This window comes from Algibacter luteus (assembly GCF_900141715.1).
Taxonomy (GTDB): domain Bacteria; phylum Bacteroidota; class Bacteroidia; order Flavobacteriales; family Flavobacteriaceae; genus Arenitalea; species Arenitalea lutea.
In genome coordinates, this window is sequence record NZ_FQYK01000002.1 from 457,194 (window position 1) to 514,864 (window position 57,671).

Below are 57,671 nucleotides of genomic sequence, written 5' to 3' on the forward strand. Positions count from 1 at the left end.
CAGAAGCCCATTCTGAAATTACTGGCGATATTGAATTTAAGAACGTATCCTTCACCTACGACGACACCAATATTCAGGCTTTAAAAAATATTAGTTTTACTATAAATGAAGGAGAAACTTTGGCAGTTCTGGGAAAAACGGGTTCAGGGAAATCTACTGTTTTAGATTTGGTAGGAAGACTTTATGATATTGATAAAGGGTCTATAATTATAAATGATACCGAAATAAGTCAGCTTAATTTAACCGATTTACGCAACAGTATTGGTTATGTGCCACAAGATGCCTTTTTGTTTTCTGATTCGATAAAAAATAATATAAAATTTGGGAAAGAAGATGCTACAGATGAAGAGGTTTTTGAAGCAGCAAAAAACGCCCAAGTACACAAAAACATTATTAAGTTCAATAAGGGTTATGATACCGTTTTAGGGGAACGAGGTATCACCTTATCTGGAGGACAAAAACAACGTGTTTCTATTGCTAGAGCTATAATAAAGTCGCCAAAAATATTATTATTTGACGATTGCTTATCTGCAGTAGACACTGAAACTGAAGAGAAAATTTTAAACAACCTCAACAAAATAACTAAAGGTAAAACCTCAATCATAGTAAGCCATCGTGTGTCTTCAGTAAAAAACGCCAATAAAATTATTGTATTAGACGATGGCAAAATAGTACAACAAGGTAATCACGACTCGTTAATAAATGACGAAGGCTATTACAAAGATTTATACCTAAAACAACTTAGTGAAAAACCAAAACGCAATTTATAATGGTTTAATTTATAAGTGGGTAACGCATTTTTTATTCAATTAAATGCAAGAAAAACCAATATTTTAAAAAGATTATTCATTATTTATTGGTTAGTATCGATTTTTTTTAGATTTTTGATACTATAACTAGAATATTAAATTATGAATAATGGTATGATGGAGAAAGAAGAAATTTTTTCAAAAGTTTTAAGAGCAGGACGAAGAACCTACTTTTTTGATGTTAGAGCTACGAAAGCTGAAGATTATTACTTAACAATCACAGAAAGTAAAAAATTCACAAATGACGACGGGTCGTTTCATTACAAAAAACATAAAATTTATATTTATAAAGAAGACTTTGCTGAGTTTAAAGATATATTAGCTGAAATGACTGAATATATCGTAAATGAAAAAGGAGATGAAGTTATAAGTGAGCGTCATCAAAAAGATTTCAAAAAAGAAGTTGAAGATGATGGTACCAGAGTTACTGAAGCAGACTTAAAAACACCTGAAAGCTTTACAGATATAGATTTTGATGATATTTAATCTCAAATTCAATTAAAATACTTAAACCGCATGGTAAACATTGCGGTTTTTTTATGACTTAACTGCTGCTATAGCCACAACTAAACAGACAATTATTACAAAACATGCCGTTACAATATTAAAACACAATAGCATTGCAACAAATAAGCTAGCTAACCATAGTGGTGCTAAAGTTATAGCTACTGCAAACCTAAACGTAGAAACAAACTCAATCTCTTTCACTTTAGGTTTTACTGCAAATTTCCAAATAACATAAGGCACAATAAACACGATGATAAAAAGAAATTTTAAAATTCGACTTAAAATGTTCTTTTTCTTAAATTTCTGAATATTATAATTTTCAAAGTTCGATTTGATACAAGCATTAACAGCTTTAGGATCTAAAAAATCGAAATTTAAGTCTTCTAATCGCTTTAAAGTTTCCTGATAGCTTTCCGAGGGTATATGGGTTGTTAGTTGCGTGATTTCAGCATGAATTCTAGCCTTTAACTCCATAACATCATTATTTCTGTTGTCTGAAATAAATTGAGTTGCCGCTATTGGCTTGCCGAAATAAACCGATGTACTATCTGGAAATTTGTGAGCGTGCCTATAGTTAACACCAACAGGAAGTAGTTGTAAATCGAGATTAGGATGCTTTTCTAAAGTATCAAAAACTATTCTTGTAAACCCTTTACTTAATGGTCTAACCGTTCGGTTTAAATTATGATTGCCTTCAGGAAAAATAACAACGCACGCATTTTCAGTTAATAATTCAGAGCAAGCTTCAAAAATTGCATTATTGTTGCTAATGTTTCCCCAACCGTCCCTAATTCTATACACCGGAAGCATTTGTAAACTTTTCAAAATTTTAGCTATTAGAGGCTTTTTAAAAACAGCCGCCCTTGTTAAAAAATAGGAAAATCTACCAGATTTTGTTGCAATAATTAATGCATCTAAAAGTGCATTTTGGTGGTTACTTAATAATAAAATAGGTTTGTTTTTCGGAACATATTTTACATCATAAATTTTTATCCTTCTGAAATAGAAAAACATCCCTACGCTTAAATACGCCCTTACAAAAGTTAACCATAAAAATTTCAAACTACCGCTGTTTTTTGTGCTGACCAATAAAAGGCTAATAAGAGCCCTGAAATAATATGCCAAATACCCCAGAATGCCGCTAAAATAGCCATTCCTCCTAGTCCGTTAAAGAACGAAAATATGAGTAACAATCCTAATCCTGAGTTTTGAATTCCTGTTTCAATGGCTAAAGTTTTTTGATTTTTTAATGATAAGCCTAACATTCTCGCAATAAAAAAACCTAATGCCAACGCCAGAATATTATGCCCAATTCCTATTAATAAAACATGATGAATGTAAGCATTAAAAACATCTATATTCTGTGAAAAAGCAACAATAACAATGGCAGCAAACACAAAAATCGACAACGGTTTTAATATTTTAGAGAGCTTTAGCGCTAGGTTTTCAAATTTATATCTGAAAAGCATTCCTAACACCAGAGGAATACCCAATATTAGAGTTACTAATTTTACTAACTCTGATGAATTTAATTCCACAGTCTTTAAAATATCAGATGTTGGCTGATAGAGTTCACTGTAAAAGTGAAAATTAAATGGCGTCATAAATACTGCTAAAAACGTTGCAAAAGCAGTAAGACTAACTGATAGTGCCGTATTACCTTTAGCCAAATGTGTCATGAAATTAGATATATTGCCACCAGGACAAGCGGCAACCATAAACATCCCCAAAGCTATACTTGGCTTTGGGTTTAGTAAAACAACTAATAGAAAAGTGGCAAGTGGCAATAGTACAAACTGGCATAATACTCCAACTACAACTAACTTAGGTTGTTTGAATAATTGTTTAAAATCATTTGGAGTGATACCCAAAGCAACTCCAAACATCACCACTGCCAGAGCAATATTTAAAACCCATAATCCGCTACTATCGAAGTTTATTCGAACATTATCTAACTCTTGCATATTTTAATTTACCGAAGTACCGTTTTTTACCTTATCTTCTGGATTAAGGAGAATCACATCTTTTCCATCAACAGCGCCCAACACTAAACATTCACTCATAAATTTTGCAATTTGCTTTTTAGGAAAGTTTACTACAGCAACAATTTGCTTGTTTAATAAGTCTTCTTTTTTGTATAATGTTGTAATTTGAGCTGAAGATTTTTTAATGCCTAAATCGCCAAAATCAATAGTCAGTTGGTACGCGGGGTTTCTAGCTTCTAAAAAATCGTTGACTTCAATTATGGTTCCAATCCTTAAATCAACTTTAGTAAAATCATCAAAAGTTATTGTTTCATTCATTTTTTAAAAATACAAATAATGTCGAACTTTGAATAAAACTTTTTAATATGGCACGTACACCCTCAAATATGCTTCCTTTAGGTACCAAAGCACCTAATTTTTCGATTATAGATTCAATTTCAAATAAAGTTTTATGTCTTGATGATTTAAAAGGAATAAAAGGAACGGTTATTATGTTTATATGTAACCACTGCCCTTTTGTAATTCATGTTAATTCGGAGTTAGTTAAAGTTGCTAATACTTACGCGGACAAAGGCATCAGTTTTGTTGCGATTTCTAGTAACGATGCTATTAATTACCCACAAGATTCACCGGAAAAAATGAAAATTCATGCTAAAAACGAAGATTACCCTTTTCCATATTTATATGATGAAACACAAGAAGTAGCTAAAGCATATGATGCCGCTTGTACTCCAGATTTATATGTTTTTGATGATAAATTAGAATTAGTTTATAGAGGGCAGTTGGATGATTCTAGACCAGGAAATGGTATACCGCTTACAGGTAAGGATTTAAGACATGCACTGGATTGTTTAATTGAAGGAAAAGAGAATAAAACTGAACAAAAACCAAGTATTGGTTGTAATATTAAATGGAAGCATTAACGTAGTTTTAACTGCCAAATGCCAATATTTTGCCATTCACCGAATTTCAACCCAACTTCTTTTAAGTGTGCGACTTGCTCAAATCCGAATTTCTCATGAAGATTTATGCTAGCCTCGTTCGGAACGGTTAAAACTCCTAATACGGTATGCAAATCTGTTTCTTTTAACAGTCTTATTAATTCGGCATATAGTTTAGAACCTATTTGCTTCCCATGGGCGGTATGCTTGACGTAAACCGTAGATTCTGCGGTATAATTATAGGCAGGTCGTGGTCTAAAACGGCTGCCGTATGCAAACCCTAAAATTTCATTGTTCTCTTCATAAACAATATAAGGGTATTCGAAAACGATATGATTAATTTTATCCGTGAATGTTTCAAGTGATAATGGGTCAATATCAAAATTAACCGTAGTATTTAATACATAATAATTGTAAATATCCAGTAATGCTGACGCATCATCAATATGGACAGATCTAATCATTTAACTCCAGCCTTTACGTTTTATTAAATTTTCAATATGCGCATAATGATGATTACTATGCCATGCATAATTACCAACATTAAAACCTAGGGCTACTTCATTATTGGTTTCTGGATGAATAAAGCATTTCTTTAGATCATTTTCAGACAACGTTTTTAACAAATACACTAGTTTATAATGAATCGCTTTAAGGTGATTTAAAGACATTTCTAAAGGAGCTGTTTTAGAATCCATAAGTTCTGCCCATCGTTCTTCATAATAAGCTTTAATAACTGGTTTCTCTTCTGTTAAGGCCCATTTGAATCGTGTATAGCTATGATGATGACTATCGGATAGATGATGAACCACCTGCCTAATGGTCCAGCCATCCGGTCTATATTGAGTATCAAGTTGGTTATTAGATAAGTCTATTACCAAATTTTCTAATCGGTTTGGAAAATGCTCTAAAATAGAAATCCAACTTTCAATATGTTGTTTTGAAATGTTATTAGGGCAATCAAACTGCCCAATAGGATACTTTAATCTTTCTAGCTCTTGTTCTGTCATAAGAACAAATATAGACAATTGCTAAGAGATTTCTATCAAGCCTTGTTTAACATAATTTACAGCTTCATATAAATTAGAAAAATGCCTAATTTCCTTTTTGAAAAATAGTTTTTCTATCATAGAATTTAAATACCCTGCTTTGTTTTGTGAAACCACACAATAGGCTTTTACTTTATAGTTAGATTTATAAAACTTCAACCAATCTGCTGCCACAAGTGAATATGAATTGATTCGATTAGAAATATATACCACATCAGAGCCATCCGAATTATAAAATGCCCCAATATCTTCAACCATAAGTTTTATTTGATTTTCCCAACTTATAACTTCACCTCTACAAAATTGAGAAATTACAAATTCTTTAAAAATAAAAACATTTCCAAAGGAATAATTAATCTCTTTTAAGCAATCTTTATACAATTCTGTATTCACAATACTAATCATGCCGTAAAAATATACAGAATGACTTACTAGATTAATAATATTCGACCAAATAGTAATTAAAAAAGTTAAAGAAACGATATAAAAAAACACCCTTAAAGGGTGTTTTTAATTTATTGATTCTAATTTAATTCGTATTTGTAAGAATGTTATTATTTCACATCCATAAGTTCAACATCAAATACTAATGTTGCATCTGGTGGTATTACGCCACCTGCTCCTGCACTTCCATAAGCTAAGTTGCTAGGTATTACTAATCTAGCTTTATCACCTACTTTTAATAATTGAATACCTTCATCCCAACCTGGAATAACTTGACCAACGCCAAGTGGAAAATCTATTGGTGCATTTCGTTTATATGAAGAATCGAACACAGTTCCGTCTGATAATTGACCTTTGTAATGTACAGAAACTGTTTTTCCTTTTTCTGCTTTGACCCCAGCACCTTCTTGAATGATTTGGTAACGTAAACCACTTTCAGTTTTACTAAAACCTGCTGCTAATTTATCCAGCTCCGCTTCTGCGGCAGCTTTAGCCTCAGCTAATCTTTTTTCTCTTGAGCCTTCAAAAGTTCGAAAAGCTTCAACAGCATTGAACGCTTCTGCCTCAGTTCCTTGTCTTAAAATCTCAATACTTTCAATTTTATCACCTTGTGCGATGGCATCAACTACTTCTTGACCGTGCTCTACTTTTCCAAAAACGGTATGCTTATTATCTAACCATGGTGTTTCAATATGAGTTATAAAAAACTGACTACCGTTAGTTCCAGGTCCTGCATTTGCCATAGACAATACTCCAGGTCCGTCGTGCTTTAAATCTGGGTGAAATTCATCATCAAATTGATATCCAGGATTTCCAGCACCTGAACCTTGTGGGCATCCACCTTGAACCATAAAATCCGGTATCACTCTATGAAATTTTAAACCGTCATAGTAAGGTGTGCCTTGAGGTTTTACTTTATTTTCTAGATTTCCTTCTGCTAAAGCCACAAAGTTACCTACTGTTCCAGGGGTTTTTGTGTATTCTAAAGCAATAAGAATTTCTCCTTTTGTTGTATTAAATTTTGCGTATAAGCCGTCTTGCATGATTCTAATTTTTAAGAAAGTGCAAATATAGCAAACAAAGTGTGAAGTATAAAGTTAGAATGACAAAGTTTAATTGGCAACTTCGCTTATAAACTTTATGCGGTAAAGTCGTAATTCTTCATGATCATAATCACCATCAAACTCTTCAATAGCGGCATCAATACTATCAGATTCAGATTCCATAAAATAGTCATGAATTTCTTCTTGTTGATCTTCATCTAAAATATCGTGCAACCAATAATCAATGTTTAATTTTGTACCAGAGTATACGATAGCTTCCATTTCTTTGATAAACTCTTCCATAGACATCCCTTTAGAACTGGCAATATCATCAAGAGGTAATTTCCTATCTATATTCTGAATGATGTAAAGTTTATTTGCAGAGTTACTACCTGTAGATTTTACAACCAAATCGTCTGGACGAATAATATCGTTTTCATCGACATACTTTTCAATTAAAGCTACAAAATCTTTACCGTATTTTTTCGCCTTTCCTTCACCTACACCATGCACGTTAGAGAGTTCAGTGAGATTAATTGGGTATTTTAATGCCATATCTTCCAATGAAGGGTCTTGAAAAATCACAAATGGTGGAACGCCTAACTTTTTAGCGTTCTTTTTTCGCAAATCTTTAAGCATCCCCATTAACACTTCATCTGCCACAGCCCCTCCGCCTTTAGCAGCGGTTATAATCGTGCCGTCTTCTTGCTCTCCTTCAAAAACATGATCTTCGGTCATCATAAAAGATTTCGGATTTTTAATAAAATCTTTACCCTCTTGGGTTAATTTTATAACGCCGTAAGTTTCAATATCCTTTCGAAGGAAACCTGCAACCAATACTTGCCTTAATAACGCCATCCAATATTTATTGTCTTTTTGCTTTCCGGAACCAAAAAATGGTTGTTCGTTAGTTTTATGCGAGTTAATTAAAGCGTTTTCTTTTCCAATAATAACATTAACTAAATCTTTCGATTTGTACTTTTCGTTGGTTTTATCGATGATCTCGAGCATTAATTTTACTTGATCTTGGGCTTCAACTTTCTTTTTAGGATGTCTTACATTATCATCCATATCGCCACCTTCACCTGTTTTGTTATCAAATTCTTCACCAAAATAATGAAGTATAAACTTCCTCCTTGAAATAGATGTTTCGGCAAATGCAACAACTTCTTGCAACAAGGCTTGTCCTATTTCTTGTTCAGCCACAGGCTTACCAGACATAAATTTCTCAAGCTTTTCTATATCCTTGTACGCGTAATATGCTAAACAGTGTCCTTCGCCGCCATCCCTTCCGGCTCTTCCTGTTTCTTGGTAATAACTCTCAATACTTTTAGGAATATCATGATGAATTACAAAACGCACATCGGGCTTATCTATACCCATACCAAAAGCAATGGTAGCAACAACCACATCAACATCTTCCATTAAAAATTTATCTTGATGACTGGAGCGTGTTTTAGCATCTAACCCAGCGTGATAAGGCACTGCATTTATACCATTAACCTGCAATACTTGCGCAAGTTCTTCAACACGTTTTCTGCTCAAACAGTAAACAATACCAGATTTATTATCGTTTTGTTTTATAAATCGGATAATATCAACATCAACGTTTTTAGTTTTTGGTCGAACTTCGTAATACAAATTTGGTCTGTTAAAAGAAGCTTTAAAGGTTTTTGCATTATGAATACCAAGGTTTTTAATAATATCTTCTTGAACTTTTGGAGTTGCTGTAGCCGTTAAGCCTATTATGGGAATATTATCGCCTATGCGCTTGATGATATGGCGTAAATTTCGATATTCTGGCCTAAAATCATGCCCCCATTCACTAATACAATGCGCCTCATCAATAGCCATAAAAGATATTTTTACAGACCTGAGAAAATCAACATTCTCTTCTTTGGTAAGCGATTCTGGCGCTACATAAAGTAACTTAGTAATACCATTAACAATATCCGTTTTAACTTGCTTAATTTCGGTTTTATTTAAAGAAGAATTTAATACATGTGCAACACCATTCTCTTTTGAAACACCTCGAATAGCATCCACTTGATTTTTCATCAATGCAATTAAAGGGGAAACAACAATTGCTGTGCCATCTTGCATAAGAGCAGGCAATTGGTAACACAATGATTTACCACCACCTGTAGGCATGATTACGAACGTGTGATTTCCTGATAATATACTTTCTACAACGCCTTCTTGAAGTCCTTTGAATTTATTAAATCCAAAATATTTTTTTAGTGAAGCATGCAAGTCACTCTTTGATATGGACATGAATTGAATAAAATTATTGTTTTAATTACATCTCTCTTATGCCGAAACATGGGTTAGTTAATTTCATAAAGCATTTAGAGAACCCTCATATTTTTTTCGTTAGTTTTGTAACTAATTTTCAAATTACAACAAATTTTAATTTGATTTACACTAAAGATAACAAAATCTTTAAAAATGAACCAAAAATAATAAATTTTGAAAAACAAAAATTCTATTATTGACATAGCTAAACAGACTATTGAAATGGAGGCTAATGCCATTTCAAACTTGTCAAACCTTATAACTAATGATTTTGCACAGGCCACGGAACTTATTTATAATTCTAAAGGGCGTGTCATAATTACAGGCATAGGAAAAAGCGCCATTATTGCAAATAAAATTGTTGCCACTTTAAATTCAACAGGAACACCTGCCATTTTTATGCATGCCGCAGATGCCATTCATGGTGATTTAGGTTCAATTCTTAAAGATGATGTCGTTATTTGTATTTCTAAAAGTGGAAACACCCCCGAAATTAAAGTCCTAATTCCGCTCATAAAAAGTGCTCAAAACAAAATGATTGCTATAACTGGTAATAAAGATTCTTTTTTAGGAGAACATGCCGATTATATTTTAAACACCTTTGTTGAAAAAGAAGCTTGCCCAAATAATTTAGCACCAACTACCAGTACAACCGCTCAATTAGTTATGGGAGATGCTCTTGCCATATGTTTGTTAGAATTGAGAGGCTTCTCAAAAAACGATTTTGCAAAATATCACCCAGGAGGTGCATTAGGAAAAAAGTTATACCTAAGAGTTCAAGATATATCCGCTGTTAATGAAAAACCAAAAGTATTACCAACTACCAATATTAAAAATGTAATTATTGAAATTACCGAGAAAATGTTAGGTGTAACTGCGGTTGTTGAAAATGATAAAATTATTGGTATTATTACAGATGGTGATTTACGTAGAATGCTAAGTAAAGTTGACGATTTTTCAAAATTAACAGCAAAAGATATCATGAGTGCAAATCCAAAGCGTATTGAGTCTGATGCTATGGCTATAGACGCTTTAGAACTTATGGAAACCAACGGCATTTCTCAACTATTAGTTGAGGAACAAGGTAAATACGCCGGAGTGGTGCATTTACACGATTTAATAAAAGAAGGTATTATATAATGGCAAAGAAAAATATTAACGAGATGTCCTTTCTAGATCATCTTGAAGATTTACGTTGGCATTTAATTAGAATTTGTTTAGCAGTTATAATCGTTGCTACGCTTGTATTTATTTTTAGCAGGTTTGTTTTTGAAGCTATCATTTTTGCGCCTCTAGAAATGAGTTTTCCTACTTACGATATGCTATGTAGAACAGCAAATTTTATTGGCGTAGATACCACCTTTTGTGCTGAAAAAATGCCGATGATTCTGCAAAACAGAACTATGGCAGGTCAATTTTCGGCAGATATCTGGACCGCCATATTAGGTGGGTTCGTCATTTCTTTTCCTTATGTTATTTATCAACTTTGGAAATTTATCAGTCCAGGTTTACATAGTAAAGAACGTAAACACTCAAGAGGTTTCATCATCATCTCATCCCTATTATTTTTTATAGGTGTCCTTTTTGGGTATTATATTGTTACGCCCTTATCTTTAAACTTTTTGGCTAATTATAGTATATCTCCCAAAGTAGATAACCAAATTGATATTAGTTCTTATATAGCCTTAGTGCGTTCTTCGGCTTTAGCCTCCGGACTTATTTTTGAGCTTCCAATCATTATTTATTTTTTAACCAAAATAGGTTTAGTTACACCAGAAATTTTAAGAAAATACCGAAAATATGCTTTGGTAGTTGTACTTATTCTGTCGGCAATAATTACCCCTCCAGATATTGCAAGTCAGGTTATTGTTGCCATTCCAATTATAGTTTTATATCAAGTAAGTATTTATATTTCTAAAATTGTAATTAGAAACCAAAAAAGAAAAGAAAAATTAAAACATGGCTGATATTGTAAAAGAATTTAATGATTATCGTGCTAAAATGAATGATAAAATTCTAGCCGATAACAACAAGGTAATTAAACGAATATTTAATTTAGATACTAACGCTTACGCGGAAGGCGCCTTAGATGTGAAAACAAAAGAGCTTTTAGGATTAGTAGCTTCTACAGTATTACGATGTGATGATTGTATAAAATACCACATGGAAACCAGCTATAAAATTGGATTAAAAAAAGAAGAAGTTGTTGAGGCGTTAAGTATCGCAACTTTGGTTGGTGGTACCATTGTTATTCCGCACTTACGAAAAGCCTACGAATTTTGGGATGCTTTAGAATCTCAAGAATAATATAAATAAAAAATTCTGCTATAATAGTGTATATGATTTTACTATTTTTAGCGTTTGTTATAACAATATGATATTAAGAGCCGAAAATTTAATGAAGTCCTACAGCGGACGAAAAGTAGTAAAAGACGTTTCTCTTGAGGTAAATCAAGGTGAAATTGTTGGACTTTTAGGACCTAATGGTGCTGGAAAAACTACATCGTTTTACATGATTGTTGGCTTAATAAAACCCAATGGCGGTCATATTTTTCTAGATAATACCGAAATTACTAAATATCCAATGTACAAACGTGCACAGAATGGTATTGGTTATTTGGCTCAAGAGGCATCGGTATTTAGAAAATTAAGTATTGAGGACAATATTTTAAGCGTGCTTCAACTTACTAAACTGAGTAAAAAAGAACAGCATGATAAAATGGAATCGCTTATTGAAGAGTTTGGGTTAGGACACATTCGAAAAAGTCGTGGCGATTTATTATCGGGTGGCGAACGTAGAAGAACTGAAATTGCTCGTGCCTTAGCAACAGACCCAAGTTTTATTCTTTTGGATGAACCCTTTGCAGGTGTAGATCCTGTTGCGGTTGAAGACATTCAAAGAATTGTTGCGCAACTTACTAAAAAGAACATTGGTATTCTTATTACCGACCATAACGTACAAGAAACGTTAGCGATTACTGATAGAACCTATTTAATGTTTGAAGGGAGTATTCTAAAAGCCGGAAAACCAGAAGAATTGGCCAACGATGAAATGGTTCGTAAAGTATATTTAGGACAAAATTTCGAGCTTCGTAAAAAGAAAATTAGAGATTAGTGATGGGCATTTTTCTTCTTAAAAATCTTTTTAAAAATTTTCACAAAAAATAAAGCTAAAATTCCAACCAGAAGCCCAACAATAAATTCTTCAACAATTGTCGGTAATTCTATTTCTTCTAAAAGGTGATGAATGTATTCCACATTATGAGAAAAAATTCCTCCTGCAACAAGAATTAAAGCAATAGTACCTATTACTGCTAAGCTTTTAATTATTATTGGCAAAGCTCTAATTAAAAGGTTACCTATAGTTTTAGAAATGCTTTTTTCTCTTTTACTGAATTTAACTAGTCTATACCCCAGATCATCCATTCTAACTATGAGTGCTACAATTCCATATACACCAACAGTAGCAATTACACAAACAATTGAAACTACCAAAATCTGGAATAAAATAGGTTTTGCTAAAACGGTTCCTAGTGCAATAATGACGATTTCAACGGATAAAATGAAATCGGTAAATATGGCTGATTTTATCTTCGTTTTTTCAAGTTCTAACAATTCTTTTTTAGAAAGGCTAGCCTTTAAATCCAGATGTTGTTCAGTTACAGTTTCGTGAGGCACAATGTATTCATAAATTTTTTCCGCGCCTTCATAAGCCAAATAAATAGCACCAAGAATAAGCGCTAATGTAATCGCCCAAGGCGCAAAAGCACTTAGTAAAAATGCAACTGGTAGAATAATTACCTTATTTCGAGCTGAACCTTTAGTTATTGCCCAAAGCACTGGCAACTCTCTAGAAGACACAAATCCGGTTGCTTTTTCAGCATTTACGGCCAAGTCATCACCTAAAATACCAGCCGTTTTTTTAGTTGATATTTTACTCATGACCACCACATCATCCATTAAAGCAGCGATATCATCTAGTAATGCAAAAAAACCTGAAGCCATTTAAATTTTATTTTGTAGTTAAATTGTCTAGAACAGACATTATGATGTATAATAATATAATTAAAGGAATTGCCGCGAACTTTAAAACAATAAGTAATACAACACAAAGTAGTATAAAAATATAACGTATGGAGTTATCCTTGAAACTATAATTTTTAAATTTTAAAGCGAATAATTTTATGCTTGAATTTAACAGATAACAACTTACAAGCGTCAAAATAACTAAAAACCATAGGTTGAGTATTATTGAGTTAATAGCATTACTATTCTGAAATTCTATAATTAAAGGCAACGAAATAATTAGTAAAGTATTCGCTGGTGTTGGTAAGCCTTTAAAATAAGTTTGTTGGTCTTCATCTAAATTAAATTTTGCAAGTCTGTAGGCTGAAGCTAAAGTAATTAATAAGCCCAAAAGCGGTAATAATGGTAGATTCAAATGGAAATCTAAGTTGTTAGAGACCCAAGTACCTTCGGTTACAATTTCATTTTCAAGCGTTAATGCCAATAACTTAAACATGACTATTCCTGGAACCAATCCGCTAGTAACCATGTCTGCCAATGAATCCAATTGCAATCCTAACTCACTTTGAACATTTAATTTTCTGGCTGCAAAACCATCAAAAAAGTCGAAAAATATACCTAAAAAAACAAATAATGCTGCCGTAACAAAGTTGTTATTTACCGCTAAAATTACTGCTATACTACCACAAAATAAATTTAATAATGTTAATGCATTGGGTATTTGTTTTTTCATATAATGTTATTTTTATGCTGTAAAAATAACAAACAATTTGAGTCTTAAGCAATATCTATTATAATTTGCAGTTTTAAAGAATGTAAATTATGTGCATCTTTGTAAAAAAATTGCGATTGAGACTTTACATCACTACGATACTTTGCGCCTTATCGATATCATTATTTGGACAAACCGTTAGAAAATATTCAAATGAGTTTATGAATATTGGCGTTGATGCAGCCGCTTTGGGTATGAGTAGTGCAGTAACTTCACATTCTTCCGATGTAAATTCAGGATATTGGAATCCTGCAGGGTTATTGAAACTAGAAGACAATCAACTTGCCTTAATGCATTCTAGTTATTTTGCGAACATTGCTAATTATGACTATGCCGCTTTTGCTATGCCTTTAGATGATAGAAGCGCCGTAGGTATCTCTTTAATACGTTTTGCTGTTGATGATATATTAAACACCACCCAGCTTATCGATGCACAGGGTAATATAAATTACGATAGAATCAGCTTATTTTCTACTGCCGACTACGGGTTAACGTTTTCATATGCACGAGAATTACCCGTGCAAGGCTTAAATTATGGTGTGAATGCAAAAGTTATAAGAAGAGTTATTGGCGATTTTGCTTCGTCTTGGGGTTTTGGATTAGATGTTGGTCTTCAATTTGAAACTCAAAACAATTGGAAGTTCGGACTTATGGCGAGAGATTTAACGACAACATTTAACGCATGGGCAATAGATGAAGAAGAATTTGCTACGATTAGTGATGCTGTTGAAGGCCAAAATCAAGAATTACCTGAAAGCACTGAAATTACTATTCCAAAATTACAAATTGGAATATCTAAGTTGGTAGATTTTAATTATGATTATACGCTATTAACCTCGGTAAATTTGAATGTACGTTTTGAAGAAAACAACGATATCTTCTCAACATCTTTTGCTAGTATAAACCCAGCTTTGGGCTTTGAATTTGGATATATTGATATGGTTTATCTAAGAGCCGGAATGGGTAATTTTCAAAATGAAACTCAGTTTGATAATAGTCAGGAACTTACTTTTCAACCAAGTTTCGGTTTAGGTTTTAAATATAACGGAATTCAAATAGATTACGCGTTTACTGATATTGGCGACCAAAGTGTTGCCCTTTATTCAAACGTGTTTTCACTAAAACTTGATTTTAGTATCTTTAGATAATGCAAAAAACATTCCTACTTTTATTTCTTTTTTTGTTTTTTAAACTTAGTTTCGCTCAACAGCATCAATTATCTGAAGCAGCTGAAATTAGTGTACTTACCGTTGGTCCAGGTACTTCTTTAAATGATGCCTTTGGCCACAGTGCATTTAGAATTAAAGATTTAAATCAAGGTATTGACCTAGTATATGGTTATGGCGAATATGATTTTGATGCACCAAATTTCTACTTAAAATTTGCTCAAGGGAAACTTAATTATTTAATAAGTAGAACTAACTTTAATAGATTTTATCAAGTTTATACTTATTATAATAGAAGCATAAAAGAGCAAGTTCTTAATTTATCATCTACTGAAAAACAAAAGCTTTATGATTATTTGGTAAATAACTATAAACCAGAAAATAGAGCTTATTTATACGAGTTCTTTTATGATAATTGCGCCACAAAAATTAAAGATGTGAGTAATATTGTGTTGAATAACGCGATAACTTTTAACAAGCCAAAAGATTTTAAAGAAGCCTCATTTAGAACCTTAATTCAAAACAATCTAAATCGAAATTCGTGGGGTAGCTTGGGTATAGACTTAGCTTTAGGTGCCGTAATCGATAGAAAAGCTTCGCCTGAAGACCACATGTTTTTACCTGAAAACATTTACAAATTTTTTAAAAATGCCACCATTAAAAATAAAGAGCCCTTAGTTAAAGAAAGTAAAACTTTATATGCTAAACGTGAAACAAAATTTACTAACTCGTTTTTTAGCAGTCCATTATTTATCTTTGGAATTATTGGCTTAATTATACTTTTCATTACCTATCAAGATCATAAAAATGAGCAGCGTACTAAATGGTTAGATATTTCTATATTCGCAGTCACAGGGTTAATAGGCATTGTTATTTTATTACTGTGGTTTGCAACAAATCATACTGGCACGCACCAAAACTATAATTTACTTTGGGCTTTTGCATTAAACATACTTTGTATTGGTCAACTTTTAAAACCAATACCTAAACCATGGTTTATAAAATACATTAAGCTATTAGTAATATTGTTATGTCTGTTAGCACTACACTGGACAATTGGTGTTCAAGTATTTGCAATTGGATTAATTCCGTTTTTAATAGCACTTTTTATTAGGTATATTTTCTTGGTGAAGCATTTTAATAAACTGTAATTGAATCTATTATGCTTATTACTGACCTCTAAAAAAGATGATGGTACTCAAGGTTTTAATCATGATGTTCATATCTAAGAAAAAGCCTCTATGTTTAATATAATATAAATCATACTGAAGCTTCAATAAACTATCATCAATAGAAGAAGCATATCTCGTTTTTACTTGTGCCCAACCCGTAAGTCCTGGTTTTACAATATGTCTTGTTTCATAAAATGGAAGCATTTTCGATAATTCTTTTACAAAAAACGGACGTTCAGGTCTTGGACCAATCAAACTCATTTCACCTTTTAAAATATTTAAAAATTGAGGCATTTCATCTAATCTTGAATGTCTCAAAAATTTACCAAAAGGGGTTACTCTAATATCTCCTTTCTTAGCCCAAGCCGCACCAGATTCTTCAGCATTTTTTATCATGGTACGGAATTTAATAATTTTAAATATTTTTCCGTTTTTACCAATCCTATCCTGTGTATAAAACAAAGGTCCACGGTTTCCTAAAACATTCCCTAACAATACAATTGGTAAAAAAACTAGGCCAGATATAACTCCTAATAAAGAAATTAAAACATCAAAAAGTCTATGAAAAAACAGATACAGTTTATTTTGATTGTTTCTGCTAAATGGAAAGTATTTATAAAAATCTTTTCCAACAAACTGCACAGGAATTCGTTGCGCTAAATCTTCATAAACTTGAGTGTATTCATTAATAGGAAAACCCTCTTCTAACAATTTAATGAGCGTATAATATATTTCAGAAGTAATGTTTTCTGAACTATAACTTGCCACAACAATTTCAGATAAATTTTCATTTTTAATAATCTCGCGAATTTGGCTAGCTCCAAATTCAGGAATGGCTTTATATTTTACTGAAGCCAATTTATCTTTTTCGCAGTTAACAAAACCAACTATCTTATAGTTAGGATCTGAACTTTTAAAAGCTTCAACAATAGTTTCAATATTTGAAGTTTCGCCAATTATAAGAACTTTTTTATAAAATCTAGGAGATACGATAAAGGTGATATAAGCTAATCGCCATAAAATTAAGGCAATGAGAATGGCAAAATAAAAAAACAGTATTTGGAGTCTATTATCTGGTAATACTGGAGTAAAGAAGGGCGTTAACAAGTAAAACAAAACCGTAGTAGAAACCGTAAATACAATAGCCGTAGAAATTTTTTCAATCCTACTTGATTTTTGTAAATCATACATTTCAAAAACAGTCCCAAATACAGATACGTATAAAATAAGTACAAAAACCCAGGTCCAATTTTCTTTTGTTAAAGTAAAATAATCAAATTCAAAACTATTACTAACTAAATAAAGTACAAAAAGGATAGAGAGTATATCAAAAATACGCAAGAGTATTTTTCTTTCAGAAATATTGAAATGAATACCGCTATCAAACATTATTTTGAGAATTATTTTGAGAGACCATAAAGATAGTAAGTAAAATCTATAAACATGGTATTAATTTAAGACTTTAATCCAATAATTTTTAACAACGTTCCAGTCTAAATTTTCGGCACACCTTCTTGCTTCTTCTGCAATCTTATTACCATAATTTTTCGAACTTATTAATTTCTTTATCGCATCAACAAATGCGCTTTCCATATTTGGCTCAACGAGAATTCCGTTTTCATTATGTTTAACAAAAAAGGGTATACCTCCAACATTGGTCGAAACTACCGGTAATCCAAGTGCCCATGATTCTATAATACTTACCGGCATGTTATCAACATGTGTTGTATTGATAAAAATATTATAATTTTCAGAAAGATTAATCCATTCTTTTTTATCAAGTTTACCCGTGAAAATCACTTCTACTTGTAATTCATTTGCGTAATTTTTAGCTTTTTGTAAACTTCCGTCACTATCCGGACCAACCATACAGAGTTTAGCATTTATACTTTCATCTTTTAAGGCTTTTAAAACTTTTATTGCTAGAAACGGATTGTAAATTTCAGAAAATGAACGCACCCAAAGTAAGTTAGCCTCATCGAACTCGCGCTTCTTAAATTTATAATTTCCTAATTCTATTGAATTAGGAATACAAATAAGATTTTTATAACCGAACGCCTCAAATTTAGATTTAATATATTTTGAAGGCGATACGTTTTTATACGCATGATTAAAAATGGCTTTTGAGAGTTTTGGTGATTGCTGTAAACGATTTGGTAGTTTGCCTCCATGAAGGATTGGAATATATTTTAAATGAAGTAATCTGCACATTTGACTAACAAAATAGGCGTAGTAAAAATTTAACGTACTATAAGTGTCAATAAGTACATAATCGGCACGATTGCTATACTTAAAACAAACCCATAACATATGTAATAATCTTAGAACAATATTTTTTTTACTTGAAGCATAGTATATTTTATACCCACTTTCTTCTAACAACCGGCCTAAAATGTCAATCGATGACATATTAGCATGCTTACTAACCCCAGATTTGTTTCCTATATAAATTAAAGTTTTCAAGATGCGACAGGCATTAGATTCTTCTTTTTAAGTGCTACATTAGCCTTTTTAGTTCTTTTAGATGTAAACTGGATATCAAGCAAACAGAGTCCGTAAATAAACGCAGGTGCCGCAATACGCATAGAAGAATGATTTATCGTTAAAAACCAAAAAAAGTAACAAGAAAAGAAGAAAATATTAGATTTATTTCTAATTCGAAAAAGCAAAGGCGAGATTAATAATATTAGAAAAGCCACCATGCCAAATAAACCATGCTCAGATAAAATTCTACTCATTTCATTATGTGAAGCCGCATCAATACCTTCGTTTATTTGTCTGAGTTCTTTTATTTTACCTACTCCCACTCCCAAAACTGGATTTTTTAAAAATTCGTCTATTTCAAAGGAAACCAAATCTGCCCTTCCTGTTGAAATATCAGATTTCTCTCTACCTAATGCATCCTTATTAGCGTAGCGCATATCTATTAAACCACTTGTTTGAAAAGAAGTATATAACCAAATTAATAAACCCATGCTCACAAAAAGTAAAACGGTTCTACTAATTCTAAATTTTGTTTTTTGATTAACTTTCCTGAAATAATAGAAAACAAAAACAGTTATCATAATAATAGCAGTTATTACGCCTCCTCTACTAAATGTGACAATAGCTCTGTAACTTATTGCAGCAAGAAGCAAACCATTAAGTATTTTTAGGAATAATGAAGGTGATAACATGAAAAACCTAACACTTAATACAAACATTCCAATCCCTAAAACTGTAGAAACTTGATTAGGACCAAACCCGCCAGAAGCTGCAAAATTTGATCCAGTGCCACTTATAATATCTCTTATACTTGGCGTAAAAACGAACAAATAGATGGTTGTGGTAATTAAAGGCAATAACATAGCTAACAACACTCTATGAATATTTTGGTAAGAAATTTTACGTTTATAACAAAAAATTGCTACCACTCCCAAACAGACCGGACCGCTTAAATTAAAGGCTATTGCCGTTCGAATTGTAGTTTGCTCTGTCATATTAAAACCAGCCACTAGAATTCCTGGTATTAATAGAAAAATATATACAATAAACGGAATAGGTTGTTTGAGCCTAGTCGTTAAAATACCCATCAAACAGAAAAGAATTACGAGATATTTAGACAGTTCGTAGAGAAAGTTCCCTCCAGTCATTCGTAAAAATACTTCGGCACCAACCACGTAACTACAAGCTATTAATACATGTAATGTTTTTTGAGAAGGCTTGCTATATAATATTTTATTTGAAAAATATAGAACTATGCCTAGTATATAAACTTTAGAAAGTACCTCTAAACTATATACAGCTAACCCAATAAGGATATGCAAAACAATTAGTTTTATGTAGTTACTGTTTTTCAAATGATTTGATTATAAATTTCTATCATAGTTTTTAACTGAAATTTCTCTGAAAAATTTTCTTGAATATGCTTGTTATACTTTTTAGCATGTTTCTTTCTATTTTCCTCATTTTTGATATAAAACATGATGGCATGAGCTAACGCATTTGTATCAAGAGCATTTACTACCATTCCATTTTTATCATGTTTTATAACACTTTCACACTCTCCTACTCTAGTGGCAATTACTGTTAAATTAGCCAAACCGTATTCTAACAAAGCTATAGGTAATCCTTCCGATTTTGAAGACAATACACCAATATCGCATTGTTCTAAAATATGAAACACATCAGGTTTGCTACCTAATAAGTATACAGATTCTTTCAAATCTAGTTCATCTATTTTATGCTTTACATCTTCAGAATAAGCATCCTGAAAATCTTTACCTACTAAATGCAAAGTCCAATCGGGATAATGTTCAACTACTATTTTAAAAGCATCTAATAGCGTCATCTGATCTTTTTGCGGTCTTAAATTCGCTAAACATATTATTCGCTTTCCTGAAACACCACTTAAATTTGTAATTCCCGATTGCCTATCTATTGTTGCGAAATTAGGTAAATAAGTTACCTTTTTCGCTTTTAAATTTTCTCTTGCCCAAGTTTCTAGAGCCTTATTCACACTAAAAATATGTGAAAAATATTTAGCAAAAAACTTTAAAACTCCATACTTTCTATTTTCTAAAAACTCGCTGTTTCCATAATGATCGTGCCAAACAATATTTACATTCTTATTTAAAAACTTAATAAGTGTGGCTACAAAAAACGAACTCGAATGAGCATGAATTATATTAATATTGTTAGCTTTAACATAAGCGTTTAGTGCGCTTATTGCCTTATAATCAATAGTTTTTTGCTTGTTTAAAAATAAATACCCTACTTCATTTAATAAACTTTCTTTTAACAGCCCTTCTTTTCTAGTAGTACATAAAAAAGACTTTTCTATTTCATGGGATAGTGCATTGGCTAAATTTACTGCCACACGCTCTGCTCCACCTGTTTCTAAAGAGTCTATTAACTGTAATACTCTCATTATGCTTTTAACAATTTTATTAATTCATTTTCGAAAACATCCAAAGTATAACTTTGAGACCACTTAGTCGCTTCTTCTGAAATCAATTTTAAACGTTTAGTATTATTTAGAAATCCTTGAATCGTTTCAACAGCGTTATCAATATCTGGATCAACAATTATACCTCTGCTACCATAACCTAACATATTTGGAATACATGAAACCGAAGTAGCAATTGGAACAACCCCAAAAAACATGCCTTCGGTTATGGCTTTAGGCCAACCCTCAGATTTTGAAAGTAATATTAAAAAATCTGCCTCTTTTAATGCGGCTTTAACATCTTCTTTTTCGTGATTCCCTTGTAATTTAATAAACGAATTTAAATTGTTTTTGGAAATATAATTCTGCAAATTAGATTTAAGCACACCATCTCCAAATAAATCTAACATAACATCAAAACCTTTATTCTTCAATTTAGATACAATTTGAATGGCTAATAGAGGACGTTTTCCTTCAACTAAACTTCCAACATAAACAAATTTCAAAGCACCTGTGTAACTTCTTAATGTTGGTACTTGTCGATCAGCATCTCTATAAGTTGCTGTGAAAAAGGATTTTACATTTTTTGTCTGGTTTTTCCAATCGCCATAAACAAGAGCAGTCATATTTCTTGTTAGAAATGTATTTGAAAGCATCCACTTTTGAAACTTGTAGCTTAAAGGTTGAGTAGCATTTGGATCCCAATTACCTGCGTATTTAGCAGTTTTCATTTTTTTTGGAAAAAAAACCTGAACCAAGCACCCAATTAATCCAATATTTCCCGGACACCTTAAATGAATATGATCGGTTTTTCTACAAGCATTAAAAATTACAATAAAAATTCTAGGTATTTTAATAATTGATTTTAGTGCGTGTTTAAATCCTGTAAATTGAATTGAAGGAATGGCATTAAAGCTTAAATTTTGATGCTTATATTCTAAATCAATGGCACTTATCTGTTCCATACCTAAAGGAGCCACAACAGTTACTTCATCGACATGATTAAACCAAATATTCATCTCACGAACATAAGGGGCATATGCCGAAATGCGATTTCCAATTAGCTTATGCTCTACATGTGATATGATTAAGAATTTCATTGGGTGATTTAAGTTATTTAAAATAACATAGGCTTTATTCAAACATTGTTTTTAAAATGTATTTAGCTTGAGCTTGAGGGGTGCAATGCCTGCTAAAATATTGCTTCCCATTTTCCGCAACTCTTTTATGAATATCAGGATTATTTATAACTTTATCAAACACGATTTTAAATTCACCTGTTTGTTCTATGAAATAAATGTTGTTTTCATGAGTAAAATCAACAGGAAGTTCTATTTTAAATGGAAACGATAATACAAACAAACTTTGATTTAAGTATTCTGCCAATCGCCAACTTACAGCTCCATAAACAGCGGCATTATTTAACGCAACTTTTGATTTTGTACTTAATTTAGAAAAGACTTTTGGTGGATATTTTTTATCATTTAATACATCATCAAAATCAAAATTATTCCCATCTGATCTTGGAATAAAGCCACCTTCAAACTTTAATCGTGGGTCTTGTTTACAATATCTAATAAATTCAGCACGTATTTGATTCGTTTCTGGCTCTTTTTTCCAAATACTTGCAGTGAAAAATATAAAATCTTCTTTCTCAGTTTTTAAATTATAATTTTTATATCTGGGTCTCCTTTTTAATATATATAATTCTCTTGCAAGAGTTCTTGGTTTTAAATATTTAAGTAACCCTATATTAAAAAGTCTTAAATAAAGCGGCAAAATATTTATGGGATAATGTGGAAATAATGGTTTTACCTTTTCTTGCTTAAAAGCTTCGTTATCTATAAGCTTGTTTGTTACAAAATACGAATCCACTTGGTTGTATAAATCCTGATCGAAATACACAGGGTCATCATTATTAATAACGCCAACTTTATCGTTTATTTTAAATATAATAACTGGCTTATTATTATACTTTACAAACGAATTATCCATTTGAAATTTCACCCTAAACTCTTTATTGAAACCGTATAAATAGTAAGATGAGTAAAAGTTAGGTATGTTCAGTATATAAACAGTTTGCATCAATTAGTCTTTGGTTTGTTAAATATAAGTGAAATCCAACCAACAACACGACCAATACCTTCGGTTAATGCTTGTTTCTTTTGTTTGCTAGTTATGGCGTTACTTAAACGAATTACCGTTAATAAAAATACCGTGGCATGCCATTTTAATTTCGCTTTTAATGAAGGTTTTGGATATTTAACCCGCCAAACGTACCACCCATTTCTTACAACCATTTTGCCATAATTGTATTGATTTGGACGACCCGAAGCATGATGATGATGTGCAAGTTGCGCATTCGTATTCACATATAAATTGCCAAGTTTTGCGATTCTAAGCGAAAAATCGGCATCTTCGTAAAGTCCGTAACCTTCAAAATAAGTTGAAAATTTCAATTTAGAAAATACCTCTTTTTTATACGATGATACGCCTCCCATTATTAATTCTACTGGATATATTTTACCAGAGGGCGGCAAAAAACCAACAGATCTACCATGAGCAAAACTTGGCAAATAACCTGGGGAAACATCGGGTGCTAATTTGAATTTTCGTCTTAATTTAAATCTTGAAGGTTCTGTACGTTCCCATCCATCAAAATAAAATTTATCTGAACTTGTTCTATTTTCTGCGGTTTTTTTCCAGTCAACCTCGTTAGTAATATAACCCCCAATAGCCAAAGCATCTGGTTTTTTCTTATAAGTATCAATTAAGTGCTCAAAATAAGTTGGAGTCAAAACAATATCGTCATCTAAAAAACAAATGATTTCTGAATCTTTTGAAACCAAGTTAACACCAAAATTTCGCTGTTTAGTTAAACCTCTATAACTATCCTCGACTTTAAAATATTTTAAATTCTCAAAATGATTAATTTGAAGTGCATTTTGCGTTTCATTATTAGTCGAGCCATCAATAATAAGAATTTCATTAGGATATAAGGATTGTGATTTTACCGAATTAAGTAATTCGAGCAACGGCTTTTTGCGCATGTAAGTACAAACTATTAAAGAGAAATTCATAGTTACAAGTTATTATTTAATCGATTAGCCCAAGTTTTACTAATCAACCATTGCTTTTTAAATTTGGAAAAATATTTAAAAGGATTTTTAATGTCTTGTTGTCGGTAATACTTGAGAAATAGAGTTGTTCTGTAACCTAATAACTGTTGTGCCGTTGAATTTTGCATCCTATTTAGCATTACGGTTGGTGAAGGTTTTGGCAACAATTCATCAGTTTCCCAAGGATGTACAAACTTAGTTCTAAACCCTCCTATTGGCGCTTTTAAATGAACAATTTCTGGTGAAGGTAAATAGATAATATCAACACCTTTATTTCGTAATTGCATTCCAAAATCTACATCTTCACCATAACCAAACTCATATTTCAAATCAAATTTAATGCCTTCATGTTCAGTTGATTTAACGACGCTACAACCAGAGCCAAAAGCTGTCCATTGCACTGTCTTATTTAAGCTTTTTATATCGTTTACACCTAAACAACTCAAGGTGGTAGCAGACAAACCTAATCTTTGCATCTTTTTTAAAACTGAATCTAAAAAATTCTCTTGAATTCGAATGTCATCATCGGCGAGAAAAGTATAATCAGATTTAACTTCTTCCAAAGCCAAATTTCTTGCATTACAAGCTCCTGTTTGATGAATAAATTTATGGATAATTTTAAAAGACCATGTCTCTGTTTTAATAAAATCTAAACTAGTAACACTGTTTTTATCTTGATTTTGCTCTACGATGATAACTTGCTTTGGTTTATGCGATTGCGCTTCTAAATCTTTTAGAAAATTATAAACGTGTTCCGATCTCCCGATGGTTGGTATAATAACATCAATAGTGCTTTTTGCTTTTGCTTCAATTTTCTCTAATGGTTCTAAATCGAAATTAAGATTTGGTGTTTTCTTTTTAACAAATAAGGTTCTTAAAAATGATACCAGAGGGAATTTTTTCTCATTCACTATAAAATTCAATAGCAATAGAAAGCCCCAAACGCCTTTGTAATGCAGTTTTACAAATTTAAATAAATTATAGCTTGAAGCTGTTTTAGGTTTTATGTCACTATATCCTTCAATCAAACCCGGATCAGAATAACAAAACAAACCTTGAGACATCCCTAATTTTGCAATAGAATTTAAGCCAAAATCGAAAGTATCACTTTTATTCACAATTTTTTCAAACTGGGTGATTTGAGAAGTATGAATAACACCCACCAAACTACTAATTAACCAAGTAGGGTATTTAACGCTTGTATTAACTTTAATGAAAGGTGAGTCTTCAACATAGCCTATTTGCTCTGGAATATAGTTAGTCTTGCTATATGATAATAATGTGTTTTTTAATTTAAATGAAGATTTTATAGCTTCAAAATTGACGTTTGCTTCAACCGATTCATGACACCAAATTAGAAGTGAATTTTGAAAACGATTTGCTAAATCGAATAAGACATGTAGAGGCTTTTCAAATGGACTACTTAATAATTTGCTCGAATTACCATCGACAATCTTAATAACCTTTTCTTTTCTATGAACTAGCAGTATCATGTCTTCAGAATAGATTTATAATATTCTAGATTTATTTCAGTATTTTTTTCAATATCAAAAAGATTCTCCACTTTCAATCTGGCAGCTTTACCCATTTGCTCACACAAACTTTCATCGTTTAATAATTCTATAATTTTATTTGCATATTCATCAATTTCAGAAGGATGTACTAAAAATCCGTTTACACCATCATCAATAAGTTCTTGTGCCCAACCTATATTTGTATTTACAACAGGTTTATGCATTGCCATAGATTCTATAGTTACCATTCCGAATGTTTCCGCAAATGAAGGATAAGCACAAACATGTGCCTTTTTTATATGTTCTTTCACATCTTCATATGGAATTTTCCCTAAATAATTGACTTGCTTTTTTGCCTCATTTGTAAAAAGAGATTCCATGAGTTTATAAGTGGACTTACTTCCAGTTTTTATATCGTTTGAATCTCCTCCTATCAAAATTAATTTTGCATTTGGTTGTTTTTTTATGACTTGATTAAAAATTTCTGCCAATTCTAAAACGCCTTTTTTTCTTATAATCGTGCCAATGTACAAGATTGTATTTCTATTATATAAACTAGGGCTTTCATTATTAAATAATTCCAATTGAAGTCCATTATATATGGTTTTAATCTTGTGTTTATTTAAACCAAATATTTTTCTGGTTTCATTTCCAGCGAAAGATGTTGGAGCAATATAGGCGTTAGCTTTTTTCAATGCTTTTTTTTCGAGTACAAAATTTTTGAACTTTTGTTTTCTGCCTTCTAATTTACAGAAGTATGCGTCACTACCATGCAAGCGAATAACGAGTGGTACTTTAAGTTTTATGAATGCCGTGATTCCGGTCCAATCGGGTGCTTCTAGAATATCAATCCGTTTATGTTGCACAACATTATTGATGTATAACTGTAAATGCATTCGATAGAAATACCATGTAAAAAACTTGAATGTTTCTTTTTTTATCAAATGAATTTCAACACCCTGATCCATTATAACCTCTGATACTTCCTGATGATAAACAAAAACAGTTACATCATTCCCTTGTTTTGCTAAAACAACGGCTAAGTTTTTTATGCTTGAAGCTATTCCAGCAGCATGTTTTACCGTTGGATGAGGATATTCAGATGTTATAAAGCCTATTCTCATTTTATAATGGAATCAATAGTATTCCAGATGTTTTTTGAAGCTTCAGTTGGTGTTTTCCCAACAACAATTTCGTACCATTTTTTACAAGTTGTCACATTAGATAATTTACCATCTAATATTTGCTTAACCAAACTTTCTAAATCATTTTTATCGGTGCAAAATACAGCCGCGTCAAGACTTGGCATACTTCTAAAATGCACGTATTTATAATTCTGACCAATATCTCGAATGCCTTTTTTTAATTGCGGTTGCTCATAATTATAATAAATGCAAGGTTTGCTATGAGCTACAAAATCGAATACCGTTGACGAGCATACATTGGTTACAAATTCACTATGTTCGCAGACGTTGTAAAGCATTTTAAAATCTTCAATCGTAGGTAATATTTGATTCCATTGGCTTCCAACCTGCTGCCAAATAGGATCCAATACCTTAATAATATCTTTATTAGTCTCAATTACCTTATCATATCTTGGCGTAAAATCTACAGGGCATTTCCGGTAAATAATGCCTAAGTTTTCACCTTTATTGTTTAAACTTCTCACCGCATTTGCTAAATCTTCTAAATAAAATTGATCTAAAGGTGAAGTTGTTTCATCATCTCCAGAATAACAGATATATCTTTTGTTAATATCTAAATCATACTGTGCAAAAAACGCTTCTCTAGTTTGCTTTAGCGATGTATCGTAATGTGGTTCAAACTGAGGCGTTCCTGTAACAAATACTTGATTTTCTTTTACAAAAGGATAGTATTGCAATACTTGTTGTTTCATTAAATCACTCCAAACAAAATAATAATCGGTTTCCACAACTTGCATTGCTTTTGGAACATTGTCCCAGGAATACACAAATGCTACAGTTGGAATGCCTAAATCTTGAGCAGCCAATAAGGCGCTTATAGATTGTGTTGCACGTTGTGTTGTACAAAACACCAAATCGGGTTTATGCTCTTGTAGTTGCGCTTTACAATATTTGTATTTTGAAGTTGATCGTTCTAATTTATTAATCTTTGCTCTTAATTTAATAACGCCTTTTTCAGATGAATACAAACCAATTAGCCACTGGGTATAAATGCTTTTAATACTATTTTTTAAGCCTTTGTAATTAAATGGAAACTTGTAAGTTGGATAAACCTTATCCTTAAATTTATCTCTTGAAACATTTAATTCAGCGCGTTTTCTTGCCCTTGAATAAATTGATAAAAGTGGATGAGCGCTATGGTCTTCAATCTTAACCTCCTTGAACCCTAAATTATCTTTAAGTGAAAAAATAGTATTGTTCCAATACGTGATATCAAACCCCATATCTTCACCTATTTTTTTAAAATCTGTGAAGGCAAAATTTCTTAAACCTACACCATCTGGAAAAAAAACAAAAACTTTTTTCTTCATTAATTTGCGTCTTTTTTAAACGGACAAACATCCATCAATTTAGAACATAATTCTTCTATATTTTCTTGCCTAGGACGTGCATCCATTTGAGAAAACAAAAAATCTAAGGCTTCTAACTTCATTTTATCGCTTACAATTTCTGGTTTATACGGGGCAATTCCAACCGATTCAAAGTAATCTTGATATTTTATGTCATCGCCAAAAATATCTCCAGAAAATTTTTGCCAAACAGCAGGGATTCCATAGGCATGAGCCACTATTAAACCGTGCAATGACGATGAAACTATTTTTTTACATTTTAAAAAATCATCAGTGGTTTTCTCAATATTGTTCGTCATTAAATCAATCAACAACATTGAATCTTCGTTTTTATAAAATTCTTTTACTTTATTAAAGTCGCTATAATGTGGAATAATTCCTATGGCGTATTCTTTTTTAATTTTTGGATTGTAAAACTTAGGCAGCAATAATGCTGGATCACCATATACTTCTGGAACTTCGTAACCTTGTTTCAAGAGATGTTTTCTTGTTTGCGGACCTCTTACAGCTAAAAATTTAGCTTTTTTTATAGGATAATCTTTTGAAACGATACCGCTACCCCAAACAATGCATTTAGAATTTACGTTGGTTAAAACACTACCAATAGTCACATATATAGGGCTAAAAAAATCGTACAATGAAAACTTTGAAGGTTTCGACCAAATTACTTTTTTTTGAGAAATTTTTTCAACGAGATATTTTCCTAAAAGGTCGCCATAATTTTCTTTAGACTTCCCTTGCATCTTAATTTCATTCCACCAAAATAATCTAATCTTATCCGATGAAAACATGCTATACTTTTTGGTTTTTTAATTTATCGCGTTGTACCTGCTCAATGGGTAAAATATCTTGACTTTTAAATTTCAATGCTTTATAAACCGCATTAACATCTCGAGATAATTTGCGCAGTCCCATTGGCTCTAAAGAAGCGGCATGGTCCGTACCTTTCCAGGTTCTATCAATAGTGTAGTGTCTTTCAATAATATTAGCACCTAAAGTGAAGGCAGCAACATCAACAGCAATTCCTAAATGATGACCTGAAAAACCTATATGTTTCACATCATCTTTATATTTGTCAATAAGTACATTAATATCTAACAAGCACACATCTTCAAAAGGTACGGGATAACCCGAAGTGCAATTGTAAAGCACCAAATCTTTATTTCTATTTTTTCTTTTGAAAAGGTTGACCAAATCTTCAATTTCATTCTTGGTAGTCATACCAGTAGAAATGTGAAGTTCGCCTTTATAATTATCACATAACCATTCTAGCATGGGTATATTGTTGTTACAAGCTGATGGTATTTTAATAAATTCAGGATTAAGGGACGAAATTTCTTTTGCAGAAGTTAAATCCCATACCGACGTTGAGTACGTAATTCCAATTTCATCACAATAGGCTTTCAATTCTTGGTGTTGATTCACATCAAACTCTAAATATTCTCTGTGCTCACCATAAGTGTCTCCATAAGAATTTGCAGGGTTAGGGTGTGGTTGATTATACTGATCTTCAGTTAATAATTCTTTATTATTTCGCTTCTGAAATTTAACAGCATCAACATTACAGAATATTTTTGCAACTTTTATAAGTTCTTTGGCAATTTCCATATCGCCTTTATGGTTGCATCCAATTTCTGCGATGATATATGGTTTTTTATATGTATTCATAAGATTTAGGAGCTAATTAAAATCTTTTATTATAATTCATAACAAACTGACAGGCTTCGCGAATGGCACCATTCCCAGAGTTTTTAGAAAGTACCACATCGGCATGTGATTTTACAATATCGGTGGCGTTGTTTGGCGCTAAAGACCAACCTACACTGCAAATATTCGAGAGGTCGTTAACATCATCACCTACATAAGCCACATTGCTTAAAGATACATTCCCTTCTAAGATGATGTGCTTTAAAAGTGAAAATTTATCTTTCACACCAAGAAACACATGTTCTATTTTTAATTTTTCCATGCGTTTGGCAACTAACTCTGAATTTTCAGAAGTCATTATCATGACCTCAACATCAAACTGTCTTAAAATTTCAAGTCCCATGCCATCACGCATGTCAAAGTTTTTAGTGTGTTCACCGTCCTTTGTATATGAAATAGTACCGTTTGTAAAAACGCCATCAACATCTAAAACAAAATGTGTTATTTGTTTCGATTCTTTTTCTCGTTTTTGTCTTTCAATTAAGAGGCTTTCAACAGCAATCCAATCCGATTCAGAATCAATTTCTAATAACGAATCTTCGGGCATTTGAACAACAGCAGTTTTAGCTCCTATTCTATTTTTATGTTTCTTTAAAGCTCCTTTTTTCACAGCATAAACCGCTCCGTTTTCAATTAACAAACCTTCAAAATCTTGACGTCTAGGTCTATTAAAAGGATTATAATTTAAGGGCTTTCCGTTTTTATCCCATAAAAAGCGATGCGTATTTACAACGGTTAAAGCAGAATCAAAACTTTCTGTAAGTTTATCCAAACATGCATTAATATTTTCTTTTTTTGTAAAAGGAGATGTAGCTTGTAATAAACAAAAAACATCAAAATCATATTTAATAGATTCGCAATATTCTAGCATCGCCATTTCTGTGGATGCCGTATCACTGGAACTTGCTTCACTTCGCATTAATGCCTTAACTTTATTTGTCCAGTGATATTCTTTACTGATAAAATCAATGATTGATGCATCATTAGTATATACAATAATTTCATCTAAATTAGAAAAAATAGCTTCACCTAAAACCCATGTAAACAAAGGCCTTCCAACCATTTTTCGTTTGTTTTTATTAGAAATACCTTTTGAGCCTTTTCTAAGCGGGATAAAACCTATTTTTTTCATTTATAATGTATATTAATATATATCATGCTAAAATACAGTTTGTTTTTTAAACCATAAATTTAAAATCTTCAATTAATTATTGAATTATATTTTGCAATCACCTCTTTAGAAATCGTTGCCCTATCTAAACTAGGCATTATTGTTTTTTGATTATACTTACATGCAGATTGAATTAATTCCATATTGTTTAACGCGTTATCAATCAAAGTTTCTATTTCAGAACTATTGTTACAATCTTCAATTAAAAATCCATTTTTACCATGTTCAATTATTTCAGCCGTTGCTCCACCCGGATTTGATTGAATTGGAAATGCGCCCATAATAATTGACTCCAACAACGTATTTGGCATGCCATCAGAGTTACTATTTCCAATGTAAATCAAGGCTTGACCCATTAATTTAATTAATTCCATTTGAGGTAAAAAATCTGATTTTGGGTACACAGTTAAATCCAGCTTGCTATTCAAATTTCTTTTCATAATAAAGTCTTCGACTTCATTATCGGCTCCAAAAACTATTACTGGATGGGTATTTAATTTGACTGAAAGTGACTCTAATGCTTTAAGCACTGTAATTGCTCTACCCGAACGCCCTTGGTAACCTTTAACAAGAATGAGTTTTCTTTGATTCAAAGGTGAAATATGCGCTTTATAATCGTCAATGGGATAGCCTCCTCCACCAGGGTAAACACCTAAAACTTGACCATCAAATCCATATGCTTTAGCTAAATCGATATCACGTTTACAATCGGCGAACATATAATTAACTCGGGGTAAAACCTGTTTAATATCATTTAGATACTTAGCTTGATTTTGGAAATAAAACAAATCGCTTCCCCAGGATGAATACATCCATTTTATGTTTGGATACTTTTGCATTACTGGTAAAATAGGAACGCAAGAAATATAGAGCACAAAGCTATGAACAACATCTGGTTGTATTTCTAAAAGTGCATTTTCAAAAGCTTTTTCTGTACTCTTTTCTATTAAAACACTTAGTTTGTTATAAAGCCAAGGCAATCGTTTTTTTATAAATACTCGTGCCTTGTTGTTTATAAATTTAAATTTCCAACCAACTATTTGATTTACCCATGATAATTTCTCAGAATAGCCGCCATCTCTTACATTAAACCAATGCACCTCGTGCCCTGATTCTTGTAATTGATTGGTCCACCTTTCAAAATGGATAGAATTTATAGAAACCATTAAAATTTTCATGGAACAACTACAATTTTATAATCAATGAAATATGCTGTGCTTTTCTATCATAACTATATTGATATGGCGAATTTCTACAATTCACAATCAACGTTTCTAAAAGCATGTTGTTAACAGATTGCAAATCTATAAAGGTTAAGGTCTTTTTATCTAAAACTTTTTTTGCAGTTTGTTTTAATGATTTATATTCCCGATGATTTTTAACAGTAACCGAAACAACCTGACCTTTTGTATTCATTAAAACATTATTTACAAATCCTTTAAAGTCTGCTAATTCATTAGTTATCCTATATTCATCATCAATATTTTTAAGGTTCTTAGAGTTGTTTATATTATGTATACCCCAATCAAAATTAGTATTTGCTTTTACTTTTTTACTGACTTCAGTATAATACAAATACTTTTGATTTATCTTTTCAAGATATGAGTGAAATGGCTCTTTACTAGTCTTACTTCTATAATTTTTAGGATGCCATTGGTGCAACATTAAAATTGTATCGCTATAATAAAGCACTCGTTTATTGGCGTTTTTTAGTCTTAAATGCACATCGGTATCTTCACTTCCCCAACCATGATAAAACTCGTCGTACCCATTAATTGACGTTAATACTTCTGTGTTATATAAAGTCATTCCCGTGGCTTCTTCAGTAGACTTGAAATTTATCTTGTAATCATCAAAATTCTTATTATTCTGAGATTCCGTTTCACTTAAAAATCCAACTTGAAAATAAACTGCATCTGCCTTTTCGTTAATCTGATAAAGGTTTTCAATAAAGTCTGAATGATAAATCATATCGATATCACCAACAAAGAAATGAGATGTTTCACATGATTTTAACACTATATTTATTGCTCTAGACTTACACCATAATTGCATTGAAGTATCACAACATATTAATTCTATCTTAGGAAATTCTTCAATTAGATTCTTTAATGCATCTAAATTTTCAGTTTTAGATCCATAGTCAACAACTACCAATTTAAATTGTTTATTCGATTGAGTATTTAGTGAAGTAAAACAGCGCTTTACTAATTTTAAATCTCGATTTCTATTTGTTAAAACAACCGTTATCATACTATCTTTTTATTGAAAGATTGTTTTAATGAATACAAATAATATTTGGTTAAGGATTGCACCTTGAAACTCGTTAACATAGTATTTAAAAAAACAATTATGCCTTTAAAATATTGCTTTTCTCGGTTATAACAAGCAATTAGTGCTTTTTTATGCTCAAGTATACTTTTTTGAACCACTTCCTTTTTATTTGAGAAACTAGAATCGCCTGCAATAGACTTTACAATATTTAAATTGACCTTAGCCGTTACACTATGTTGTTTTCGAATACCTGCTGAAATGCCAATATCTGTTCTATAAACAGCAGTAACATCGCTTAAAAATCTTATGTTTCCTTTATTTTTAATTGTCCATAAATAAGTTGGCCAATCGCCATATGGAAACTTAGTTATCCATTCAGGAATGCTTTCGTTCTTTTGAAGATTCTTAAACATCACCGTTACGGAGGTAATCATATTTTCGAAAATTAAATCATCAAAATTATAGCTAGCTTTAGTTCTTTCCTTTTCTATGATTTCCAGTTCTCCGTTGCTATAAAGCCGTTTGAAATTGGTTCCAACAATTGCACAATCTGAATTCGACTCTAAAAAATCGACTTGCTTTTGCAGCTTTAAGTCATCAATCCAATAATCATCACCATCACAAATGGCAATATATTTACCATCGCAAGCTTTTAGAGTTCTTATATAATTATTAATTAATCCTATGTTCTTATCTAAAGCAGGTAATAATTTTACCTTTTCTGGATGACTATCGGCATAAGTTTCGCAAATATTTCTTGTGGTGTCTGTACTGCAATCCTCACCAATTACCAATTGAAAATTAAAGTTAGTTTTTTGCATTAAAACACTATCTATAGCCTGAGCAATATATTGCTCTTGGTTATAAGTAAGCATAAAAATACTAACCGTGACTTTAGACATTATTTAAAAACTTCTTTCGTGACTTCCAAATAGCTTGTTCCCCATTTTTGACAAGGTTCGAGGTGATTTCCTTCTGCCCATTCATTCCAAGCGTTAATAAATACAAAATTTTCAGGCACCTTGTCCCATGGGTATTTTTCTTTAATAAAACGCAACCAGTTTTCATATTTTTTAGGAGTTGAATCGTGTAACACAAAGGCCTTATCTTTTCTAGCTGAATTGTCCCACATAGGCGTAATCCCTGGATAAATAGGTGCCGTAAATCCTTCAGAGTTTTGAAGTTTAGCATAAGATTCGTAATCATACACCGAAGATTGTTGATTCTCTTGTATTCCCATTTTCTCCAACACTTTTCGTTTTATTCTTTTTATTGTATGATTGCCAATAGGCTTCGGAACTTTGCCAAAGTTAGGTTGAAATTGGAATGCAAAATCAAATCCAGCAGTTAAAAACTCAAGCTTCGATTTTTGAGCATAACCTAAATACAACCCTGTTAAACCTGCTTTTTGAGCCTCATCTCGCCAGATTTCTATGGTTTTTTTAATATCTGGAAACAATTCAGGGCGATATACTATAAACACCGGTTTATCATCTACTCTTATGTATCGTGAATCTTTAAAATAATTGATAAGATGTTTGATGTGGTTTATGTCATCTTCAAATCTATAATCCTGTTTTAATAACACTTTATTCTCTGAAGCTTCCCAAGCTCTAGTCCAATCTTCGTTTGCCCAACACATCATGAATGGTAAATCTTCTTTTGGGTTTTTTAGTTTCCTATCTAATGGCTCAAATAGCATTTTCTTGCCGTTAAACCAGTAATGATAATAACAAAAACCATGAATACCATATGCCTTAGCCAATGCTTCTTGAGCTAATCTTGCTTCTTCTAAACGTAAATCATAAAACCCTAAATCTGCCGGTAAATGCGGCTGGTAATGCCCCTCAAACCTTGGTGTTGTTTTAGTTACATTGGTCCATTCGGTAAACCCTTTACCCCACCATGAATCGTTTTCTGGTATGGGATGAAACTGCGGAAGATGTATGGCTATTGGCTTAATTTTTTCTGACATATCTGTAACAATGAACGAGTTTAGAATAGATTCTAGACTTCATTTTTTTAAAAAAATGCACTCTATTCTTCTCGTAAATTTCTTTATATTTTTCTTTTGTGCAATCGTATAAAACCTTGTTGTTTTCGGTTTTAAAAAAAAATTGCAATAGTTTCGCTGCTTGTAAAAAACCCTTTTTCATTAACTTAAAATCGCTACTCATAGAACGATTGTGAATGCGATATAAAGCGAATTTATTTTTGCTATTCTTAATAGATTTTGAATAATAAAATAATTGCACCCAAAACACCCAATCTTCATGGTTAGGTAGGCTTTCGTTAAAACTTAGGTTATTTTCTGTAATTAGTTTTCTATTAAATAATACTGAATGGCAAGGTATAGATTTTCTATATTCCCAATCTAAAATAATTTCTTTTTTATAATTACCTTCAGATAAAAACGGTGATAAATATCGATGTTTTGCTGGTTCATTAGTACCATCAATAAACGAGAAATAATCAGAAATACTAATATCACTCTCTTCTAAATCTTTTAATTGCGCTGTGAATTTATCAGGTTTTATCAAATCATCTGAGTCGAGAAGCTGAACAAACTCCCCATTTGCATGCTTTAACCCAAAATTTCTAGCACTACTTAATCCGCCATTTTCCTTAACTAAATAGATAAATCTTGAATCTAATTGGCTCCATCTTTTAGCGATATCTTCAGAATGATCTGTACTCCCATCATTTACAATAATACATTCCCAATTGGAATGTGTTTGATTCTTTACAGAAACTAATGTTTCTTCCAAATATTGGGCCTGATTATAACATGGTATGATTACAGAAACCTTATCACTCAAAATTTTTCGGGCTTATTAAATATAAATTTTATTTGATGTACAAATCGCTTAATAATGTACCAAATATCTATAAAAAAGTTTTTTATCAATCCGATAATTGACATAACAAAACCTTTGAAAGCACTTGAAAATTTAACATCCTCGTGCCAAAGCTGATAATTACCAACCAGGTCGTTTTTAAACCTAAAATAGACTTGTTCTTTCGTTCTACTTATTTGATAACAAAATATAGCCGGAACAAAATCAATATCATATCCAGCGTTTAAAACACGTTTGGTCCATTCTTTATCTTCAAAAGTGGCAACGTCTTCTCTAAATGGATGTTTTTCCCATACAGTTCTGCTAAATGCTGAACCTGAAAAAATTAATCCTGATTTATTTGGGTCCTCCGATGCCTGAATTTTGTTAATGTAATTTCTATAATCATTAGGATTATGCAAACACCTTAATCCAGCCAAATTCGAATTTTCATCAAATTTTTGTTTGATTAATTTAAAAAAATCATGACTCACAGGATATGAATGCGCACTAAAAATAACGACTATTGGAAACTGGGTTTGTTGCGCCGCAAAGTTTGCACTCCCACCATAACTAAACTCCTTAATAGTAACAAATTTGGCTTTGTATTGTTTTGTTACGGCTTCACTGTTATCTGAAGACAGATTATCAATAACTATAATTTCACCAATATCATCTAGATAGCGTTCAGTCAAATTTTTAAGCAAAAAAGAAAGTGCTTTCTCTTGATTTTTATTTCTGATGACTACTGAAATCATAGACTATTTATTAAATAGATTAAAAGGTTTTGCGATAAGTTTTGCGATTTTATATGTATTCGAATTTTTTAATTTTGAAGTGAACTCTTCATTATTTTTCAATAAATACAACAAGTAATCGATGGTATTATCATGATGCTTTAAATAAACTTCTTTATGCTTATTAAAAACATATGCCATATTTGAAACTCTATGATTTTCAAGCGTATCTATTAACATGGATTGTTTTTGTTTTCTATAGTTAAATAAAAACTCTTCAATTACCTTATATGTCCATCCAGATTTTGTAATGGCAATCCAAAATTCCCAATCTTCAAATCCATTTTTCATATTCTCGTCGTATCCTCCAACTTCTTCCCAACAAATTTTTCTGTACAAGGAAGTTGCTATTAAGCTATTCTCAAAAAGTAAGGCATGATAGGTTGTCCCAACTGGTTTTAACTCATGAATTATATTTTCTTTATGCTTGTAAAAAAACTTACTATAACAGGATACTATGGCTAATGTCTGGTCTTGATTTAATTCTGGCACCATTATACTAAGAAAAGATTCATCTAAAATATCATCGGCATCTAGAGGCAAAATATATTCACCTTTACTGATGGTTATTCCAGCATTTCTAGCACTACTTAAACCTCCATTTTTCTTTTCTAAATATTGAAATCTTTTATCTCTTTCACACCACTTAGCAGCCACTTCTTTGGTGTTATCGGGGCTACCATCATTAACCACTATACATTCCCAATTTTCGTATGTCTGATTCAAAACTGATTGCAGTGCTTCATCCAGAAATTCAGCATGATTATAACAAGGAACGATTATGGAAACCAACTTATTCATTATTAAAATTTATTTAGAAATCTTAGTTTTACCATGAGATTAATAATTCTTGATTGTCTTAAATTATTTAGTATTTTTTTATAAGTAACTACCTCTTGGATGTCGTTCATATAAATGCCGTAATCACCATAAAGTACACTTTCTTTTTCTTTAAATTTAATACTTTGATTTTTTGGGTTTGAACTTAGCCCACCAATGTAAAAAACTGATAAGGTTTCGGCGATTCTCTTATAGCTTAAATTATATTTACATACGGCATCGATAAAGAACTTCCAATCGGATACTATTTTAAAATCTTCTTTATACACATTTGTTTTTAAGAACGCCTCTCTCTTAATAAATGTTGCCGGATGTGGTAAAGTATCTTCAACAAAATATGAAAAAGAAAGTTCGTCTGGATATGATTTAACGAATGGTTTATTGTTTTCAATAACTTTTAAGTCGAAATAAATGAGATCAAAATCTTGAATGTTATGATGATATCTCTCTACGGCTTTTTGGTCAACAAAATGATCGCCACTATTTAAAAACAACAAATATTCGCCATTTGCTTTTTCAATGCCTTTGTTCATGGCTTGATACACCCCGCTATCTGGCTCGCTAACCCAATAATCAAAAAGAGTTTCATTTTCTACAATAAAACTGGCGCTCCCATCGGAAGAGGCGCCATCTATAATTAAATATTCAAAATCTGTAAATGATTGATTTTTAACACTCTCAACGGTTTTCTTTAAACCTTCAAGATTGTTATAATTAACAGTTATTATGGATATTTTAGGTTTCAAATAAAACTAAATTAGCTTCTATTTTTGTTTTCAATTGCTTTAATAAAATCTTCTATTTTAAAAAAATTCTTTTCCACAATTGCCAAATCATGGTCATTAAAATTCCACCATTTTATATTTAGTAGCTTCTGAATGATGTCATCGGAAAATCTATATTTTTTAATTTCAATCGGATTTCCTACTGCTATGGCATATGGTGGTATATCTTTTGAAACAACAGCACCAGCCCCAATAATAGCACCATCGCCAATTGTAACACCATCTAACACCGTAACATTCATTCCAATAAAAACATCATTTCCAATGGTAATTGGGTTAAACTCTTCAATTTTATTATCTGTACTTATTGATACACCATTTTGTTTTGCTGTAGAATAAAACATAGGATGGGTTGAAACCCCATTTGTTGGGTGTATTCCTCGACCAGCCATAAAATTGGCTCCAATAGAGCAGAATTTTCCAATTATAGTGTTATTGATAACCGAATTTTCTGAAACATAAGTGTAATTGCCAATTAGAGTATTGGAAAGTCTAGAAGGCGGATAAATTTTACAATGTTTACCTAAATACGTTTTAGACATAACAATGTTTTGATTATACTTTAGCACCTTTTTTAATTCAGGAAAAACTAAAAAAGACACCTTCCTAAGTTTATTCTTAATTGTTCTCTTAATGCTTTTAGACTTAGGTTTTTCTTTTACAGATTTATAAAAATTGGTAATTATTAATTCAGCATCTTTATTTTCAACCAATTCAACAGGATTTACATCTATTGCATGAATCAAATTGTAATGATTAAATTCTGTGTGCACACCATTATGCTCTCCTGTATTATCAAATCCGAAATTTTGAACGAGAGATTGTTTAGGGTATAAAGTATATCCGTTTTGAAGCAATACCGAAGCATGCCATTTTATAAACCAAGTATGAAGTTTTCCGGTAATGTTATCTGCCAATTGACTACTTAAGTAATCGCTACCAAACTTATCTAAACTACTGAGTAAATGTTGTCTTTTTAATTGGTTCCAAAGATAAACACCGTTGTTATTAAAATGTTTCCATGCACGACTCCATGTAGCCCATCCCCAACATAGTGGGACATTGTAAAAAAACGTTTCAGGTAATTTTTGAGCATTAGGATACATATAGCCAGAAATGTGCATAACACTTTCGTTATCTCGATACGTGTTTAACGCATCATTCATATATTTTAAAAATCCTGAAGAGGTTTCAATATCATCCTCTAAAACGATAACAGTTCCGTATGTTTCAACTGTTTCTGTAACACCATCAATTATTGAATCAGCCAAACCTTTGTTGACTTGAGCCACTCTAACCTCAACCTTTTTAAATCTTTTCTCAGAATTTGCAACTGCAATTACTTGATTGATGTTTTCTAAGTCATCATCGGTAATTTTAGTTTTGGGGCCATCGCAAAAAATAAACAATTCACTCGCTTTAGCTTCTGGGTTTGCAGCTAAGGCATCCAGCGTTCTTTGAGTATGTGTTGGCCTATTGTAAGCAAAAAGCACAATTGGTGAAAAGTTCATTTTATTTATGTTTATACAAAAATGGGAAAAGTTTCTGTTTAAGCCTAACTATTGACATGTATTCATAGTCAATTCCCACTAGATTAGCATCATAGGCCATATTATATTTTTTTTATCAATAACTTAATTTTTCTTTTAATTGACTTTGGTATACATCCTAGTACTTTTTCTTTGAACGTGTTTCTTTGAAATATGTCCAAAAGAATTAGATCCTTATTTTTGACTTTTTTTCGATTATCAATATTATTCTTATAAGTTTTATAAACTAATTTAAATAAGCTGGTTGGAACCCAACTTAAATTAAGGCTATTCATTTTTACATACTGTGAGGACTCTATATGGTAGCAATAAAAGTTACCTTGAGCATCAAAATATATTTTTTTTAAATACTGATTATTCAATAAAGATTCATACCTCTCATAACCATGATCCATACAAATGCAATCATCAAACGATTCATTATCAATTATTTTATTTAGTCTTACACTATTTATATTTTCTTGTTCTCTATATGCTTTATATGCTCTCATTTCAGTGAAAGCATAATCTGGATGTGCAATAAAATCTTGTTTTTGTTCTTTTAAATACGCCTCGTCTTTGAAAAGTTCATTTATCTTATTTACATATCCATTTACAACTTGATAAGAAGATATGTAGCCATTCATGCATATCCCATTACATTGCTCTGTACAATCAAAATCTTTAAATTTATGTTCTTGTTTATTTAAATCTGATAGTATCATATTATCAGAATCAAAATGCCAAAAACCATTTATTTCATTTTTTTTAATAAAATTATGTATGTAAAACCATCTTTTAAATACAAAATTTGTCCAAAACTCCTTTTTGTGCTTAAAACCTGCTATATGCTGGTAAACTTGATTAAAGACTTTTATCTCATCACTATCATCGTAATCTTTAAAGCAACAATGCTCTATTTTAGCTTTATGAGCAACTTTTTTATTGTCTTCATCACCTAATAAAATTATTCTATTCTCTGGGTTACTTAATTTTACTTGTTTCAAAGTATAAAATAAATATGGAGAGTTACCATAATGGCAAAATATTATTGGTTTTTTGATATCTTCAATTTTCATTTTTAACTTTTCTATTTACTTAAATCCCCATATTTGTTGGGTTAATTTCCCACTAACTATACTCAAGAAACAAATTAACAGCTTTTTGCGATTTTCCTATTCTTTTTTATAAAAAAAAGGAAAAATCCTTTTTCGAAGCATAATTAATGGAAAATATTTAATACTTAGCATTGAAAAAAGTATGCGCTTATTGCTAAAAAAAACATAAAACCAACATTTCATATATTTAGCCAACCCTTTACCTTCTTGTAGTATAAATGTCCAATATTTATTTAATAGTGCATCTATTTTTTTTAATGAAATTTTGTTTTTACAACTCCAAAAAACAAGCAGTTCATACACTTTAGATTTATCATATAGATTCGCATTATTAAAAACATTGGTTTCATGAACACCTCTCATGGCAACAGGCTTATCTAAAACACCACCAACTAATCTAGTTTTTAAAGTCATTTTTATAAACATATGGGTGTCTTCATCTACTAATAACGATTCGTTGAAGTAATCAACTTTATCGAAAATTGCTTTTTCTAATGTTAAGCCATCTATAGAAAAATGTCCTTTTTTGTAATGCAATAGTTCTTCAAAAAGGTCCTCAGGATTGACCTTTTCATTAATAGTTGTTAATTTTAATGCAGTCCTTTCAAATTCTTTGGATTCTCTATAAAAATGAGCGCCAATAGCGTTATAAATACCATCAATATTTTTGTTCTCAGAAAATAATTTTTTATCATTTTCAAATCTATTTTTCAAATAATAATCATCCGAGTCTAAAAACGCTATATAATCGCAGGAGGCTTTTTTAATTCCTAAATTTCTACTTGCAGATCGTCCTTTATTTATATTGTTTGGGTGGTGATATATTTTAACTCTTGCGTCTTCATCCTGTAATTTGGAGATTATTTGAAGGGACTTATCTGTACTGCCATCATTTACTACAACAACCTCAGCAACTTCTGGTTGTTGCAACACTGAATTTATTGCTTTTTCAACATAGTCTTCTGTGTTGAAAACAGGTATGATTACAGATACTCTAAACTTCATGTTCTATTAATTCAAAATAATTATTTCTTAAAATTCATGAATTAACCCTAGTTTAATTAATAACTTAATGGTTCTTGATTTTCGCATGGTTCTCAAAGTTCTTTCTAAGAAATAACGATCTTTTAAGTCTTTCATAAAAGACCTAAACTCTTTATTTAAAACAGCTTCTCTTTCAGCTTTTACCTTAGTTTGGTTTTCCTTTAATGAACTCAGTCCATCATAATAAAAAATGGAAAAGGTATCATCTATATACTTATAAGTCGCATTATGTTTACAAATAGCTAGAATTAAAAACTTCCAATCTGCAACTATTTTTAAATGCTCATCATAATTCCCCATTTTAGTAAACAATTCCTTTTTAAAAAAAGTGGCTTGATGTGCTGGTAAATTTTCATGTAAATATTTAAAAGTTAATACTTTTGGACATTTTTTAACATACGTATTATTTTCTCCTACAACATTGATATTGAAATACACGATATCTTCACCCTGTAAAAAGGGATACGCATTTTTTAATGAATTATTATCAACAAAATGATCGCCTGCATTTAAAAACAATAAATACTCACCGTTAGCAACATTTATACCTTTGTTCATGGCATGGTAAATACCTTTATCTGGTTCGCTAACCCAATAAGCAAAGTTATTTTGGTTTACTTCAATAAGTTGTTTACTCCCATCGGTTGATCCACCATCAATTATGATATGCTCATAATTGGTATAAGATTGATTTTTTACGCTATTTAAGGTGCGTTCTAATCCTAGTTTATCGTTATAATTAATGGTGATTATTGAAAGTAACATAAATATCTAGTTAACTAAACTTTTAAATAATTGAATATATTTATTTGCTTGAACTTTCTCATCATAATTATCTACTGCATACTTTCTAATTTCTTCGGTTGAGAATGCAACACCTTCACTAAGAAATAGAAGTATTGAATTTAATAAGGCATCAACACTCACTGTTTCTGTAATCAAACCATTTTTTCTGTGTTTTACCATCTCTGGAATCCCACCAATAGGGAAACCAATAACAGGAGTACCACAAAGCAATGATTCTAATACGGTATTTGGCAAATTATCCATTAATGATGGAATGACAAAAACATCGGCTGCCGAATAAATGGAACTTAATAAATAATCATCATTTACTTTTCCGTATTGTATTATGTTTTTGAAACCAGCTAAACTTTCATTCTTATGTCCAATAACTAATAACTGCACATTATCTTGTTCAAGTTTTTTAATAGTTTCTATAAGAAGTTTAAATCCTTTTCTGTTAGCATATATCAAATCTGCAACAAATAGTATTACTTTCTTATCTAAAGGAATTTTTAATAAATCTCGAGAGAACTCTTTATTTCTGGATTTAAACACATTAGAATTGATGCCGTTAGGGATTTTATGAACTGGAAAATTGCTAAAAAATTCACTTTTTTTTAATTCGTTAGTCATCCAGTCGCACAAGGTTACAAAATGCAAGTTCTTCACATCGGATAATGCTTCTTTTTTTAATTTCAATACTTTTTCAAACTGAGCTATCTCTTCATTAGTTAAAACTCTCTTAATAGGCAAACCTTTTTCGTCAATACTTAAATAGTTTTCTGTATAATGCTCTCCACCAGTAAAAGGATTCATGTCATGAAGTGTCCAAACAACAGGCTTGGTATTCTTTTTAAAAAAAGATTGATAATCAATAAATCCAGATACCCAATGCAAGTTAATTATATCTGCCTTTTTATAAAGTTCAGATTCAGTAATGTCATAATTTGAATCTGGGAACGAATAAAGCTCTAAACCTTGCTCTCTTTGCTCTACAAACATTTCTGCACTCGTCATTTTAGGGCCTTTTAAAATCTTAAGTTCTCGAAGAATTTTTAATGATTTTTTTTTAATTTTATAAAATACCGAATTGTTTTTTTTAGGACGTAATAAAAAGGTTTTTTCGACGCTTGTCGATTTTTTTGCTAGCAGCAAATTAGAATCTAAATTCAAATTTAGCAACCCCTCATGCAATCTAACACATGCTTTACCGGCACCACCTTTATCGCTGGTGCTAATTAATAGTATCTTCATGATAATTATCTATTAATTGTTTTATAGTTAACATGTTTTTAGGCTGGCTATTTTCTGAAATATATGATGATATTTTACCTCCCATGGTATAATCAATTGCTAAAAAATTAGTATTTAATGTTTCAGCAAATAATACGGAATGAAATCGCATACAAATATTCAATTCAGATTGTTTCATAGATTCAACGATAGAATCAACTGTCGATAATTTCTTATCATAACTCACCCTGGTATCTTTAGAGAAATAGGATTTTATAAATCGTCTTGAAAAATCCCTGTCATCACCTCCCAAAACAAAATTATGCATGTGATTAAAAACTATTTTTTCGACTTTATAAGCTTCAGCTTTCTTTTTAATTAAAGCTGCTAAGGCTTCTTCAAACTGATTTTTAGTTAAGTTAAATGCTTCTAGAGACATTTCTCCTTTTACATAAAGATATTCCCAATCTCTTAAGTATAAAGACAATATTTTTGATTTATTTGGACTAGATTGTTTTGCAAATTGTTTTATATAAGACTTTGCAGGGTCACCTATCATTTCAGTATTAGTATTATTAAAATGCTTCGAGGTATATTCTTGACTTTTTTTGTCTCTTAATTTAATTTCATTAGCTAATTCTAATATTTTGTGAATTGCTATTTTATATTTCTCCTGATTTATGGGTCCTAAACCACATCCATAAATAGTTCTTTTTTTCTTATATTTTTTTGCTACACTGAAAGATAACAAAGGAACATAAAGTTCATTTAAATCCATTAATGGACCACCTCCCATTATAACCTCATCACAAGCCTTAGAATATCTTAAGAATTCAAAATTACTTGTATTAACTACTTGAGCCTTTACTTTAAGTTCCTTAATAGTTTGATCTGTTATAAATGGATACAAACTTCCAATGATAATATTTAATTCTTCTCCGTATTTATTTTGATAACTATTTATTATACTTGCCAAAATAGCCTTATCGCCTACAGTCTCTGTACCGTACCAACCCATAATTAATATACTATACTTATTTTTTGGCAATATTGGGGACTTTAAAAAGCTTGAGAGTTTTACGACTCTTTGTTCATCAAAAGGTTTTAAAAACTTCTTCTGAAACTTATCTTTATATATTTCTATTTGTTCTTTATACGTAATTTGAGCATGGTAATCGTGAATACAATCATCACATTCTTCGGTTAGGATTCTCTTTTTTTCACTTAAATTAGACTTATAAATTATAGTTGAAGAAGATTCGATACCATTACCTATAATCTTAGATTTTGGCGCACAATAGGCTAATTCTCCTTTGGCATTTATATTTATTCCTTTTTTGTGATAAGGACAACCAATAGTTCTTTTTCCGCCTAATAAAATGTTCTGAATACTAGTATATGTACGCTTGTAATTTGAATTTTTTTCATAAGTTCTTTTCAACTTTTCAAAAAATAAAGCTAGATGATAACTTTCTTCGTTAGTAAAGTTTCTTATCACATCAGAACGATCTTCGTTATACAATCTTTTTATAAATTCAGCAACTCTAAAACGACCGTAAATATTGTTTTCTTTTGCAAAATCTAATAATTCATCAATTTCCCAGACATTCTCTTTTGAAATAGTTGAACCAAACGAAACAGGGATTTTTAAATCCTCCTTTACAAAATTAATAACCTCAATAGCTGTGATGAAATTTCCTTCTCTTCCTCTAATTTTATCGTGTACTTCGCCATAACCATCTAAAGAAACCATTACACTAAAAGCAATATTATGTGCTTTACATAACTCGTTTACTAAATTTAATTGGCGTTTTACATCTTTAACGTTAATGCAATTGGTAATAATGCTTAAGTATTTTAGCTTGGGAAGAAAATCGATACATGCTTTATATAAGTCTACCAAATCTTCTCTTAGGGTAGGTTCTCCGCCAGTTATTCCAACTCCCGTTACATTTGAATAAAGAGGATCTGAAAGAATTACTTTTAAATCGTCATAGGTAATTTCTTTGTCTTGCTTATTCTTCCAAATATTACACATTGTGCATTTGGAGTTACAAATATCATTAGCATTAAGGTTAATTATTGTTGGTTTTTCTAGTTTATTAAAGAAGTTTATTTCATGAAGTTTTAAACGCAGAAGAGCATTAAACTTTTTAAATAATAATTTTATTTTTTTCAACATAGAAAACTTACCAGTACTGATAATAATTTAGAGTTTAGTCCGGTTTCATACTCCATTTACAATCTAGCATAACACAACCAAAATCTACGCCTTTGTATTTATGAAAAATAGTTCCTGTTTCTTCAATTCTAAAATTAATAATATCAAATAAGCTCCTAATTTTTTCTTTATTTGGAACATGATAACCTATAATTACTCTGTATTCACTTGGCAATAATACAGACTTAGGGAATTCTATATTAGAAGAATACACCCCATCTTTTTCTACAAATTTAATTAAATCAATTTCGGAAGAAAACACCGTTCGCTCATTTTGGTCTTTAATTCTAAATCCTAAAGAACCATATTGAATAATATCTTCAGTAATTTTTAATTTAACTTGCAGAGTTATTTGATCGTCAAACCCAAACAACCCTGAAATATTATTATCTTTATCTCGCATAGAAACTTCCAAAATATCTGAGCCTTCATTTGGAGTTTCGTTTATATAATGCGCAATATCATTAGCTACATCGCTTTTTAAATAGAAATCTACGGCTTCATTAGTATTGCCTTCAAAAACAGACGTTCCATGTTGTAAAACAATGGCTCTTGTGCATAGGCTCTTTATTGCAGCCATATTATGACTTACAAACAAAACGGTTCGACCATCGCTATTACTAATATCTTGCATTTTACCAATAGCTTTTTTTTGAAATTCGGCATCACCAACAGCCAGAACCTCATCAATCACCAAGATATCTGGATCTAAATGCGCTGCCACAGCAAATGCCAAACGCACGGTCATACCCGAAGAATATCTTTTTACGGGAGTGTCAATATAGCGTTCACAACCTGAAAACTCAACGATTTCATTTAGTTTCGATTGAATTTCTTTTTTGGTCATTCCTAAAATTGCCCCATTTAAAAACACGTTTTCTTTACCAGTCATTTCTGGGTGAAAACCAGTACCAACCTCTAATAATGATGCTATTCGTCCTTTTGTTTTAATTTCGCCTATTGTTGGCGCTGTTACTTTAGAAAGTATCTTTAAAAGCGTGGATTTACCTGCACCATTTTTCCCTATAATACCTAAGACTTCGCCTCGCTCTACTTCAAAATTAATATTTTTTAATGCCCAAACATATTCAGACTCGCCTTTGGCACTTCTATCATTACTTTCTCCTATTTTTAAATAAGGATCTTCTTTCCCTCTAACTCTATGCCACCATCTATTCAAATCATGACCTAAGGTACCAGTACCAACTAATCCTAATCGGTATTGTTTTGAAAGATTCTCAACTTTTAAAATAACATCCTTTTCCATTAAACAGTATCTATAAAACTTTTTTCTGTTCTGTTAAAAATTATCAAGCCTATAATAAAAATAACGAAACTTATAACTCCAGTGTAAAGCATATTAGCTGTTGAGTAGTCGCCAACACCTAAAGTCATAAACCTAAATGCTTCTATAATCGTGGTCATTGGATTATACTCAACTATCCAAGAAATATTAGGAAGTTTTTCTTTAAAATAAGACAACGGATACATGACTGCAGAGCCATACATTAACAACTGTACACCAAAGCCAATTAAAAATTTTAAATCTCTATATTTAGTAGTTAAAGATGATACGATCATACCCAACCCTAAACCTAAAAGAGCCATAAACATTATTAATAACGGAATTAAAATAACAGCGGTTTGTATACTTGTATTTTCTGCTTTATTAGTAAAAAACGCATAATACACATAAAACCCAATAAATACTAGAACTTGTATTCCATACTTTACTAAATTGGTAAAAACAACCGATAAAGGCATAATAACTCTTGGAAAATAAACTTTACCAAACATCCCTTGGTTTTGTCGAAAAGTATCACTCGTTCCTGTTAAACATTCTTTAAAATAATTCCAAGCAGTAATTCCAGCAAGATTAAACAAAAACGACGGAACACCATCGCCAGTTGGAATATTTGCCATATTGTTGAAAATTAAGGTAAATATAACAGACGTAAAAAGTGGCTGAATAAAATACCATAAAGGTCCCAGAATTGTTTGTTTGTAAACTGTAATTATATTACGTTTTACAAATAATATTAACAAGTCTCGGTAATGCCAAACTTCTCTTAAATTTAAGTCAATTAACTTTTGCTTTGGAGAAATGACGTAAAGCCAATGTTCTTTTTTATTAGCCAATGTATTCTTTGGATTTATTATTTTTTAAAAATAGATTTAACGCGAGTTATGATGGTTTTTTTTGAAGGTTCGTCTTCATTGTATCCATTTCCGTAACTTCCATAACCGTAGCCATAACCATAACCGTAGCCATAACCATATCCATACTTGCCTTTTTGGTTATAATCGTTATAAATGAAACTTAAGTTTTTAATTTCACCTTTATTATACTTTGTATTTATAAGATTTATCATTCCTTTTTTAGTATAATCTTGTCTCACAACATATACCGTTGCATCTGAGTATTCCGTAAGTTCTAGGGCATCAGCTACTAAGCCTATTGGTGGTGTATCAAGAATTATATAATCATACATCTTTTTTAATTCTTCCATAAGATCATCCATTCTTTCCCCGATTAATAATTCAGAAGGATTTGGTGGTACAGGGCCAGATGTTATAACATCTAAATTAGGAACTTTGGTATTCTGTATAACCTCGGTCACGTTTTTCTGACCAATTAAATAGTTAACTACTCCAATGTCATTTTTTATCTCGAAATCACCAAAAATTTTCGGTTTTCTTAAATCCAACCCTACAAGAACAGTCTTTTTTCCACTCATAGCAAAAACTGTTGCAATATTAATGGAACAAAAAGTTTTTCCTTCACCACTTACTGAAGATGTCACCATAACTGTTTTTGTGCCTTCTAAGTTGTGTTTTTTATAAAAGTATTGCAAACTAGACCTGATAGACCTAAAGGCTTCAGCTATTGTAGATTTTGGTTTGAAATGAACCGCCAAATTATTTTCTAAAGGACTTTTACCAACAACCCCTAAAAGCGGAATATTTGATATATTTTCAAGTACTTGAGGGTTATGTAACTTGTTATCAAGAAAAGTTAATAAAAAGGCCAGTAATAGTGGCGGTAAAAACCCTCCTATTATAGCGAATAAATAACGAGAACTTAATTTCAAATCAATTGGAGTTGCTCCCGTGTCTTTTGCTGGATCAATAACTAAAATATCAGAAACGCTCGCTGATTTAATAATATCTGCTTCACCACGTTTTGCTAAAAAAACGTTATAAGTCTTTTCACTTAACGCATATTGTCTTTGAATATCAAAAAGTTTTTGTTGAGCCTCAGGAAGTTTTCTAATTTTCGCGTCTTCAATAGCTATTTTATTATTAATATTTTGAAGTTCCCTGTTTAATTCTTTGGTAACTGAACTAATATTTTCTAATAATACTTCTTTTATACCCTCAATTTGCCTGTTTAAATCCGCAAAAATAGTAGCATCTTTTCTAACTGTCGATCCATATTTAGATTTTTGAACAGATAACGCATTAATTTTAGACACATTTGCCAAAATATTCCCCTCATCTATCCCTGATACAGCTGGAGCTGGTAATTCTGTAAAATTATTACTCGTAATTAAATAATTTTTTAAACTTGAATAATAGGCTAGCTTCCTGTTTATATTATCTTTATCTAAATCTAAATCTGAGAGTTTGCTATTGATAACAGCACTTTTATCGTCTAAATTATAAATCCTATTTTTCTGTCTGTAATCATTTAAAGAATCTGCGTTTAAACTTAGTTGATTCTTAACACGATTTAATTGATCATCAATAAATTTTATCGTATTGATTACAAATTGATTTTTTCTATTTAATTGATCTTCACTTAAAACTTTAACCGTTTCATTTAAATAATCCACTATTTTTCCCTTATTCACATCAACCATACTTAGGTTTAAAATAGCGGAATTTCTTGGGTTATCAATTCTTAATTTGCTTCTGTATTTTGATACTACCGCATCGAAATCGCTAAACAAAATAAAGAATTCGTCATTTGGTTTGGCCACTCTTTCATCAGCTAAATAAATGACACCTTTTAAATATGGTAATTCTATAGTGTCACCTAAATTAAAAACTTGCTTAAACTCGCCCAAAGACACATCTAAATTTGCTTTTTTATAGTCAGTATAATTTTGTGTTCTTACAAGTTCTGATTCAAAATTAATATACAATTCGTATTTGCCGTTTTCTAGAAAAGTTATTCTTATTGGAACGTTAAGCAATTGATAAGAATCGGGGGTAATATTGATTCTAAAAGGGGCATCTAAATACACATCGTTTTTTCTAAACCTTGCCTGCTTTAAATAGCTGATATAAAATTCTAGGTTTTCGACAACTTTTTCATGTATTGTTCTCGACCGCAGTGAAGTAATCATTGTTTGTACTTTACCAGAAACTCCTCCCCAATTAAATGTCAGACTTGTTGTTGAAGTAAATAAAGGATTTGACTCTTCCTCTATAGATATTTGAGTAGCTAATCTGTAAGATTGCTGCATTCTAATATTTTGCTGATACACAACAAAAACACCAATGCCAATAAATAAAATAAAGAGTTTCCAATAACTTAAAACTCGAAACAAAAAAGCCTTAATATCAAAAGAAGGTTGTTGCGATTGCGCTTCTGATACTTCAAATTCTTCTTCCATATTAATTTAAAGGTTCTTTGTTAAAAAATAAGTTGACACTAATACTGACAATATAGAAGCTATAGTTGTAAAATTCTGTATTGCAGTTTGCCCCGCTCCTATAACTTTTCGTTTTAATGGTTTTACCATAATAATATCATTAGACTGTATATAGTAGAACGGAGATTGCATTGCTTTAATATCTGTTAAATCAATATGGTGTATTTTTTGTCCACCTGGATACTGTCTAATAATCAGAATATCTTTTCTATCAGCCGTCGCAGGAAGGTCTCCTGCATTTGCTAATGCTTCAATAATATTTACACGTTCTTGAAATATAGTATAAACGCCTCCACCTCCTTCTCCAGTCACCGTATATTTTAAACCTGATAATTTTACCGTTACAAATATTTCAGCAGTTTCTTTAAAATATTGCTTTAGAAGTTCGTTTGAAACTTTATTTTTAATCTCTTCAATGGTATAACCCAATACATTAATTTTTCCTAAAATTGGAAAATCAATATTACCATGTAAATCAACCGTGAATCCGCTAAAATATAACCCACCACCTCCAGATCCTCCGCTAGCACTTTCAATAGGATTAAAAATATCAACAAGCTCCTTATCTAACGCCTTAACATTAATGCTTAATATATCACCAATTTGTACTCTATAAGGCTTGGTAATTTCGTTTAAAATAGTCTCTGAGCTAGCAGTACCATCCTTGTCTTGAAGGTAAACAACATCTTTATTAGTTATACATGAAGTAGATAGAACACTTACTATTATCCCTAAAAATAAAAAAAAACGTTTTAGCATTGGGGTATTGATTTAAGCAAATATAACTTTTCGTCGTGAATAATAAAACTCCCATCGGATATTTTGGTTTTTTGTCCGTTATTTGCAAAAAAGTTTACTAGTGAATTACTTAACTGTTGAAAATATATCTAAATCTTATGGAGAGCTAACTCTTTTCGAAAACATTTCATTTAGTATACATAAAGACCAAAAAATTGCCTTTGTGGCTAAAAATGGTACTGGCAAAACATCTATTTTAAATATTCTTTCTGGTGATGATGTTGCCGACTCAGGGGAAGTAATTTATAGAAAAGATATTAAGGTATCGTTTCTTTCACAAGACCCTAAATTTGATAAGTCGTTAACAATAGAAGAAGCCATTTTTAAGAGTGACAATCCTATTTTAAAAATTATATCTAATTACGAGAAATCGCTCCTAAATCCTGAAGATACAGATTCTTATCAAGCGGCATTTGAAGCTATGGAACGCCACCAAGCATGGGATTTTGAAACCCTTTACAAACAAATTCTTTTCAAATTAAAACTTGATGATTTATCCCAAAAAATAAGCACACTATCTGGCGGGCAAAAAAAGCGTTTAGCACTCGCCAATGCATTAATTAATAAACCTGATTTATTGATTTTAGATGAACCCACCAATCATTTAGATTTAGAAATGATTGAATGGCTTGAAGCCTTTTTTGCAAAAGAGAACATGACGCTTTTTATGGTTACTCATGATAGATATTTTTTGGAGCGTGTTTGTAATGAAATTATTGAGTTAGATGAAGGCCAGCTATACAGCTATAAAGGTAATTACTCATACTATCTTGAAAAGCGAGATGCCCGTATAGAGCGTGAAGCTGTTGAAACAGGTAAAGCCAAACAATTATTTAAAAAGGAACTAGATTGGATGCGTAGGCAACCCAAAGCGCGAACTACTAAATCTAAATCTAGAATAGACGATTTTGCAGATATTAAACACAGAGCGCATCAACGCAGAAACGATCATGAAGTTCAATTAGAACTTAACATGGAACGTTTAGGAAGCAAAATTCTAGAATTCCACAAAGTATCAAAAGCATTTAAAGACAAGATTATTTTAGATGGCTTCGATTATACCTTCAAAAAGGGAGAACGTGTTGGTATTATTGGTAAAAACGGCACAGGTAAAACCACATTTTTAAATATTTTAACCCAGACGGCTCAACCAGATTCTGGTAAAGTTGTGAAGGGCGACACCATAAAATTTGGATATTATACGCAAAACGGGATAACCATAAAACCTGAACAAAAAGTTATTGATGTCATACGCGAGTTTGGTGATTACATTCCATTAAAAAAAGGCCGACAAATTAGTGCGCAACAACTATTAGAACGATTTTTATTCAGTAGAAAAAAGCAATATGATTTTGTTGAAAAATTAAGTGGTGGTGAGCGCAAACGACTTTATCTATGTACGGTTTTAATTCAAAATCCGAATTTTTTAATACTTGATGAGCCAACAAACGATTTAGATATTGTAACACTTAATGTATTGGAAAGTTTTCTTTTAGATTTCCCTGGTTGCATTATTGTAGTGTCGCATGATCGTTATTTTATGGATAAAGTTATTGATCATTTATTTGTATTTAGAGGCGAAGGTGTAATTGAAGATTTTCCTGGAAATTATACGGATTACAGAGTATATGAAGATAGCCAACCTGTAATTTCAAATACCGAGTCATCTGAAGATAAAAAAGAAAAAACATCTTGGAAACAGAACGAAGCCTCAAAACTTTCTTTTAATGAAGAAAAAGAATTGCGAAATATTGAAAGTAAGTTGAATTCTTTAAATTTTTACAAAAAAGAAATAGAACATAAATTCAATAATCCAGAATTATCGCAAGACGATATAAATAAACTCTCAGAAGATTTGCAGATAATCATTGATACCATTGAAGCGAAAGAAGAACGTTGGTTTGAACTATCTTCAAAACTAGAAGGTTAATTTTTTTTGGTAATGCTATAAGTTGTAAAGTTTCATTTGAAAAATCATTGTCCCCTCGAGCGCAGTCGAGAGGTTTTATTAATACTAACAAAACATACGGTCATAACTGTGCTCGGGCAAACATAGTAATATGTTTTATCAAATTTCATCATATTTAAAATTCCTTTTAAAATCCACCAATCAACATGGGGTGCACTCCCCTTTTGTGTACGATTTAGTTACAAAATGCTTTTATGATAAAACAAGGTATAAAGCATATCATTCTATATTTAACTATAAAAAATTGTTGCTTCAAAATAAGTCTACTATTTCTGTTACTGATTTAGGCGCCGGTTCTCAAGTCATGAAGAACCAAAAACGCTTGATATCACAAATGGCGAAAAATGCTGGAACAACTATTAATCGAACTAAACTCCTTTTTAGACTTACTCAATATTTTAAACCTGAAAATATTTTAGAATTAGGAACGTCATTAGGTATTGCAACCCATGCCATGAGTTTAGGCAACCTTAATGCTAGAATTATAACTATTGAAGGATGCCCAAATATTTCTAAATTTTCAGAAAGAAATTTTAAAAATGAGAATCTAAATAACATGAAGTTGATAACTGGTGAATTTCACAATGAAATTAAAAAACTAAAACCGAATAAATTCGATTTTATATTCTTTGATGGAAATCATCAAAAAGAAGCTACTTTACAATATTTTGAATCACTTTTGGAGACTGCTCACAACGAATCCGTTTTTATTTTCGATGATATTTATTGGTCTAAAGGTATGACTGAAGCTTGGGAAATCATAAAAAACCATCCAAAAGTTACGGTAACCATTGATACTTATTTTTGGGGATTTGTATTTTTCAGAAAAGAACAACTAAAAGAACACTTTACAATAAGAGTTTAATTCCGAAAAACAAATGAAGTCAAGTTGAGCGCAGTCGAAACCTAATTAAATTATTAGGATTTTCGACTACGCTCAAACTAACTTATTTTGTCGTTAAATTACTTCACTAAGTTAATCTCAACACGTCTGTTTTGTGCTCTACCAGCTTTGTACATATTGGTTGCAATGGGCCTTTTTTCACCATAGCCTATTGCTGACAATCTGCCTGGGTTAATACCATTTTTAACTAAAAAGGCTTTAACCGCAAAAGCACGATCTTCAGATAACCTTTGATTCAACTCATAACTACCAATACTATCGGTATGCCCTTCTATGGTAAACTTCGCATTAGGATATTCATTTAATACCGAAATGATTTCAAATAACACTGATGCTGACTCTGTTTTTAAAGTTGCTCTTCCTGGATTAAATAATATAACTCTTGCAAAATCATTCAATGTTTTTTGAAGCTCTTCCATAACTTCCTCCGGACAACCGTTATTCGCTACGGTACCTACTTGATCAATGCAATCGTCATCTTTATCTAAAACACCATCACCATCAGAATCTCTATAAGGACAACCTTTATTTTCTATAGGGCCGGCTTCATCAGGACAAGCATCAAGTTTGTCAATAATATCATCACCATCTTTATCACCCCAAGGGCATCCATTATTATCTTCAGGACCTGCTACTTCTGGGCATTCATCAACATCATCTAAAACACCATCTTCATCTTTATCCTCAACAGGACAACCGTTATTAGACTCAGGCCCAGGTTCTTTTGGGCAATCGTCTAACTTATCTACGATACCATCGCCGTCTTTATCTTTCGGTTGGCTTTGATAAATTGGGATTTTTAATCCTGCATAAGCATCTGCTTGTCTATTATCATCGCTAGTAAAAGACGAAATTAAAGATCCTGAGCCCACGTATAACGGACCTGCTCTAAACCCTGCGCCCATTCTTAAACCATTATTTTCAATCACGCTTAATGGTAAATAAAAACTAAACCACTTACTTTCGTAACGCGGTGTTAAGGATACCACATTAGCTATTCTATTAGCTGTGATTCGTTCCTTAGACATCAATGAAAAATCGGTATTTAAATTTAAATAGATTTTACTATTAAGATTCCAGTCTACATTAACATGTAATGCCGTAGGCAAATCAATTTTATAACCTACACCTTCAATGGTTTTGGTATAGAAGGAATTTAAAAAAGCTTCAATGTCTTCTGCAGTTTCAAGATCCTGTTCACTTACGTTATTATTATTTATAGCATAACCTTCCTTAATGCCCTCTTTATAATTAATGAAACCAATATCTGATACTGAAATACCTAATTTTAGTTTATACTTATTTTTATCTTTAAACTGATATGGGCTAGATTCATCAGCATCATAATCTGTATGATCTGGTCTAAATTCATAAACAAAACCTAAGTCTACTCCAAAACCGCTAGCGTTTTTAGGCGTTTTATAATCGTAGTCATCATTGTCAAAATTATCAAATCGCCCATAGGTTAATGTTCCAGTAGTTGTAATACTACCTGTAGTTTCTCCTCCTCCAAGGTCTGTTCCATCCGCATCATAATTAATTGATATATTGTTTCCAGATCCATACACATTACCTAAACCTTGCAAGTATTTTAAATTGACACCTCCTTTTACAAAATGTTGGTCCTTATCGATTAAGGTTCTCGCATAGGTTAACCCTATTTCTGCCCAAGAATGTGCTAAAACATTAATACTACCCTCGTTAAACGCAAAATCTCTTGTTGAATCGTCGTCTATAACCGCTATGGAATTTCCGTTAATATCATAAGCATTTACAAATGCACGAGCTCTTGAAAAAACAGCAATGGAGCTATTTTTAGACAAATTAAACATAAATGAAGGACCTAAAACATCAACATTTAAGCCTCCACTATTAATATCTTTTGGGTGTGTTTTAGCTTCCAAATCGAAACTATAGCCGTCTTTTGTAGTATCCCAAATATTAATTCCATAATAATCGTTAGTAGCAAAAGCACTTAGCCCTGTTAGATTAATATCGGTTTTAAAACGAGAATCTGTAATATTCGCAGGGTTAGAAATAAGACCATGAACACCGCTGTAGTTATCTGTAAGAAATCCTAGGTATGATTGACTGTTAACTAAAAGTGAGCATGTGAAAAAAAACGTGAGTAAGGTAATTTTTTTCATGGTTAGAGTTTATTGTTATAGCTAGTAACAAATTTAATTTTTTCTATCCATAAAATACTTACAAATTAAATTGAAAAGTCCTTATTTATAAAGAAGATATCAACAAATGGTATTAAAAAATGCTTTGTGAAACTCTTAAAAAAGCAATAACTTCGTGCTTATGAAAATCTACACCAAAACTGGGGATAAAGGTACTACTGCATTATTTGGTGGCACACGAGTACCTAAGCACCACATAAGAATAGAAAGCTATGGTACCGTAGACGAATTAAACTCGCATTTAGGTTTAATACGCGATCAAGACATCAGCCAGAATTATAAAGACCGGATTATTGAAATTCAGTCAAAATTATTTACCATTGGTGCTATTCTAGCTACGGACCCTGAAAAAGCGGTATTAAAAAATGGTAAAGAACGCTTGAATATTGAAAAAATTTCTGCAAAAGATATTGAACTTTTAGAGCAGGACATGGATACTATGAATGAGGCCTTACCGCCCATGACTCATTTTGTACTTCCTGGTGGCC

General features: G+C 31.4%; 54 protein-coding genes (2 of these 54 cut by a window edge). 12 read left to right on the top strand and 42 right to left on the bottom strand.

All coding sequences use genetic code 11. The annotated features are described in order from the left end of the window. Both BUA46_RS05595 and BUA46_RS05600 read left to right on the top strand, forming a co-directional pair. Positions 1-770 carry the end of an ABC transporter ATP-binding protein gene (locus BUA46_RS05595; RefSeq protein ID WP_019387320.1) on the top strand. The gene continues 994 nt to the left of window position 1, outside the view, so 770 of the gene's 1,764 nt are visible here — the last part of the coding sequence; the start codon falls outside the window, past its left edge; the stop codon is at positions 768-770. A 141-nt stretch (positions 771-911) separates the two neighbouring features. Further along, on the top strand, positions 912-1,295 hold the full coding sequence (locus BUA46_RS05600) for a PUR family DNA/RNA-binding protein (RefSeq protein ID WP_019387321.1): 384 nt from the start codon (positions 912-914) through the stop codon (positions 1,293-1,295). 51 nt (positions 1,296-1,346) lie between these two features. Here the strand turns inward: BUA46_RS05600 and BUA46_RS05605 are convergent, their stop codons facing one another. Genes BUA46_RS05605 through BUA46_RS05615 form a run of 3 tightly spaced genes read right to left on the bottom strand, consistent with a single transcriptional unit; the run spans position 1,347 to position 3,619 of the window. Continuing rightward, complete coding sequence (locus BUA46_RS05605) at positions 1,347-2,378, bottom strand: lysophospholipid acyltransferase family protein (RefSeq protein WP_143148078.1); 1,032 nt, start codon at positions 2,376-2,378, stop codon at positions 1,347-1,349. Beyond that, the gene (locus tag BUA46_RS05610; RefSeq protein ID WP_019387323.1) at positions 2,375-3,280 is read right to left on the bottom strand and encodes a bile acid:sodium symporter family protein; all 906 of its coding nucleotides are present in this window, start codon (positions 3,278-3,280) and stop codon (positions 2,375-2,377) included. Before BUA46_RS05610 ends, BUA46_RS05605 begins: the two co-directional genes overlap by 4 nt. Positions 3,281-3,283: 3 nt before the next feature. Then, positions 3,284-3,619: a tRNA-binding protein gene (locus tag BUA46_RS05615; RefSeq protein ID WP_019387324.1), complete on the bottom strand. Its 336-nt coding sequence runs from the start codon at positions 3,617-3,619 to the stop codon at positions 3,284-3,286. A 47-nt stretch (positions 3,620-3,666) separates the two neighbouring features. On the opposite strand from BUA46_RS05615, the gene BUA46_RS05620 reads away from it, so the two are divergent. Further along, positions 3,667-4,224, top strand: a complete 558-nt coding sequence (locus tag BUA46_RS05620; RefSeq protein ID WP_019387325.1) for a thioredoxin family protein — start codon at positions 3,667-3,669, stop codon at positions 4,222-4,224. Here the strand turns inward: BUA46_RS05620 and BUA46_RS05625 are convergent. The 5 genes from BUA46_RS05625 to recQ form a co-directional block, all read right to left on the bottom strand. Next, on the bottom strand, positions 4,221-4,706 hold the full coding sequence (locus tag BUA46_RS05625; protein ID WP_019387326.1) for a GNAT family N-acetyltransferase: 486 nt from the start codon (positions 4,704-4,706) through the stop codon (positions 4,221-4,223). The two genes, BUA46_RS05620 and BUA46_RS05625, sit on opposite strands and share 4 nt — an antisense overlap. Continuing rightward, complete coding sequence (locus BUA46_RS05630; protein ID WP_019387327.1) at positions 4,707-5,252, bottom strand: YfiT family bacillithiol transferase; 546 nt, start codon at positions 5,250-5,252, stop codon at positions 4,707-4,709. 21 nt (positions 5,253-5,273) lie between these two features. Further along, positions 5,274-5,696 carry a hypothetical protein gene (locus tag BUA46_RS05635; protein WP_019387328.1) on the bottom strand — a complete coding sequence of 141 codons (423 nt, stop codon included), beginning with the start codon at positions 5,694-5,696 and terminating at the stop codon, positions 5,274-5,276. A 149-nt stretch (positions 5,697-5,845) separates the two neighbouring features. Further along, on the bottom strand, positions 5,846-6,778 hold the full coding sequence (locus BUA46_RS05640; protein ID WP_019387329.1) for a peptidylprolyl isomerase: 933 nt from the start codon (positions 6,776-6,778) through the stop codon (positions 5,846-5,848). A 69-nt stretch (positions 6,779-6,847) separates the two neighbouring features. Then, positions 6,848-9,052 carry a DNA helicase RecQ gene (gene recQ / locus BUA46_RS05645; RefSeq protein WP_026010018.1) on the bottom strand — a complete coding sequence of 735 codons (2,205 nt, stop codon included), beginning with the start codon at positions 9,050-9,052 and terminating at the stop codon, positions 6,848-6,850. A 243-nt stretch (positions 9,053-9,295) separates the two neighbouring features. On the opposite strand from recQ, the gene BUA46_RS05655 reads away from it, so the two are divergent. The 4 genes from BUA46_RS05655 to lptB all read left to right on the top strand — a co-directional run bounded on the left by BUA46_RS05655 (position 9,296) and on the right by lptB (position 12,188). After that, a complete protein-coding gene (locus BUA46_RS05655; RefSeq protein ID WP_432416211.1) occupies positions 9,296-10,213 on the top strand; it encodes a KpsF/GutQ family sugar-phosphate isomerase in 918 nt (305 codons plus the stop codon). Next, positions 10,213-11,040 carry a twin-arginine translocase subunit TatC gene (tatC, locus tag BUA46_RS05660; protein ID WP_019387333.1) on the top strand — a complete coding sequence of 276 codons (828 nt, stop codon included), beginning with the start codon at positions 10,213-10,215 and terminating at the stop codon, positions 11,038-11,040. Before BUA46_RS05655 ends, tatC begins: the two co-directional genes overlap by 1 nt. Then, positions 11,033-11,380: a carboxymuconolactone decarboxylase family protein gene (locus BUA46_RS05665; protein ID WP_019387334.1), complete on the top strand. Its 348-nt coding sequence runs from the start codon at positions 11,033-11,035 to the stop codon at positions 11,378-11,380. The genes tatC and BUA46_RS05665 overlap by 8 nt, the downstream gene beginning before the upstream one ends. 67 nt (positions 11,381-11,447) lie before the next feature. Further along, positions 11,448-12,188 carry an LPS export ABC transporter ATP-binding protein gene (gene lptB / locus BUA46_RS05670; RefSeq protein WP_019387335.1) on the top strand — a complete coding sequence of 247 codons (741 nt, stop codon included), beginning with the start codon at positions 11,448-11,450 and terminating at the stop codon, positions 12,186-12,188. On the opposite strand, the gene BUA46_RS05675 is transcribed toward lptB, so the two are convergent. Both BUA46_RS05675 and BUA46_RS05680 read right to left on the bottom strand, forming a co-directional pair. Then, the gene (locus BUA46_RS05675; protein WP_019387336.1) at positions 12,185-13,078 is read right to left on the bottom strand and encodes a DUF808 domain-containing protein; all 894 of its coding nucleotides are present in this window, start codon (positions 13,076-13,078) and stop codon (positions 12,185-12,187) included. The genes lptB and BUA46_RS05675 overlap by 4 nt on opposite strands. A 7-nt stretch (positions 13,079-13,085) precedes the next feature. Then, complete coding sequence (locus BUA46_RS05680; RefSeq protein ID WP_019387337.1) at positions 13,086-13,832, bottom strand: CDP-alcohol phosphatidyltransferase family protein; 747 nt, start codon at positions 13,830-13,832, stop codon at positions 13,086-13,088. A 116-nt stretch (positions 13,833-13,948) separates the two neighbouring features. On the opposite strand from BUA46_RS05680, the gene BUA46_RS05685 reads away from it, so the two are divergent. Together BUA46_RS05685 and BUA46_RS05690 are read left to right on the top strand one after the other, a co-directional pair. Further along, positions 13,949-15,019, top strand: a complete 1,071-nt coding sequence (locus tag BUA46_RS05685) for a putative type IX sorting system protein PorV2 (RefSeq protein WP_026010019.1) — start codon at positions 13,949-13,951, stop codon at positions 15,017-15,019. Next, complete coding sequence (locus BUA46_RS05690) at positions 15,019-16,188, top strand: lipoprotein N-acyltransferase Lnb domain-containing protein (protein ID WP_019387339.1); 1,170 nt, start codon at positions 15,019-15,021, stop codon at positions 16,186-16,188. The genes BUA46_RS05685 and BUA46_RS05690 overlap by 1 nt, the downstream gene beginning before the upstream one ends. An 18-nt stretch (positions 16,189-16,206) precedes the next feature. On the opposite strand, the gene BUA46_RS05695 is transcribed toward BUA46_RS05690, so the two are convergent. From BUA46_RS05695 to BUA46_RS05850, 31 genes are all read right to left on the bottom strand, one after another. Next, positions 16,207-17,598: a sugar transferase gene (locus tag BUA46_RS05695; protein WP_019387340.1), complete on the bottom strand. Its 1,392-nt coding sequence runs from the start codon at positions 17,596-17,598 to the stop codon at positions 16,207-16,209. Positions 17,599-17,658: 60 nt separating this feature from the next. Next, positions 17,659-18,672: a glycosyltransferase family 4 protein gene (locus tag BUA46_RS05700; protein ID WP_019387341.1), complete on the bottom strand. Its 1,014-nt coding sequence runs from the start codon at positions 18,670-18,672 to the stop codon at positions 17,659-17,661. Then, positions 18,669-20,015 (bottom strand): O-antigen ligase family protein, encoded by a 1,347-nt coding sequence (locus BUA46_RS05705; protein WP_237714660.1) that lies wholly within the window; start codon positions 20,013-20,015, stop codon positions 18,669-18,671. Before BUA46_RS05705 ends, BUA46_RS05700 begins: the two co-directional genes overlap by 4 nt. A 29-nt stretch (positions 20,016-20,044) precedes the next feature. After that, complete coding sequence (locus BUA46_RS05710; RefSeq protein WP_019387343.1) at positions 20,045-21,118, bottom strand: glycosyltransferase; 1,074 nt, start codon at positions 21,116-21,118, stop codon at positions 20,045-20,047. Beyond that, positions 21,118-22,236 carry a glycosyltransferase family 4 protein gene (locus tag BUA46_RS05715; RefSeq protein WP_026010021.1) on the bottom strand — a complete coding sequence of 373 codons (1,119 nt, stop codon included), beginning with the start codon at positions 22,234-22,236 and terminating at the stop codon, positions 21,118-21,120. The genes BUA46_RS05710 and BUA46_RS05715 overlap by 1 nt, the downstream gene beginning before the upstream one ends. 34 nt (positions 22,237-22,270) lie before the next feature. After that, positions 22,271-23,221: a hypothetical protein gene (locus BUA46_RS05720; protein WP_026010022.1), complete on the bottom strand. Its 951-nt coding sequence runs from the start codon at positions 23,219-23,221 to the stop codon at positions 22,271-22,273. Next, the gene (locus tag BUA46_RS05725) at positions 23,221-24,216 is read right to left on the bottom strand and encodes a glycosyltransferase family 2 protein (protein WP_026010023.1); all 996 of its coding nucleotides are present in this window, start codon (positions 24,214-24,216) and stop codon (positions 23,221-23,223) included. The genes BUA46_RS05720 and BUA46_RS05725 overlap by 1 nt, the downstream gene beginning before the upstream one ends. 2 nt (positions 24,217-24,218) lie before the next feature. Then, positions 24,219-25,748 (bottom strand): glycosyltransferase family 2 protein, encoded by a 1,530-nt coding sequence (locus BUA46_RS05730; protein ID WP_019387347.1) that lies wholly within the window; start codon positions 25,746-25,748, stop codon positions 24,219-24,221. Then, the gene (locus BUA46_RS05735) at positions 25,745-26,893 is read right to left on the bottom strand and encodes a glycosyltransferase family 4 protein (RefSeq protein WP_019387348.1); all 1,149 of its coding nucleotides are present in this window, start codon (positions 26,891-26,893) and stop codon (positions 25,745-25,747) included. The genes BUA46_RS05730 and BUA46_RS05735 overlap by 4 nt, the downstream gene beginning before the upstream one ends. Further along, complete coding sequence (locus BUA46_RS05740; RefSeq protein WP_019387349.1) at positions 26,890-28,284, bottom strand: glycosyltransferase family protein; 1,395 nt, start codon at positions 28,282-28,284, stop codon at positions 26,890-26,892. Before BUA46_RS05740 ends, BUA46_RS05735 begins: the two co-directional genes overlap by 4 nt. After that, positions 28,284-29,114, bottom strand: a complete 831-nt coding sequence (locus BUA46_RS05745; RefSeq protein WP_019387350.1) for a polysaccharide pyruvyl transferase family protein — start codon at positions 29,112-29,114, stop codon at positions 28,284-28,286. Before BUA46_RS05745 ends, BUA46_RS05740 begins: the two co-directional genes overlap by 1 nt. Before the next feature lies 1 nt (position 29,115). Next, the gene (locus BUA46_RS05750) at positions 29,116-29,991 is read right to left on the bottom strand and encodes an N-acetylneuraminate synthase family protein (RefSeq protein ID WP_019387351.1); all 876 of its coding nucleotides are present in this window, start codon (positions 29,989-29,991) and stop codon (positions 29,116-29,118) included. A gap of 16 nt (positions 29,992-30,007) precedes the next feature. After that, positions 30,008-31,162: an acylneuraminate cytidylyltransferase gene (locus BUA46_RS05755; protein WP_019387352.1), complete on the bottom strand. Its 1,155-nt coding sequence runs from the start codon at positions 31,160-31,162 to the stop codon at positions 30,008-30,010. A 68-nt stretch (positions 31,163-31,230) separates the two neighbouring features. Next, positions 31,231-32,379, bottom strand: coding sequence for a glycosyltransferase (locus BUA46_RS05760; RefSeq protein WP_019387353.1), 1,149 nt, complete (start codon positions 32,377-32,379; stop codon positions 31,231-31,233). Between the two features lie 7 nt (positions 32,380-32,386). After that, positions 32,387-33,454, bottom strand: coding sequence for a glycosyltransferase family 2 protein (locus tag BUA46_RS05765; RefSeq protein ID WP_019387354.1), 1,068 nt, complete (start codon positions 33,452-33,454; stop codon positions 32,387-32,389). Continuing rightward, positions 33,451-34,377: a glycosyltransferase gene (locus BUA46_RS05770; RefSeq protein WP_019387355.1), complete on the bottom strand. Its 927-nt coding sequence runs from the start codon at positions 34,375-34,377 to the stop codon at positions 33,451-33,453. Before BUA46_RS05770 ends, BUA46_RS05765 begins: the two co-directional genes overlap by 4 nt. Beyond that, positions 34,377-35,450, bottom strand: coding sequence for a glycosyltransferase WbsX family protein (locus BUA46_RS05775; RefSeq protein WP_019387356.1), 1,074 nt, complete (start codon positions 35,448-35,450; stop codon positions 34,377-34,379). The genes BUA46_RS05770 and BUA46_RS05775 overlap by 1 nt, the downstream gene beginning before the upstream one ends. After that, entirely contained in the window at positions 35,434-36,294 is an 861-nt protein-coding gene (locus BUA46_RS05780; protein ID WP_019387357.1) for a glycosyltransferase family 2 protein, read from the bottom strand. Before BUA46_RS05780 ends, BUA46_RS05775 begins: the two co-directional genes overlap by 17 nt. Continuing rightward, the gene (locus tag BUA46_RS05785; protein WP_019387358.1) at positions 36,291-37,070 is read right to left on the bottom strand and encodes a glycosyltransferase family 2 protein; all 780 of its coding nucleotides are present in this window, start codon (positions 37,068-37,070) and stop codon (positions 36,291-36,293) included. Before BUA46_RS05785 ends, BUA46_RS05780 begins: the two co-directional genes overlap by 4 nt. A 3-nt stretch (positions 37,071-37,073) precedes the next feature. Beyond that, the gene (locus tag BUA46_RS05790) at positions 37,074-37,910 is read right to left on the bottom strand and encodes a glycosyltransferase family 2 protein (protein WP_019387359.1); all 837 of its coding nucleotides are present in this window, start codon (positions 37,908-37,910) and stop codon (positions 37,074-37,076) included. Positions 37,911-37,912: 2 nt separating this feature from the next. Then, the gene (locus tag BUA46_RS05795) at positions 37,913-38,695 is read right to left on the bottom strand and encodes a glycosyltransferase family 2 protein (protein WP_019387360.1); all 783 of its coding nucleotides are present in this window, start codon (positions 38,693-38,695) and stop codon (positions 37,913-37,915) included. An 11-nt stretch (positions 38,696-38,706) separates the two neighbouring features. Then, positions 38,707-40,245 carry a DapH/DapD/GlmU-related protein gene (locus BUA46_RS15000; RefSeq protein WP_019387361.1) on the bottom strand — a complete coding sequence of 513 codons (1,539 nt, stop codon included), beginning with the start codon at positions 40,243-40,245 and terminating at the stop codon, positions 38,707-38,709. A gap of 101 nt (positions 40,246-40,346) precedes the next feature. Beyond that, on the bottom strand, positions 40,347-41,342 hold the full coding sequence (locus BUA46_RS05810; protein WP_019387362.1) for a hypothetical protein: 996 nt from the start codon (positions 41,340-41,342) through the stop codon (positions 40,347-40,349). Between the two features lie 96 nt (positions 41,343-41,438). Beyond that, on the bottom strand, positions 41,439-42,386 hold the full coding sequence (locus BUA46_RS05815) for a glycosyltransferase family 2 protein (RefSeq protein WP_019387363.1): 948 nt from the start codon (positions 42,384-42,386) through the stop codon (positions 41,439-41,441). Between the two features lie 27 nt (positions 42,387-42,413). Beyond that, positions 42,414-43,190, bottom strand: a complete 777-nt coding sequence (locus BUA46_RS05820) for a glycosyltransferase family 2 protein (protein WP_019387364.1) — start codon at positions 43,188-43,190, stop codon at positions 42,414-42,416. 6 nt (positions 43,191-43,196) lie between these two features. Then, positions 43,197-44,465, bottom strand: a complete 1,269-nt coding sequence (locus BUA46_RS05825) for a glycosyltransferase (RefSeq protein ID WP_019387365.1) — start codon at positions 44,463-44,465, stop codon at positions 43,197-43,199. Further along, positions 44,446-46,626, bottom strand: coding sequence for a polysaccharide pyruvyl transferase family protein (locus BUA46_RS05830; RefSeq protein WP_019387366.1), 2,181 nt, complete (start codon positions 46,624-46,626; stop codon positions 44,446-44,448). The genes BUA46_RS05825 and BUA46_RS05830 overlap by 20 nt, the downstream gene beginning before the upstream one ends. 34 nt (positions 46,627-46,660) lie before the next feature. Continuing rightward, positions 46,661-47,932: an ABC transporter ATP-binding protein gene (locus BUA46_RS05835; RefSeq protein WP_019387367.1), complete on the bottom strand. Its 1,272-nt coding sequence runs from the start codon at positions 47,930-47,932 to the stop codon at positions 46,661-46,663. After that, on the bottom strand, positions 47,932-48,804 hold the full coding sequence (locus BUA46_RS05840) for an ABC transporter permease (protein ID WP_019387368.1): 873 nt from the start codon (positions 48,802-48,804) through the stop codon (positions 47,932-47,934). The genes BUA46_RS05835 and BUA46_RS05840 overlap by 1 nt, the downstream gene beginning before the upstream one ends. A gap of 17 nt (positions 48,805-48,821) precedes the next feature. Continuing rightward, a complete protein-coding gene (locus BUA46_RS05845) occupies positions 48,822-51,287 on the bottom strand; it encodes an exopolysaccharide transport family protein (protein WP_019387369.1) in 2,466 nt (821 codons plus the stop codon). A 6-nt stretch (positions 51,288-51,293) separates the two neighbouring features. After that, positions 51,294-52,085, bottom strand: coding sequence for a polysaccharide biosynthesis/export family protein (locus BUA46_RS05850; RefSeq protein WP_019387370.1), 792 nt, complete (start codon positions 52,083-52,085; stop codon positions 51,294-51,296). 100 nt (positions 52,086-52,185) lie between these two features. Between BUA46_RS05850 and BUA46_RS05855 the strand changes: the two genes are divergently transcribed. Next, positions 52,186-54,054, top strand: coding sequence for an ABC-F family ATP-binding cassette domain-containing protein (locus BUA46_RS05855; protein WP_019387371.1), 1,869 nt, complete (start codon positions 52,186-52,188; stop codon positions 54,052-54,054). Positions 54,055-54,184: 130 nt separating this feature from the next. Continuing rightward, complete coding sequence (locus BUA46_RS05860; protein ID WP_019387372.1) at positions 54,185-54,958, top strand: O-methyltransferase; 774 nt, start codon at positions 54,185-54,187, stop codon at positions 54,956-54,958. A gap of 98 nt (positions 54,959-55,056) precedes the next feature. Here the strand turns inward: BUA46_RS05860 and BUA46_RS05865 are convergent, their stop codons facing one another. Beyond that, a complete protein-coding gene (locus BUA46_RS05865) occupies positions 55,057-57,144 on the bottom strand; it encodes a DUF5723 family protein (protein WP_019387373.1) in 2,088 nt (695 codons plus the stop codon). A 160-nt stretch (positions 57,145-57,304) separates the two neighbouring features. Here BUA46_RS05865 and BUA46_RS05870 point away from each other — a divergent pair, with 160 nt between their 5' ends. Then, positions 57,305-57,671, top strand: partial view of a cob(I)yrinic acid a,c-diamide adenosyltransferase gene (locus BUA46_RS05870; RefSeq protein ID WP_019387374.1) — the 5' portion only. Its footprint extends 206 nt past the window's final position; 367 of the gene's 573 nt are visible here — the first part of the coding sequence; its start codon is at positions 57,305-57,307; its stop codon lies beyond the right edge, outside the window.

What these genes read in the sequence shown, in the direction of transcription:
- BUA46_RS05690 (WP_019387339.1), top strand. Translation starts at nt 15,019, where the DNA reads ATGCAAAAAACATTCCTACTTTTATTTCTTTTTTTGTTTTTTAAACTT.
- BUA46_RS05710 (WP_019387343.1), bottom strand. Translation starts at nt 21,118, where the DNA reads ATGAGAGTATTACAGTTAATAGACTCTTTAGAAACAGGTGGAGCAGAG.
- BUA46_RS05730 (WP_019387347.1), bottom strand. Translation starts at nt 25,748, where the DNA reads ATGATACTGCTAGTTCATAGAAAAGAAAAGGTTATTAAGATTGTCGAT.
- BUA46_RS05610 (WP_019387323.1), bottom strand. Translation starts at nt 3,280, where the DNA reads ATGCAAGAGTTAGATAATGTTCGAATAAACTTCGATAGTAGCGGATTA.
- BUA46_RS05825 (WP_019387365.1), bottom strand. Translation starts at nt 44,465, where the DNA reads ATGAAGATACTATTAATTAGCACCAGCGATAAAGGTGGTGCCGGTAAA.
- BUA46_RS05860 (WP_019387372.1), top strand. Translation starts at nt 54,185, where the DNA reads ATGTTTTATCAAATTTCATCATATTTAAAATTCCTTTTAAAATCCACC.
- BUA46_RS05760 (WP_019387353.1), bottom strand. Translation starts at nt 32,379, where the DNA reads ATGAAAATTTTAATGGTTTCTATAAATTCTATCCATTTTGAAAGGTGG.
- BUA46_RS05655 (WP_432416211.1), top strand. Translation starts at nt 9,296, where the DNA reads ATGGAGGCTAATGCCATTTCAAACTTGTCAAACCTTATAACTAATGAT.
- BUA46_RS05785 (WP_019387358.1), bottom strand. Translation starts at nt 37,070, where the DNA reads ATGATTTCAGTAGTCATCAGAAATAAAAATCAAGAGAAAGCACTTTCT.
- recQ (WP_026010018.1), bottom strand. Translation starts at nt 9,052, where the DNA reads ATGTCCATATCAAAGAGTGACTTGCATGCTTCACTAAAAAAATATTTT.
- BUA46_RS05790 (WP_019387359.1), bottom strand. Translation starts at nt 37,910, where the DNA reads ATGAATAAGTTGGTTTCCATAATCGTTCCTTGTTATAATCATGCTGAA.
- BUA46_RS05845 (WP_019387369.1), bottom strand. Translation starts at nt 51,287, where the DNA reads ATGGAAGAAGAATTTGAAGTATCAGAAGCGCAATCGCAACAACCTTCT.
- BUA46_RS05755 (WP_019387352.1), bottom strand. Translation starts at nt 31,162, where the DNA reads ATGAAAAAAATAGGTTTTATCCCGCTTAGAAAAGGCTCAAAAGGTATT.
- BUA46_RS05820 (WP_019387364.1), bottom strand. Translation starts at nt 43,190, where the DNA reads ATGTTACTTTCAATAATCACCATTAATTATAACGATAAACTAGGATTA.
- BUA46_RS05635 (WP_019387328.1), bottom strand. Translation starts at nt 5,696, where the DNA reads ATGATTAGTATTGTGAATACAGAATTGTATAAAGATTGCTTAAAAGAG.
- BUA46_RS05770 (WP_019387355.1), bottom strand. Translation starts at nt 34,377, where the DNA reads ATGTCTAAAGTCACGGTTAGTATTTTTATGCTTACTTATAACCAAGAG.
- BUA46_RS05735 (WP_019387348.1), bottom strand. Translation starts at nt 26,893, where the DNA reads ATGAGAATAGGCTTTATAACATCTGAATATCCTCATCCAACGGTAAAA.
- BUA46_RS05830 (WP_019387366.1), bottom strand. Translation starts at nt 46,626, where the DNA reads ATGTTGAAAAAAATAAAATTATTATTTAAAAAGTTTAATGCTCTTCTG.
- BUA46_RS05675 (WP_019387336.1), bottom strand. Translation starts at nt 13,078, where the DNA reads ATGGCTTCAGGTTTTTTTGCATTACTAGATGATATCGCTGCTTTAATG.
- BUA46_RS05810 (WP_019387362.1), bottom strand. Translation starts at nt 41,342, where the DNA reads ATGAAAATTGAAGATATCAAAAAACCAATAATATTTTGCCATTATGGT.
- BUA46_RS05715 (WP_026010021.1), bottom strand. Translation starts at nt 22,236, where the DNA reads ATGAAATTCTTAATCATATCACATGTAGAGCATAAGCTAATTGGAAAT.
- BUA46_RS05620 (WP_019387325.1), top strand. Translation starts at nt 3,667, where the DNA reads ATGGCACGTACACCCTCAAATATGCTTCCTTTAGGTACCAAAGCACCT.
- BUA46_RS05750 (WP_019387351.1), bottom strand. Translation starts at nt 29,991, where the DNA reads ATGAATACATATAAAAAACCATATATCATCGCAGAAATTGGATGCAAC.
- BUA46_RS05745 (WP_019387350.1), bottom strand. Translation starts at nt 29,114, where the DNA reads ATGTTTTCATCGGATAAGATTAGATTATTTTGGTGGAATGAAATTAAG.
- BUA46_RS05720 (WP_026010022.1), bottom strand. Translation starts at nt 23,221, where the DNA reads ATGCAAACTGTTTATATACTGAACATACCTAACTTTTACTCATCTTAC.
- BUA46_RS15000 (WP_019387361.1), bottom strand. Translation starts at nt 40,245, where the DNA reads ATGAACTTTTCACCAATTGTGCTTTTTGCTTACAATAGGCCAACACAT.
- BUA46_RS05615 (WP_019387324.1), bottom strand. Translation starts at nt 3,619, where the DNA reads ATGAATGAAACAATAACTTTTGATGATTTTACTAAAGTTGATTTAAGG.
- BUA46_RS05740 (WP_019387349.1), bottom strand. Translation starts at nt 28,284, where the DNA reads ATGAAGAAAAAAGTTTTTGTTTTTTTTCCAGATGGTGTAGGTTTAAGA.
- tatC (WP_019387333.1), top strand. Translation starts at nt 10,213, where the DNA reads ATGGCAAAGAAAAATATTAACGAGATGTCCTTTCTAGATCATCTTGAA.
- BUA46_RS05865 (WP_019387373.1), bottom strand. Translation starts at nt 57,144, where the DNA reads ATGAAAAAAATTACCTTACTCACGTTTTTTTTCACATGCTCACTTTTA.
- BUA46_RS05815 (WP_019387363.1), bottom strand. Translation starts at nt 42,386, where the DNA reads ATGAAGTTTAGAGTATCTGTAATCATACCTGTTTTCAACACAGAAGAC.
- BUA46_RS05640 (WP_019387329.1), bottom strand. Translation starts at nt 6,778, where the DNA reads ATGCAAGACGGCTTATACGCAAAATTTAATACAACAAAAGGAGAAATT.
- BUA46_RS05625 (WP_019387326.1), bottom strand. Translation starts at nt 4,706, where the DNA reads ATGATTAGATCTGTCCATATTGATGATGCGTCAGCATTACTGGATATT.
- BUA46_RS05850 (WP_019387370.1), bottom strand. Translation starts at nt 52,085, where the DNA reads ATGCTAAAACGTTTTTTTTTATTTTTAGGGATAATAGTAAGTGTTCTA.
- BUA46_RS05680 (WP_019387337.1), bottom strand. Translation starts at nt 13,832, where the DNA reads ATGAAAAAACAAATACCCAATGCATTAACATTATTAAATTTATTTTGT.
- BUA46_RS05835 (WP_019387367.1), bottom strand. Translation starts at nt 47,932, where the DNA reads ATGGAAAAGGATGTTATTTTAAAAGTTGAGAATCTTTCAAAACAATAC.
- BUA46_RS05725 (WP_026010023.1), bottom strand. Translation starts at nt 24,216, where the DNA reads ATGAATTTCTCTTTAATAGTTTGTACTTACATGCGCAAAAAGCCGTTG.
- BUA46_RS05695 (WP_019387340.1), bottom strand. Translation starts at nt 17,598, where the DNA reads ATGTTTGATAGCGGTATTCATTTCAATATTTCTGAAAGAAAAATACTC.
- BUA46_RS05775 (WP_019387356.1), bottom strand. Translation starts at nt 35,450, where the DNA reads ATGTCAGAAAAAATTAAGCCAATAGCCATACATCTTCCGCAGTTTCAT.
- lptB (WP_019387335.1), top strand. Translation starts at nt 11,448, where the DNA reads ATGATATTAAGAGCCGAAAATTTAATGAAGTCCTACAGCGGACGAAAA.
- BUA46_RS05665 (WP_019387334.1), top strand. Translation starts at nt 11,033, where the DNA reads ATGGCTGATATTGTAAAAGAATTTAATGATTATCGTGCTAAAATGAAT.
- BUA46_RS05765 (WP_019387354.1), bottom strand. Translation starts at nt 33,454, where the DNA reads ATGATAACGGTTGTTTTAACAAATAGAAATCGAGATTTAAAATTAGTA.
- BUA46_RS05630 (WP_019387327.1), bottom strand. Translation starts at nt 5,252, where the DNA reads ATGACAGAACAAGAGCTAGAAAGATTAAAGTATCCTATTGGGCAGTTT.
- BUA46_RS05600 (WP_019387321.1), top strand. Translation starts at nt 912, where the DNA reads ATGAATAATGGTATGATGGAGAAAGAAGAAATTTTTTCAAAAGTTTTA.